The sequence below is a fragment of the Marinagarivorans cellulosilyticus genome (assembly GCF_021655555.1).
Classification (GTDB): domain Bacteria; phylum Pseudomonadota; class Gammaproteobacteria; order Pseudomonadales; family Cellvibrionaceae; genus Marinagarivorans; species Marinagarivorans cellulosilyticus.
In genome coordinates this window covers 1,095,761-1,153,431 of record NZ_AP023086.1, presented here as the reverse complement: position 1 = coordinate 1,153,431, position 57,671 = coordinate 1,095,761, and the positions used below count along the sequence as shown (strand labels likewise).

The following is a 57,671-nucleotide window of genomic DNA, read 5'->3' as shown; positions in this document are numbered from 1 at the left end:
ATGCTGCCAAATATTTCATAATCATTACCTTGTCATTTGTATTAATGAGACAACATTCGCAACCCTACCCCGCGAATAAGTCATGAAAGCAGTGTGCTTTATTCAGCCTGTACGACAACTGAATTAGAAAAATCACTCAATAACACCAAAAAATTTGTGACCAAACACCGATTATTCTCATGAAGACTGTCACATCGCCATTCGACAAACACAAAAAAGGGCCCTTACGGACCCTTTAGGTAACAAACATAAAGAACTATTGACGCTTCAGCCGGTTAAGCCCATTAAGCGCCGCTACCCGGTAAGCTTCTGCCATTGTTGGGTAGTTAAAGGTGGTATTAGTGAAGTAATTAATATTATTCGCTTCACCGGTTTGATTCATAATGGCCTGACCAATGTGAACAATTTCGGCCGCTTCGGCACCAAAACAATGGATACCCAAAATTTCCTGCGTATCCAAGTGAAATAAGATTTTAAGCATGCCGACTTCATCGCCACTTATTTGCGCGCGCGCCGTATCTTTAAAGAATGCTCGCCCAACTTCGTAGGGCACCTTAGCCGCTGTAAGCTCGGCCTCGGTTTTACCCACCGAACTAATTTCTGGCAACGTATAAATTCCCGTTGGGGCGTCTGTAACTTTGCGTACCTGCTGGTTAGTAATTGAATCGACCACCGCTCGCCCCTGATCATAAGAAGCGCTCGCCAAGCTCGGCCAGCCAACTACATCACCAGCAGCATAAATGCTTGGCTGTACAGTGCGGTATTCATCATCCACTTCAACCTGACCGCGGCTATTGGCTTCAAGGCCTGCATTACCTAACTGCAAATCTTCGGTATTACCCGAGCGACCGTTACACCATAAAAGGGCGTCAGCTTTAATGCGTTTGCCTGACTTCAAGTGTACCGTGACCATTTCTGCGGTAGCATCCACACTATCAAATTGCTCACCGTGACGAACCAAAACCCCTTTATTGCGCAAGTGATAGCTCAACGCATCGGTAATTTCAGTATCCAAGAACGACAACAAACTATCGCGATTATTAATAAGGTCTACTTTAATGCCAAGGCCAGAAAAGATAGACGCATATTCACAACCGATAACACCTGCACCATAAATTACCAATGTTCGCGGCGTGTGTGCCATTCTTAAAATAGTATCGCTATCGTAAATACGCGGGTGATTAAAATCGATATTGCTTGGGCGATAAGGTCTTGAGCCTGTCGCAATTAAAATATGCTTTGCCGTAATGTTATCGGTTGGGCTATCTTGATATTCCACAGCCACAGAATTAGCCGAAGTAAAGTGCGCTAAGCCCGAATGCACATGGATGCGGTTACGCATAAAATAGGCTTTATGCATGGCTACTTTACGAGGAATAATAGACTTAGCCGCCTGCAAAACTGCGGGATAAGTAATAGTATTAAACGAGTTTAAATGCAGCATTTCGGGCTGCTTGCGGTAGTTAATTACCTGCTTAACAACGTGCCTTAATGCTTTAGATGGAATAGTCCCTTTGTGCGTGCAATTTCCACCTAAGTCACTTTGCGCATCAATAACACCAACGGTCATTTCCGATTTGGTGGCCGCCATTGCCGCGGCTTCGCCTGCTGGGCCAGCACCAATCACTAACAGATCGTAATCATAATCAGCCATTCGTTTTCTTTTCACTCCGATAAATATGGGGTTAACCGCCTCTTAGTGGGCCGTTTATATTGATAGCAAGCTTGCGCTTAATTAGGTTATTTTTTATGGGTCGCATCGTACGCTAGCGCATTTTTTTCTTCGGCTAGACGTTCCTGTTCTTCATCACATTTTTTGGTGTCACCACCGCAAATATCGCATGCGGTATCCATATTTAAAGCCGCCATACCACCGCACGACCCTTTAATAGGCTTACCTTTCACAATAACGCCAACGGCCATTGCAGCGATCATAATTGCAATAAACAAAAAAGCTAAAACAAACGTGATCATAATGAATACCTCAAGGTAGGAGCTATAGCTCTAATAAATAAGGCGCAAATGCAGGGCTATGACGCACACTAAAGCCCTCCTGCGCACGCTCAATTAAATAAACAGCGATGCCTTCTTTGGCGGCTAGTGCCATGGTTTTATCCCCCCCCATTACACTAAAAGCTGTTGCCAGTGCATCGGCTTTTGCAGCACTGCCGGCCACAACCGTCACCGACGCTAAACTATGCGTAATGGGCTTACCGGTTGCTGGGTCAATCGTATGGGAAAACCGAACGCCATCTCGCTCAAAGTAATTTCGGTAATCCCCTGATGTTGCCACCCCAACCTCAGATACGGCAATTGGGCGAATTTCGCCACCAGTCTGCGGCGACTCTACACCGATACGCCAAGGCATGCCTTCGGCATTATGGCCATGCAAACGCAATTCACCGCCAATTTCGACCATAAAGTGATGAAAGCCTTGCTGCCATAGATAAGTAGCCAGCTCATCAACACCATAACCTTTAGCAACCGCCGAAAAATCAAGCGCGATGTTTTTTTGTTTTTTAATTCTAAAATTTTCAGCGTCTATCTCTATTGCACTGAAATCTACATTTTTCTTCGCTGATGTAATTTGCTGCTCGGTTGGCGGATCATCTTGCCGCCAATCAGCGCCAAAGCCCCAAAGATTCACAAGCGGTGCAACGGTGGCATCAAAAGCGCCACCACTTAAAGCACTGACCTCCTGGCTTAGTGTTAATACACCAAGAAAACGCGGCGACACGTCTATCCATTGATTAATGGGCGCGGCATTAATAGTCATAATTTCAGAGTCTTTAATATACGTAGAAAGGCTCTGGTTAAAATCTAATAACAGCGCATCTATAGCCGCTTGAGTATTTTTAGCCGCTGTTCGCTGTTCGGGCTTAACAACCAATTTAATATTGTAAATAGTGCCCATTGTATTGCCCGAATAGGCAATCGCTTCGCACTTTGGCTTTTGCTCACAAGCAGCCAATAAAAAACAAAAAAGCGAGAGCAGCCACGCCGCTCTCGCTTTTAATATAATGTCAGAAAAAATATTCATAAAACATTCGCTAGTGCACTCCCTTAGCGCATCACTATTTTGATGGGCCAAGGGACACACAATTTAGCCGCCGAAGTCATCCAGCATAATATTTTCGTCTTCTACGCCCAGATCTTTAAGCATAGTAATAACAGACTGGTTCATGATTGGCGGACCACACATGTAGAACTCACAATCTTCTGGCGCTGGGTGATCCTTAAGGTATTGCTCGAACAATACATTATGGATAAAGCCAGTGAGGCCTTCCCAGTTATCTTCGGGTTGTGGGTCACTCATGGCAACATGCCACTCAAAGTTTTCGTTTTCTTCAGCTAGTTGATCGTATTCATCTTGGTAGAACAATTCACGTAATGAACGTGCGCCATACCAAAATGAAATTTTACGCTTAGACTTAAGGCGACGAAGTTGATCAAAAATGTGCGAACGCATTGGTGCCATACCAGCACCACCACCGATGAATACCATTTCGGCGTCGGTGTCTTTCGCGAAGAACTCACCAAAGGGGCCGTATACTGTAATTTTATCGCCTGGCTTTAAGCTAAATACGTAAGAAGACATTTGCCCAGGCGGCAAGCCTGTGGTGCGCGGTGGCGGTGTTGCAATACGGATATTGAATTTAACAACGCCTTTCTCTTCTGGGTAGTTCGCCATTGAATAAGCACGAATAACAGGTTCGGTCACTTTAGATTCTAGATCGAAGAATTTAAAGTGTTCCCAATCGCCGCGGTACTGCTCTTCAATGTCAAAGTCTTTAAAGTAAACATGGTGCGCGGGTGCTTCTAACTGCACATAACCGCCGGCACGGAAGTCTACGTTTTCACCTTCAGGTAGTTTCAACGTTAACTCTTTAATGAAGGTCGCCATGTTCGGGTTAGATTCAACAGTACATTCCCATTGCTTAACACCAAACACATCGTCTTCCACTTCTATGTGCATGTTTTCTTTAACAGGTACCTGACAGCTCAAACGCCAACCGTCTTTGGCTTCGCGTTTAGTAAAGTGAGAAGCCTCTGTCGGTAGCATTTCGCCACCGCCAGACTCAACAATACACTTACACTGCGCACAACTACCGCCACCACCACAGGCCGAAGGCAAGAATAGCCCAGCACCCGCTAGTGTTTGCAATAACTTACCGCCAGCGGCCGTTACAATTTCTTTTTCGCCATTGACTAAAATGGTTACGTCACCACTCTCTACGAGCTTAGCGCGAGCCGACAAAATAATGCCGACTAACACAAGCACGATGAGTGTAAACATCACCACGCCTAAAATAATTTCAATATTCATTTTATTGCTACCCTCGCTGTTATAGGTCGATGCCGCCGAACGACATAAAGCCCAAAGACATCAAACCCACAGTGATAAAGGTAATACCTAAGCCCTTAAGGCCATCGGGTACGTCACTGTATTTCATTTTTTCACGAATACCGGCCAATGCAGTAATCGCCAATGCCCAACCCACACCAGAGCCAGCACCAAATACGGTACTTTCTACAAGGTTGTAGTCGCGCTCCACCATAAATAAAGCCGCACCTAAAATGGCACAGTTCACTGTGATAAGCGGCAAGAACACACCCAGCGCGTTATACAAAGGTGGGAAATATTTATCGAGAACCATTTCCATAATTTGAACAATTGCCGCAATAACGCCAATGTAAGAAATCAAACCAAGGAAGCTCAAATCAACTTCAGGATAACCGGCCCAAGCCAGCGCACCGTCCGCTAATAAGTAGTTATAAATAACATTGTTCACAGGTACCGTAATAGTAAGTACTACGATAACCGCAATACCCAAACCCATTGCGGCATCAACCTTTTTGGAGATTGCCAAAAAGGTACACATGCCCAAGAAAAAGGCTAAGGCCATGTTCTCGATAAAGATCGAGCGGATAAATAAACTCAGTAGCTCTTCCATTACAGAACCTCCGCCGTCTTAGTGCTGTTGTGTGCAATCTTGAATTCGTCGTGCTCCACTTGCGCAGGTTTAAAGGCGCGAATGCCCCAAATAATCAAACCAATCAAGAAGAAAGCACTCGGTGGCAATAGTAATAAGCCGTTAGAAACATACCAACCACCTTCAGTCACAAGGGGCAGTATTTCAAAGCCTAACAACTTGCCCGAGCCAAATAGCTCGCGCACAACACCAAGAATAATCAAGAAGAAGCTATAACCTAAGCCGTTACCAATACCATCCAAAAAGCTCGGTAGTGGTGGGTTTTTCATCGCAAAAGCTTCTGCGCGGCCCATTACGATACAGTTAGTAATAATAAGACCAACAAATACAGAAAGTTGCTTACTCAAATCGTATGCAACGGCTTTAAGCACTTGGTCTACAACAATTACCAACGATGCAATGATCGTCATTTGCACAATAATACGAATATTGCCCGGCGCATGGTTGCGCACCAACGAGACGAAAAAGTTAGAGAATGCCGTTACCGTGGTCAATGCAATACACATTACCAATGTTACATTCAAGCTGCTTGTCACCGCCAAAGCAGAACAAATCCCAAGGATCTGTAAACCAATGGGGTTGTCGTCTAATACGGGTTTAAACAGTAATTCTTTAGCTTTCATAACTAAGCCTTACCTTTTTTCATGTTAGCGATAAATGGACCATAACCGTCTTCGCCCAACCAAAATTGGATAAGGTTATGAACACCCTTTGTCGTCAAGGTCGCACCAGAAAGGCCATCAACTTTATGCTCAGAGCCTTTCATTGATGGGTCAACCGCCCCCTTGATAACAGCAATAGCCACCGAGCCATCTGAGTTAAATAGCTTTTTGCCATCCCATAAGGCCTTCCAGCGTGGGTTATCCACTTCGCCACCTAGCCCTGGAGTTTCTTTGTGATCGTAAAAGCCTAAACCAACGACGGTATTCATATCGCCCTCTACAGCCAAGAAGCCATAAAGCGTGCCCCACAAGCCATAGCCACGAACCGGTAATACCACGACTTTTTTGCCATCATCGGTTTTGGCGATATAAACTTTAGCGTAGTTTTCAACACGGCCAACCTTTGCGGTATCAGCAGCCTTAGGCAGCACTTCTGACATTTTTGGGTCTTTAGCCGCTTTAGTTTGGTCGTAGCCTTTAGGCGAAATCTCAGTCGTAAACTTGCCAGTTTCTAAATCGACCATTTTCACAACAACATTTTCAAACTGCTCTTCTACCGTGCGGGCTGGGTCTAATAAACCTGCCGCCGATAAAATGTTGCGTTTGAAGTCGAGCTCTTTGTTAGCGATTTGAGCGGGTTTAAGCATAACCGCTGCTGTCGATACAATTACCGAACAGACCACACACAAAAGCGTGGCCACGGTAAGCGTTTTTGCAATGCTATCTTTACTAGCCACGTGCTAACCTCCGCTTGATATTTGACTCAACCACAAAGTGGTCAATAAGAGGGGCAAATAAGTTAGCAAACAGAATCGCTAACATCATGCCTTCTGGGAATGCGGGGTTAACCACACGAATAAGAACAACCATAAAACCAATCAAGGCACCGTAAACCCACTTGCCTTTATTGGTCATAGAAGCCGAAACAGGGTCGGTTGCCATAAAGATCATACCGAAGGCAAAACCACCAATCACCAAGTGCCAGTAGAACGGCAAAGCAAACATGGCATTAGTTTCTGAGCCAATCGCGTTAAGCAGTAAAGACGTTACCGTCATACCGATAAACACACCCAACACAATACGCAACGATGCAATACCGGTAGCCAACAATACGGCACCACCAATAAAGATGGCCAATGTTGATGTTTCACCCATAGAGCCTTGCATATTGCCTAAGAACGCATCAAACCAAGAGATCTGCTGGCTAAGTACATCAACGCCTTGCGAAGAAGCAATAGAAAGCGCAGTAGCGCCGGTGTAGCCGTCAACCGCAGTCCAAACGGCATCACCGCTCATTGCACCAGGGTAAGCAAAGAACAAGAATGCACGGCCTGTTAATGCAGGGTTTAAGAAGTTTTTACCTGTACCACCAAAGACTTCTTTACCAATAACAACACCAAAGCTAATACCTAATGCGGCTTGCCACAAAGGGATACTTGGCGGAAGAATTAAGGCAAAAAGGATAGAAGTAACAAAGAAACCTTCGTTAACCTCGTGGCCGCGCTTCATGGCAAATAGCACTTCCCAGAATCCACCCACGACAAATACCGTTAAATAAACCGGTAAAAAGTACAGTGCACCCAAGATCATGTTGTCCCAAATGCTGCCGGCATCGTGCGCCGTTAACATAGCAGCAATCGCGCCGCGCCAGCCTTCAACACCGCCCATACCCATATCTGCAAGGATAGTGTTGGCTTGGAAACCGGTGTTGTACATACCAAAAAACATTGCCGGGAAGGCACACAACCAAACAGTAATCATCATGCGCTTAAGGTCAATGCCATCGCGTACGTGTGAAGTTGTTTTGGTAGTATCGCTAGGCTTATAAAAAACGGTATCTACCGCTTCGTACAAGGCATACCAGCTTTCCCATTTACCGCCTTTGTGAAAGTGCGGCTCCATATCATCTAAAATTTTACGCAAACTCATGGGTTAGCCCTCCACTTCAATGCGGGTTAAGTTGTTGCGAAGCAATGGGCCATACTCGTATTTGCCAGGGCAAACAAAAGTACACAATGCCAAATCTTCTTCGTCCAACTCTAAAGCACCCAACTTTTGCGCAACTTCGGTATCGCCAACAATAACGGCGCGCAACAATTGTGTGGGCAGAATATCCAACGGCATAACCTTCTCGTACGCGCCTACGGGAACCATGGCACGCTCACTACCGTTGGTGCTGGTAGTAAAGTTAAAGAGTTTGTTGGTCAGTTTGGACACATAAATATTCAGTACAGAGAACTTATCTACACCAGGACGCAAGTAATGGATCATTTCGCGTTCACGGCCTTCAAGCAGCACGCTCACTTGGTTGTGGTAGCGCCCTAAAAAGCTCAATACGCTTTTAGCTGTTCGACCACCAAATACAGAACCACTCACAAGACGGTTTTCACCAGCTTTTAAGCGGCCAGCGGTAAGCTCTTCTAAGTTAGCGCCTAGGCGGGTGCGCACAAGGCAAGGCTTGTCCACTTGCGGGCCCGCAACGGCCACAACGCGCTCTACATTAAGTTTACCGGTTGTGAACAACTCACCTACTGCAATCACATCTTGGTAGCCAATAGTCCATACCGTTTTATTGGCACTGACAGGGTCAAGGTAGTGAATGTGCGTACCGGCATTACCGGCAGGGTGAACACCAGAAAAAGTTTCGTACTGCAAATTGCTAGCATTACCTTTAGGAATATTGGCGCCGTCTGCATGGCAAACAAATACCTTGCCTTCGGTTAGCTTACTCAGCACTTCCAAGCCTTGGGTAAAGGCTTCTGGTTTTTCAGCAATAATAACCGCAGGATCAGCCGCCAATGGGTTGGTATCCATCGCGGTAACAAAAACAGACGATGGTGCCGAATCTATTGCAGGCACCTTACTAAAGGGGCGCGTGCGCAATGCGGTCCACAAACCTGAAGCAACCAAAGTCTCAACCACTTTTTCACGTTTAAGTGAAGGCAGTTGATCGGCACTGTAGTGGGCAAAAATCTCAGCGTCGTCGCCTTCAACATCAATCACAATGGATTGAAAAACACGACGTTCGCCACGATTAATTGCAGCAACGGTTCCAGAAGCTGGTGACGTGTATATAACACCAGGCGTCTTTTTATCGGAAAAAAGCTCTTGTCCGAGTTTGACCTTGTCGCCGACCTGCACAGCCATAGTGGGTTTCATACCGTGGTAATCAAACCCAATAACTGCAACAGAGCGTACTTTAGGACCATCCTCAATGGACTGCTGGGGCTTGCCAGCAATTGGCAAGTCCAGCCCTTGACGGATTTTTCTCATACGTCTTTGCCTAAGTTAAAGTTAAAGTTAAAAATGGATAAAACGTGTTGGTTTAAGTCGCCCACCAAGCGCCAAAAACCGAAAATATTGGCCAAATTAACAGCACGAGCGCAGTTAGGCCTTAACCCGCGAGCTAAAACCAAATTGCGCTAAATGCTTTGAATTGCCCGTCTTACGGGACTTTTGCAGCACTATTAATCAGTGACTGTCTCAATGTGAGCCGGCCTTAGCTCCAAAAAATCGCGCTAATTATAGAGATCAGACGCCATAAACTCCAGCGTTGATCACGAGTTTCCGCCTCCAATCTTGCCGCTGCATAGGTTAAAGCGCACACCGACAAGCAATTTTCCGTGCCACAGCCCTACCCATCACCAGCTCACCGTTTAAAGCTCAATAACTAAGACCACACTACAAAGGTAGTCAACGTGACACAAACTTCACTATTTCGTGACACTTTTGTGAGGATTGCCTACCACGTTAACTGACACACTCCCACCGCCAAGCGCCAAAACAAACGTCCAATCAATATAGCGCCGGTAAATTCCAACAACCACGGGAGTCATATATGAACAACTTTTATAGTCGTCCACTCAGGCCGGCCTACTTTGCTGGCAGTCTATTCGCTTTAACCGCAATACTTTCGGCCTGTAGTTCTAGCGACAAGGAAACACCGCAAACCTCATCCAGCGCAACCACATCTTCTAGCACAGCGATGATCGACAATGGCTTTGAAGCCAGCATCAGCGATTTTATTGACTACCCAACTTGGGCGGTTGCTGACTACGCCATTGGCAATAGCAACCTAGGCCTTAAAGGTGCGCACCAAGGCGATGACGACAATTACACCCGCAAAACCTTTATGAACACCACAGCCGCTAACAGCAGCGGTGAGTTTGCTCAAGGCTCTATTATTGTTAAAGAAACATTCACCTACACCATGACGAGTAACGGTTGGGAAAAAAGCCTTGCAGCAGACGGTGGCTTATTGGGCATGGTAAAACGCGGCGGCGATTTTAATAGCGACCACGGTGGCTGGGAGTGGTTTATGCTCGCAGGCGATCTATCCTCGGTTGTTGCACAAGGCAGCGACCTAATGAATGGCGCCTGCAACGCTTGCCATAGTGTGGCCGAGCAACAAGGCGGCATGGACTATTCATTTCCTAAACCCACAGAATATATTGCTACCGATGCCCTCTTTGCCAATTACCAAAGCTGGGACATGATCGAATTCACCGCAGAGCCACATGCCAAACTCGGCGGCGCCCACCTAAACAGCGATACACCACCATTGCGGCGCATATTCCAAAAGCAATTATTAGCCAACCCTACAGATGCCGGCGACATGGGCTACCCAATCGGCACTGTGCTGGTGAAAGATGTCTCGGTCGATAACAACATCGAGCAAGTGGTTGCCATGGTTAAACGCGGTGGCGACTTTAACCCCGATAACGGCGGCTGGGAGTGGTTTATGTTGGACCCCAACGACTACAGCATATTAATGGACGATCAAAACATGCCCGTGCGCGGCGCCGATCTGCTCGGTGGTGCCTGTAACAGTTGCCACGGCCTAGCCACTGACGATTTAGGCGCAGACTACGTCTTTAAACACCAACATGCTCCGTTTAATACCGATACCACCGGGCAGTACGTTGCCAATAAAGCCTCCTTTATGGGCTACACCAACTGGACACTCACCGACTATGCACTCGGCGTAAGCAACCCCTTTATTGGTGGCGCGCACCAAGGCAGCAACTCAGAATTTGCACGCGCTGTTTTTCAAAATGAAAAAGCGGGCATGTTAAGTGGCGACGAATACCCTATGGGCACCGTTATTATTAAAGAAACATTCACCACCAACAATGGCGACAAAGTGTTTGCAGAAATGGGCGGCGTTTTAGCTATGGTAAAACGCGGCGGCGAATACAACCCCGATCACAATGGCTGGGAGTGGTTAATGTTAAGCCCTACTGGCGATATTGCTGCACGCTCGGCCACCCTAATGAACGGCAATTGCAACGCTTGCCACAGTAAAGGCGTCGAGGATTTTGGCACAGATTACACTTTCAACAAGCCCAGCGAATATGTCGCCACCATTGCCGATTTTGACGATTATAAAAACTGGACACAGATTGGCACCAATACCGGAAACAATCCTGCCAATGGCGGCGCGCACGATGTCAACAGCGTACGAAAAACCTACAAAAAACAAGCAACCGCAAGCCCTTACTTCGAAGCCGACGGCTATCCAATAGGGACCACCATTCTTAAAGAGCTTACTGTCGACGATCAAGTCACTCAGCTATACGGCATGGTAAAACGCGGCGGCGACTTTAATAGCGCCAACGGTAACTGGGAGTGGTTTTTACTGGCAAACGACGGTAGTGCAATTACCACACGCGGCGCTGATGTAGGCGGTGGAATTTGTAATGTCTGCCACGGCAAAGCCGGATTAATGGGCGATGATGTAGACGCTAGTTTTATGGGCAAAGACTATGTGTTCTATCACGATGATGACCCTGTCCCCATGCCAATAAGTGCTATGGCAATGTAAATACCGCCACAAACTTACCGCATAAAAACCAGCGCTTGCGCTGGTTTTTATGCCCCCTTAAATAGTCGTGCGGTGCGAAACACATAGCGACTACGTACATAAATTTTCGTGATTCAACCGCAGCTTTTAGATTCATAACATCGCACATCATAAGCTCACGTTAGCGGCGGTAACGCTCGCCCAGCAGTGCGGTAGCCTCAGCAGGCGGCATGGGTCTGGCAATAAAATACCCTTGCCCATAGTCACACCCGTAAGACTTCAGCACCTCTAGCTGCTGCTTCGTTTCGATGCCTTCAGCTACAACCAACATACGTAAATTATGCGCCAGCGTAATTGTAGAGCGCACAATCTCACGAGCATTGCCATTCTTCTGATTCGCCTCCGTTAGTGCATTAACGAAAGAGCGATCGATTTTGAGCGCCTGCGCAGGTAGTTTATCCAAGTAGCTGAGCGAGGAGTAACCGGTACCAAAGTCATCAATCGCCAGTTTGATACCACGCTGGAGCAACGCCTCCAAAACGCCGTCCACATCTTCGGTGTAATCTAATAAAGCTGATTCGGTAATCTCAAACTCAATACGCCGAGGGTCAGCCCCCGTAGCTTTAAAAACCTCGTCAATACGCTCTAAAAAATCCACCCGCGCCAATTGAATGGGCGATAAATTCACCGCTATGGATGGCAGGTTCGCTTCGCCAAATTTCTTGCGCCATTGCTGCATCTGTGTGCACGCCAGCTCCAAAACCCATAGCCCTATTTCACAAATCGCTCCAGAAGCCTCAGCCATTGCAATAAATGTATCCGGTGGCACTTGCCCGCGCTCTGGATGATTCCAGCGCAGTAAAACTTCAAAACCAATGGTGTCACAAGAGTTAAGCAGAATAATCGGCTGATACACTACGCTGAATTGCTTGCGGGCAAGGGCCTGCTTTAAGTCAGACTCCAACGCCGCCAAATCTAAAGTTTGCTGCAGAATATCTTGATCAAACTCTTGGTAACGTCCGCGTCCGCGCTCTTTAGCTCGCTGCATTGCGATGCTGGCATTGCGTAAAACTTGCGCGGGGTCATCATAGTGTTGATCAACAATAAAAAAACCGACACTAACACTGAAGACTAAGCGTACCTGATCAATAACCTGCGGTTTTTTTAGCTCAGATACAATCGCACCAGCCAAAGCAACAACCTTCTCGCGATCTACAGCCGCTTCAAGTACCACAACAAACTCATCACTGCCCATACGCGTGACTCGCGCAGCGTCACCACAAACGTTTTCTAGGGTTTGCCCTGCTGCAATTAACAGTTTGTCGCCAATGTGATGGCCGTTGCTGTCGTTGATTTTACGGAACTGATCGCCCCCCACAAATAAAACAGCAAAAGGCTGCGGTGACTTATCTAACTGTTCCAGTAAGTCATGCAAGTGTTGTAGTAACCAAGCGCGATTATGCAAGCCGGTGAGCGAGTCATGGTAAGCAATAAAAGAAACTTTCGCTTCCGACTCCCTGCGCTCCTCAACTTCCGCCAATAGCTCTTGCGTACGCTGGGCCACGCGTTGCTCGAGCTGAGTATTCAACTGTGCAATAGAGCGATTTGCGGTAACAAGCTTAGTGGTTTGTTGATTAACTAAAACCTCCAACTTACGCTGATGTTTATTGTTTAATCTTAGGCGCACGACACTAAACGCGTACATAACCGTTATGAAAAGTACCGCATATAGCCCATAAATCCATGGCGTTTGCCACCAGGCTGGCATAATGGTGATAGCCAAATCACGAGTACTGCCAGCCCAGACACCGTCGTTGTTGGACGCCATTACCTGTAATGTATAGTCACCTGGTTTAAGGCTGTTGTATTGTACGCGGCGCACATCACTTCCCACTGCTATCCAATCTTCGTGCAAGCCCTGCAACCGGTATCGATATTGATTGTGCGACGGAGAAACCAAACCAGTTGCCGCAAAGCCAATCGTTATGCGGTCTGTCGAGCTGGGTAATACGAGCGTGCCAACAGTATCGAGGCTTTGCGCAAGGTAGGGCGAAACTCCCACTTGCTGCACCACATTATTAACCGTCATATCGGTAAAATAAATGCTAGGTGCAAATTCGTTGTGCGGCAAAAACAAAGGGTCAAAATAGCTAAAACCCGTAGTGGTACCCACATAAATCCGACCATCGGGGGCGCCATAATGACCGCGGCGCGAGAACTGAGCTCCAGCCAAACCATCCTTTTTATTGAATAGCTCCACACTTTTATTGGCCGGGTCAAAACGTGCCAAGCCATTGCGCGTAGTTACCCATAAAAAATCAAGGCTGTCTTGCTCGATCCCTTGAATATGGTTGTCTGGTAAGCCGTCATCGGTCGTATATCGCGTCATGGCGAGGCTTTTGGGGTTATAACGTACAAGGCCGTTTTCACAGGCCAGCCACAGCATTCCATCCTTATCCAGATGCATATTAAACACCGCGCCGCAGCTTCCAAGCTCCAAAGCGCTAAAGGTGCCCGTGGCTGGTGAATACTTATCAACGCCAGCGTAACCCGCAACCCAATAGTCGCCACTCCCATCTGCCAGTATGTCATTCACATAATCATTACGCATACCGCTGGGGCCGCCTACCGAAAATATTTTCGACTCACCTGAATGCATGTCATAAACCTGTAAACCTAGGCTGACGATCCCAAAGAGCACGTATTTCCCGTCCGCAAGCACCCTAAATACGTGATTGCTGGCAAGCGGTTGGTCTTGGTCCGTACCAGCGTCCTGCATCATGCGCTGTGCATCGCCCGTTTTGGGGTTAAAGCGGCTTATACCGCCCCCCCAAGTACCGAGCCACAGCATCCCGGTAGCATCTTCGGCGATGTCCAACACGGTATCGGAGCTAATACTGTTAGGGTCGCCTGGCTGGTGACGATAATGGATAAAGTCGTGCGTACGCGGATCGAACCGGTTTAAGCCACCACCGTCTGTGCCTAACCAAATAAAGCCATCTTTGTCTTCATGTATAGCTGTGACACTATTAAATGAAAGCGAATTATCGGTATCGACGCTGTGTTGAAACGAGGTAAATTTATGCAGGTGTGGGCTGATTCTATAGATGCCATGATTAAACGATGTAAACCACAGATGTCCTTCGGCATCTTGCTGAATATGGATAATTGCCGATGGCGGAAAACGATAGGCATCGTTTTGCGAAGCAGGAAAATGCTCAAAGGTGTCGGACTCAACCCAGTAGCGATATACGCCTTGTTTATTAGTGCCTATCCAAAGGTTGCCATCGCGATCTTTGGCCATGGACGACAATGCTTTTGAACCCAGCCCTTCTGGGTTATTGAGCTCTGCCTGAATATGCCGCGTCTCACCATTAGCGGGGTTTACTGCAATTAGCCCCTTTTCGGTGGCAAGCCAAACCCTACCGAACTTATCTTCCTCGATGCCGATGATTATCGCTTTATTGCCCACAGCAGAAACGCTAAAGACTTCTTCGCTCTCAAGGGTGCTCACATTAAACGCAAGGAGTCCGCGGTTGGTCGCTAGCCAAATAACATTAGCATTGCTACTTGGTGCTATGTGATAAACCGATAATTCCTGCCCTTGCTCAATGAACAGCCGGTCTGTGACCTGCCCAGTTGCAACATCAAAACGCAACAAACCAAAACGATCGCCGCCAAGCCACAGCGCCCCTGTCGAGTCCTCCCAAATACTGGAGATAAATTTGTAATCGGTTACCGGGTAACGGGTAAAGCTTTCACGCTCTGGGTGATAACGGTGAAGTACATTACCGGCAACCCACACGGTGCCATCGCTATCATTAAACAGCGCCCGAACATTTTTGGAGAACAAACTGGCTTTATCGCTGGGCTTGGGAGCAAACGTCTTAAATGTATAGCCGTCGTATCGGCGCACACCTTCATCGGAGGCAACCCATAAAAAACCGTCGCGGTCACGCAAGGAGCCCCAAGTTAGCTCATGGCGATACTCACCTTGCAAATGCAAAGGGTGCACACGCATGGCAGTCGCTGCAGTCGAAAACCCGCTCAATAAAAAAACAGTCGCTAAAATACAGAGTATGAGTTTCATCCCGATTCGTATTCCACGCAGTTTCTACCGTTTTGCTTTGCTTGATATAAAGCATTATCAGCACGCTTTAACGCTGTCGAAAATTCTTCATTAAGCGCCATACTCGTTACGCCAATGCTCACACTAATATGCCGTTGGCTGTCGCCATTAAAAGTGCACTGCAGAGCAAGCCGGCGCAGTTTCTCGGCAACAAATTTGATACCTTCGGGTGATTGGCTACCCAAAACCACCACAAACTCCTCACCACCAAGGCGTGCAAGAATGTCCTGCTCACGCAAATTCATCGACAATAGCGAAGCGAAAGTTTTCAAAACTTTATCGCCTAAATCGTGGCCGTACTGGTCGTTTAAGTGCTTGAAGTGATCAATATCCATTAGCAACACACCCAGCCCGCTTAACCCTTCGGTTTTTTGCAACGCATCCAAACGCCCCTTTAAACCCGCGCGATTATAAATCCCCGTTAACGGGTCGGTATTGGCGATTGTTTCGAGTTGCTTATTCTCCTCTGCAAGCATTCGCTGCTTTTCTTCAACTTGGCGAATATTTTCACGATTGCGCTGAGCAATGCGGTACAGTTGGTAGAACCTCACCACCCCTTCAAGTAAAAACACTGACATCCAAAAGCCAATCACGATAGTGAGCAGCGCCTCAGTTTTTACCCAGCGTCCCACTACGGCTACTTGATCGATTTGTACTCGGTGCTCGCCCGGCTCGACAAGGTCCACGCCAATATCAGTAACAGAGTCAAATTCTAGCTGGGTTTCGTGCCAATTAGCCTTTCTTTCACGCAGCCACCACCATGCCACATCGAACTCATCGAACTTCACATGCAGAGGTTTCAATGCATCACCAACCGGCAGTGTCATAGACATCACTTTTGTGCTGCCGCTATTTTCGACGCTCAGGTAAGCAGGGTTGTAGTTGCGTACATAAATACGCAAGCGCGTTGCGGGGCCACTGTAGTCCAGCGAAATTTCTAGCGCATCAAAGTCATTAAAATTTTCACCGGAGGGATCCGCTTCTGTATTTAATTGCAGCGACCAACCGCAGCCATAAGGGTCAGTCTTTTTGTAATCACAGGCCCATTTTTGAGCGGCCTGATCTTGCCAATAGCCAGTTATCCCCAAATCGCGGTCGGTATAACCATAAAGGCTTGTTGAAACCTGCCCCGCTGGCAATAACACCAACCGCTTTAGCGGCAGAAAATAGTGACCGATAAACAGAATTGCCGTTGCAGCCAATAGGATGTAGCTGACCTTTCGATAGCCACGTAGAAATTTTTTGTTGTTAATATCAAGGCGCATAGGCAACAGTATTCCTCGTGGATTTTGCCTTATACAAAGCCTTGTCCGCGCGCTGACATAACAAATCAAACGGCTCACCGGAGCGCGCTTGGGCCACTCCAATACTGACAGTCACTGGTAGCTGCTTATCTTTCACAAAAAGATGCGCCGCCACACGTTGCCGCAGCTTTTCTGCCATCGCCGCCAGCTTATCTTCCGCTAGCGTGCCCACCACCAAAACAAACTCCTCACCGCCCCAGCGTGCAAACGTATCCTCGCTACGTATTGACGACATCATTAAGGATGAGAACTCCTGCAAAACCACATCTCCTGCGTCGTGGCCATAGGTGTCGTTCAGTTTTTTAAAGTGGTCAATATCAAACACCAGCAAGCCAGTGCCCATCGGCAGCGCCCCGCCACCAAACTGGTGACGAAGTCGCTGCGATAAACCATGGCGATTGTAAACTTGAGTAAGAGGGTCGGTTTGAGAAAGGTTAGTTAATAACTCTTTTTCCTCTTCTAGCTCCAATGCTCCGCCAATTAGCCCCTCTAATTGCTGCTGCTCGTGACGATAAGCCCGTTGTAACCCTAAATAACGCCAACCGGCTTCAAACAGTAAATACACCGCCCAAATAACCGCAATGGCCAGAAGAAAGCTTTCGGTTCGCACGCGCTCGCCTACAAGGTCAATTCTATCGATGCGAATCCGGTGTACACCCTGCCCTTCTGCATCGAAAGCAAACTGCGTTAGATGACGAAAACTTGGCCCCGCTAGCGCTCTAGGTGGGTTTTGATCCACCGTCCACCACTCGCCAACACTAAACTCCTCAAAACGAACAAACCTTTCTCCAGTACGCAGCACTTCAGTATCTAGGTACATTGACATGGGCTTTGGCATGGAGGCATAAGCCAATAACTCAGGCGCAGAATCCACAACGTTCAAACGCAGGTAAGGTGCGCGGCCCTCGTAATGAACTTTAACAATCAGCCCGTCATATTCGCTGGCATCAACACCAAGGGGGGGATTGTTGCACAACGTAATTTCCACTTGCTCGGTCACATTCTCAGTCACGCTACCCACACGACAGCTAGCCTCGTTTTCCCACCCCCAGCCATCGCCATCAGGGTCTCTCTCGGGGCTGACACACGTAGGGGCTTCAGGAGAATCTTCACCGCCACTTGCGGCAATACAGCTTTGGTCATTTTCCCAGCTCCAGCCATCGCCGTCAGGGTCACTTTCGAGCGAACCGCAAATAGGCTCCCCTGTCACCGCCCGATTTGTTCCAGGCACTACAACGACACACTTATTGCCGCCTTCTACTCCCCAACCATCGCCGTCAGGGTCTGCTAATTCACTCAGGCACCGGGTGAGCGTTTCATTTTTAGGGGGGGGGCGCAACTTCCGGGCACGGCTCAACATCCTCGCTCTGCAAATCAATGGATATGCCGCACGGAATAATATAGCGCCCAGGCAACTCGCATCGCGCGGATGTGTGGGACGAATCTAGCCAGTATTCTTCACCGTCTTGCTCTTTGGTTTGCGGACCATAAACGTTCACTTCAACATTATCAGACGGAAATACATTAAAGACTTTAGGCGGTATAAGCGGCTTCCCTGCAATTGCAAAGACCGTAAGCAGCGCTAAAACAAATCGAATGCTGGTGAATCGGCTAGACATTCTTTTTCCCGAGCGATAGCTCGACGGCGTATCGCGGCATCAGTTAACAGCTTAATCAGTGACATAGGTGTATTCGGTGAGTATAGAACACGGCTTACAAAAACAGCGGGGTAGGAAAAGTTAGTGCTAACAAGCAACCACAATAGTCTTAAAATTATTGGGCTATTACCTAATCGCATAAAAACAGGCAGCCATTTTGGCAATCACCCGCGCTTGGTCTAATATGGTTTAACAGCATGGAGTACACGATTGCTCAATACGCTCTGAAGACAGGCGCTCGGTAACCTTAACGTGATTTCACCCATATCAGCCATCGGCACACCCCAGCTAAAACATCGTAGGGCTAACATGCGTAGCCGAACTCATCGGGGCGCTGCCAAAAAAATTCGGCACTTTTTGTACTTAATGTTTGCGATGGCACTCGCAGGCTGCGGCCCTAGTAATCCAGCGGAAACAACTGATAACCCAGCTAAAAAAAGTAGTACGCAGATGCCAGCGGCTGCCAACTGCCAGAAGCGCCCTGCACCATCCCCTGTACGCACCTTAAGTTACATAACCCGTGAAGATAAGCAGGTTTACCTGCGCGGATTTAACATCGCTTGGTTCCAATTCGCACAAGACTTCGATGGCGATCTCGACGAAAAACAATTGCGTAAAGTACTGCGCGACACGCAAGATGCTGGCGCCAACAGCCTGCGCTGGTGGTTGCACGTCGACGGCTCCAGCACCCCACAATGGGGGATGGTGCACAACCAACGTCTAGTGACAGGGCCCGGAGGAAATACCATCGAAAACTTTCGCCGCGCTTTGGACATAGCGGCAGAGTATAAGGTGTACATTGTTCCCTCTTTGTGGTCCTTCGATATGCTACGAGACAATGCATTTCGACGCCCACCCAATCGCGACAACTATCGGCTACTCACAGAAGACGTGGTACTCAAGTCGTATCTCAACAATGCATTGATCCCCTTGGTACAAGCACTCAACAATCACCCTCAATTGTTCGCGTGGGAATTGTTTAACGAACCAGAGATCATGGCAGAGTCTTGGTTTCCCTCTAGCAAAGATTTTTATGGTGGGCCAACGCCCAGCCTAAACCAATTGCAGCGGGTGCAAGGTTTAATGGCAGCGGCGATTCATGAAACGGCGCACGCTATGGGCCAAACCGCCTTAGTGACTACCGGCAGCAAGTCTTTAGGGAAATACAACTCCGATGTGGCCGGCGGCAAGAACTTGTATCGCGATGACCGCCTAATTAATGCAGCAGATGGTAATTGCGCGGCGACGCTCGACTTTTACGCGCCGCATTACTACAACAACGAAGGCCGCCAAGGTAAATGGTCCCCCTTCCATCACCCCGCCAGCCACTGGGGGCTAGACAAGCCCATTGTGATCGGCGAGTTTCACGTCGACCGCCCACTTGACGCACTCAACAACCGTATTGAAGCAACACAACTCTGCCGACGCCTTGTTGGTAATGGCTACGCTGGCGGGTGGTCTTGGCAGTGGAACAAGTATCACGAAGCAGCAATAGCTTGCGAAAAAGCCATTCCTGCGAACAATATAATTCCTACGGGCAATGTAGTTCCTACAGGCAATATAAGTCCCACAGGCAAAGTAATTCCTAAAAGCAAAGCAACTTTAAACAAAACGCAGTAGCACCATGGTCGCCAACCTATTAGCGGCCGTGGCAGCCCCCCCCTGTATTGCGCCCCAAGCATGCCGATAATTAATTATCGGGCTCAGCCTTAGCAACCAGAAAGCCTACCCCAGCATCGCCACGTTTTTGGCTTGCCATATTTCATCATAATCATTCCCAGAAGCATCATAACAACTCCCCAAGATGGCCAGAATTTAACGTTTTAATAACACCATACATCGCAAACACAGCACCTTGCGATGTCACTAAAACTGTTAATCCCACTTATCATTTTGGAGCGTCACCATGAACATGCGTAAATTACCTGCTGCTATTGCCATCGTTACTGCATTAACCACCATGAGCTCGCAAGCCTTTGCGGCCCGCAGCGAAAACCAGCAAGCCTGGCTGGAAGGCGGCACAGTAAGTACTGCCGCTATTGCAGGCGCCGCTGCCGGTGGGCCGCTGGGTTTTATGGTAGGTGGCGTGGTCGGCATGCTGTTGGCAGACCAAACCCGCAAAGGCAATAACGCCGAGCTGGCCTTAGAAGAAACGCAAAACCATATGACGCAGCTAAATCAAGAATTAACCGAATTAAACAGCGAGATAGCCGTAAAAGAATTAACTATTGCCGCGCTAGAACAAAAAACTATCGACAAGCTCGCCCTGCAAGTGCTTTTTAATACCGGTGAAGACAGCCTAAACGAGCACGATTTAGCCCGCGTCGAAATTTTAGCGCAGCACTTGCGCAACAACAGCGACTTAATCATTAACTTAAGTGGCCACACAGACCCAAGAGGCACCGATGAATACAACAATGTGCTAGCCGCCGAACGCGCTAACGCCGTTAAAAATGCGTTGGTATTTTTTGGTGTAAACGATTCACGCATTATTACGCAAGGCCTTGGCGCCAGCCTTTCTACCGCGCAAAAAGGCCAGTACGAGCAATACGCCCGCGACCGCCGCGTAGATATTGAAGTACTCAACCGGCGCAATGCACCAGTAGCTGCGATTGAGAATATCGCACCTTAATTTTTCGCCTATTCTCCGACATCCTCGGACTTTGGCCCTGCTTGCAGGGCCTTTTTTATTCGGAGCTATTCAAAGCCTAAATAACAGCCCACCTCAAACGCATCGGGCTTACCTTCTTCGTTCCCAAAAAAGCACACATCCTCGCGCTCGTCACCCTCGATAAAGCCCACAACAAAATCACATTTAAACTTTTTTGCAATTTTGTAAAACTCATTTAAAGGTGGAATTAACTGTTTAGCCGCTTTAATTTGCATTTCAATGCCCAGCTGAAACTCGGCTTCTTCGCTGGCTTCCACATGCACTAACGTCGCATGCGGGTTATCTTCACCAACCCACTGACTAACGGCCGCTACCGCATCGGCTTCGTTGTCCTCAAATTCGGGCTGGTCGACCATAATATAAATTTGCATAGTATTACCTTTTAATCCCGATAAATTGTTTCAATAAGGTGAAAGCCAAACTGGGTTTTAATGGGGCCATGTACGGTAAGCACAGGCTTTTTAAACACCACCTGATCAAATGCTTTTACCATTTGGCCTGGGCCAAACTCGCCTAAATTACCGCCCTGTTTAGCCGAGCTACAAGTAGAATGCTTTTTCGCCATTTCGCCAAAATCTGCACCACGGGCAATTTGTTGCTTTATTTTCTCGGCTTCGGCTTTGGTTTTTACAAGAATATGTCTAGCGCATGCTGTTGGCATAAGGAGCCTTATGTTTCGTTAAATAAATAAAATTAATCGATTTGGCGCCGGACCTTATTTAGGGTTAAGCGCAACAAACTCGACAAGCTTTCTGACCAATGGCTTCATAAAAAACTTGTCTTCAGGAATAACATCAATGGGGATATTCAGCTCGTCTAAACGCTGCGCCACAATTGGGCCAATAGCCGCTATGTGAATATTTTTAAGAGCAGTAATCACTTCTGCTTCGCGCTGCTCGCTTTTAGCCACGGTTAAAATACGCTTCACCTGCACAACACTAGTCAGTACAAGTACGTCTAACTCAGCCGCAATAAGCTGGTCTAAAAGCCGCGAAACCTGTGACGACTCCACATCAGACGCATACACATAAGGCGCAACAATAGAAATATCCGCCCCTTTTCCCTTCAAGTACGATTGCAGCTTCTCGTTGGGCTCCTCGCCGTATAGCTGTACCGCTATGCGCCGGCCGGTTAAATCTTCGGGCATTAATGTTTCAATAACACCGTCGGTTGTTGGCGCCGCCGCTAGCACATCGGGCTTGAGCTTATGCGGCCTAAGCGCACTGGCCGGCTTTGGCCCGCGCGCAATTTTACGCACACGCCCCAAGGCTGCAATCCAGTCGTTTAGCATCCCAAAGCGCTCGGCAAAGCCCGTTAACCGGCGAATACCCTCGCCAGTTAAAATAATTAAGTCGTCAAAAGGGGTAGAGCAAAACAGCGTTAGCCACGCTTTAATAGCCGCTTCGTCGGGGCAATCGTGAATAGAAACCAGCGGGCAACGCAGTGTGCTTGCCCCACGCACCACCAGCATATCGTTTAGCACATCAAGCTGGCGCGACTCAGGCACCGCCACCCGCCAACCGGCAAGAGGTAATTCGTCTGTCATGGCATATACCCATATAAAATCTGTGCCGGCATTTTATCGGGTTTATGGCCCCGCGAATACCAGCGCTGCCGCTTGCGGTTAAATCCACAAACGTAAGGTGGGCTCGCCATAGACCAATAGACTCAGCATCAAAGGTACGCACCATTGCATTGCCCATGAGCCGATCAGCAGCATAAACAAAATACTGCCTTGCGCCCAACACGCGATAAAAATCGCCACTGTCTTGGCTACCTAGCCCCCCAAATTCCCGAATGCCGATCCACGACTCCAGCTCCTCGCTTCTCGACTCCACTGCAAGCATGCATTAGCATGCCCGCATCTAGCCACTAAGCGCCTACCATGCCTGCAATATCCAGTACGCTTTTTTATCAGTACGACGAATACGGCCCCGTTAAAGTGATTGACGATGGCAACCATCGCCGTCTTTCTTTTGGTGCCGACGATTTTCAAAGCTGCATGGTAAAAGAGGCGCCACTGCAACTGCAGTTTGATTATTTACGGGCAATGGTGCTAGCAACATTACTACAGCCATCAACACACCCGAATGCAATAAACCCAAACGAGGTGCTACTACTGGGGTTAGGGGCCGGCTCGCTTGCGCGCTTTTTATACGCCTACTTTCCTGCAATGCAGGTATCGGTCGTAGAGCTGCGGCAGCTTGTTATTAGCGTTGCCAGCCGATTCTTCGAGCTGCCAGACAGCCCTCGCTTAGAGGTAATACAAGACAACGCCGCCGATTTTCTCGCTTACGACAACAACCACTACGCCTTAGTGATGAGCGACATTTACACAGAAGAAGGGGTAGATCACGCGCAATTATCCGAAGGCTACATCAACGCCTGCAAAGCAAGGCTAAAGCCCAACGGCTGGCTTGTGTTAAATTGCTGGTATGAACACAAAGGCCGCGCATCACTTGCTCAAGCACTTAGGCAAGCTTTTACCCAGCTATACTGCTGCCATACGCAAAGCGGCAACTGGGTTATATTTGCTAGCAACGCCACTAAACCCATCGATATTAAAGCGTTAATCAACGAAGCCAAAAATCTAAGCGCGCACGCAGGGTTTTCACTGCATGCCATTGCCCGCAAACTTCAAAAATTCTAACGCAACCAGGGCCAGCCAGGTAATGAACACATCCAAAGATCCGCTCCACGGCAAGACCTTACAAACTATTGTAGAGCAGCTGCAAGCGCACTACGGTTGGCAAGGGCTCAACGACCGCATAAGCATTCGCTGCTTTGGTGTCGACCCTTCGGTAAAATCGAGCTTAAAGTTTTTACGCAAAACACCTTGGGCCCGCGAAAAAGTAGAAGCCCTATATATTAAATCGCTAAAAATAAAAAGTTTTAGCCGCGATGCCGAGTAACCCTTTAATGAAAACAATGAATAATTCGCGCGCCGATAGCTTAATTATTTTCGATTTCGAAACCACCGGCCTTTCGCCCAACCAAGGGGACCGCACCATTGAAATAGGCGCGGTAAAATTAGAACAGGGCGAAATTTCCGATAGTTTTCAAGCATTAATGAACCCGGGCATGCGCATTAATAGTTTTATTGAGGGTTACACCGGCATCACTAACGACATGCTCGCTAGCGCCGCGCCCTGCTCCGATGTAATGATTGAGTTTTACCGCTTTATGGGCAACAGCAATTTAATTGCCCATAACGCGTCTTTCGATAAACGCTTTTTAGAATCTGAATTTGCCCGCTGCGCGCTGCCACTTAATGGCGATGTTGGCTGCTCGCTGCTTTTAGCAAAACGCGTATTCCAAGACGCCGGCAGTTATAAGCTCAGCCACCTTATCGAATACGCCAACATTGCCGGCTCCGGCGACTATCACCGCGCCCTATACGACGCCGAAATGACAGCCAAGTTATGGCTAGCCATGCTAGAGCATATTCAAGAGGCCTACGGTATTTTCGACATTCCCTACGCGTTAATTAAAAAGCTCACCAAAACGCCCAAAAAATCGGTGGCGGCATTGCTGCAAAAAATATCCGAAGAGGCCTAAGGGCTAAGCCCGCAGCAGCTATGTGAATATTTCACAATTTAGCCGGTATTATTCAACAGAAGCTAATAGCTCAACCAACCATACTCTTCCCCACTGCATGGACATTGCTAAAACGCAAAATTCGCACGGGGAAGCACGATGGACAATCACACATTGCATGTATGGGTTCGGGCCAGCGAAAGCGTTTTTTCGCCCGAGCGGGTTGAGCATCACCACGATAGCGCTCCAGCAAGCGAGCCGCTATCGCGCGCCGTTCCGCCAGCTGTTATTGGTTATTGGCTCGATATTCAAAACGTGAAAGGCAATGTTATTTACCGGCGTTTTATTCACCATTTGCCCCACAACCTCGGCTTAACGTGGGCGGGCTGGTCTTACCGGCAACGCGCCAAGGCAGCCTATGTTATTAAACTGCCCGCGCTAGAAGCCGCGCATCACATCGTACTGTATGAGCAAAAAATAACATCGCCGCACCAGCATCGCCCCACTTTACACTGCCACTTCAACTTAACATTACAAGCCTCGCTGCATACTAATCAACAACACAATCAGTGCGCCTAGTATGGCAACGGCAATCGACAGTGTAATTTACCAATTCTTAGGGAAGCTTTTTAATATTCGTATTTTTTTGCAGTCCATTTCAATGTACCCGCCTATTACTAACTCTTTCATAACGCGGCTAACCATTTCGCGTGAAGCGCCAACCATATTGGCAATGGATTGGTGAGTAAGCTTGGGCGCATTATCGCTGGTATCTTGGCATAAGCGCTCTAATGTATGCGCTACGCGACCATATACATCCAACAGCGCCATATCTTTTACGTTAGAGGTTAAATCGCGAATACGCGATACCAGTTCAACAATTAATATGTCGTACAAAGGGGGATGTTCTTGCAAAAACGAGCGAAAGGCTTCACGCGAAATAGTCAGTAGCTGACTGTCTTGCGCCACCCGAGCCGAAGCCGAGCGCGGCTGCCTGTCCAGCAGCGAAAGCTCGCCAAAATAATCGCCTTCGCTCATGTAATTTAGCACCAGCTGTCGGCCGTCGTCGTCATCGGTATACACGCACACTAAACCGCTTTGTACAATATAGAGTTGTCCCGTATCATCCCCTTCCATAAAAAGAATTGAGTTCTTTGGATACTTTCGTAACGTCGAAACTTGCTCCAGCTTTGCCAAGCAATCGGCTGGGATTTGTGAAAACAAACTTATTTTTTCTAGCATAGGCCGCATCTCTGATGGGTTTACGTATTTTGGCCATCCTGAACGGTGTGGATCCATAAAAATGACGTATCTTGCGACAAATTCACAACAAATAACACCCAAAAACACATCGCGTTACTTTTGCTTGTTGTTGGCTGTCGCATCTATTGCGCTATTTAGCCTTACGCCGCTTGCAGGCCACATCGAAAAACGCACCAGTTTACCCGCACTTTTTTATTGGCGCGGGCCAATTCCTGCCCCTAACGATGTGATTATTGTAGGCCTTAATTCCAGTGCTGCCGAACGCATGGGGCTTTCGCGCCATAGCCACAACTGGCCCCGCACACTGTACGCACAATTATTAAACAAACTGACTAAAGCAAACGCCAAAATAGTTGTGTTTGATGTTGCATTTAAAGCACCGCGTAGCGAAGAGGAAGACAGCCAACTAGAAGCCGCAATAGCCAACAATGCCAAGGTATTGTTATACACCTACCTAAAACGGCACCAAGTCGCGCTAGCTAACGGCCTTGTAGATATTGAACAACCGGTACCGCCACTGCCGCGCTTTGCTCAACATGCACTTGCCGTAGGCCACTTTACACTGCCTAAAGCCGCGCACAACATTACCCATACCTCGCTTTTCGAAGAACTAGGCGCAGGCCCGCAACCAAGCCAACCCTTGTTAGCCGCGCTGGCATTAATTCCCCCGCAACCGCTCGAAAGCAAAAGCACCCTAAACGAACGCGCACAACAGCTTTACCAGCACACATTAAAAACAGTACCGCCCACCAGCCGCCTCCCCCATAAAACAAACAAACGTTTAGTTGAATTAATAGCTCGCAAAACACCCATGATTATTAATTACTTTGGTGGCGCACAAACGTTTCAACAAATGGATATTGACAAAGCGCTGGCATTATCGCCGGCCGACTTCGCTCAGGCCTATCAAGACAAAACTGTTTATATCGGCTACCTAGAAACCCATCAAACCGAACAACAAGACGCCTACAGCACGGTTTACACCAGCGACACCGGTGTTGATATTAGCGGAGTCGAAATATCGGCAACGGTTTTTAGCAATATTATTCAGGGTAACGACATCCGCACCCTGCCCCGCTGGGCCGGCGCCATTATTGGTTTATTATTCTGCGTCATCGGTTTTGGCATTATTTATAAGCGCTTAATGTTTCACCTTATTATTCAAGGCTTAACCGTTAGCATTTACCTTATAGCCTGTTATTACACCTTTAGCCTGCAACACTACGCACTACCTATAACAGTGCCATTATTAGCGCTTTTTTTAGGTAACCTTTTACAACTGCAGCGCCAGTTTTACTTTAACCGCAAACGCCTAAACCATATTCGCTATGCACTCACCCAATACCTGCCGCAAGAAGCCGCCAATGCGCTCAGCAAAAACATCAACACACTCGAAAAACAGCACACGCTAGTACATGGCGTAGTATTAATGACCGACATAAAAGGCTATACGACATTATCTGAAACCCTGCCACCGGTCGAACTCCACCGGCTAATGAATGGCTACTACAAAGAACTTATAGGCGCAGTGCAAAACAACGGCGGCACCATAGGCAATATCGTCGGCGATAGCCTAATGGCCATGTGGACAGGGCCAAAAATTGATACCGCCATGTGCCAACAAGCCATGCAGGCCGTGCTAGACATACAACAAGCCATCACAAACACCCCCGCATTCGCCAGCCAGCTACCTACCTGCAGCGCACTGCACGGCGGCCAATTTTCACTCGGTAACTTAGGTGCCCAAGGTCATTTCGAATATTCCCCGGTCGGGGATATTATTAATACGGTGTCGCGTATCGAGCACTTTAACCGCGAGCTGGGGACGGAGTTTTTGTTTTCGCAGGCCATTGCCGAGCAGCTCACAACTGCCTCTACACCACACATCAAGTTAAAACTTGGCGAGTTTGCGCTGCGCAACAAAAGCGAAAAAACATCTCTTTATACACTTATTAACGACACCCAGAATAAAGAACTAACCCAGCAAGACATGCAGCACTTATCCATAGCGCTCACCAAAATAGAGCTAGGGGACTACATTGGTGCAAACAACAACCTAAAACTCATACAACTTCCAGCCCTGGCGGGCGTTTGTGAATTTTATGCCCGCCAGTATCAACAACCCAAAACTCAACCGGACTAAAGCTTTTAGACCAGTTCACTTTCAAGGGATTTTTTCACAGAACTTAAGCTATATTTTTGCTGCCCGTACGATTAACATGCTTTTGATCGCATACGAAAGTCTATGCGGCAACCTTATATTTCAATAAACCGTAGGAGGATAAATGAAACTTAAACTCAGAAAAATTTCACCCAAATGGCTAGTGCTGGGGCTGATGTCTGCAGTGGCAGTATTGGCTGTAGGCTGCCAAGGCAGTCAAACAAAGATCGACTTGCCTTCACCGACTGGAGCGCCGGCTTACTTAGTGTCTGTAAGCCCCAAAAGCAGCCCGAAAATTTACTCCCCTTCAGGCGAAGCCTATCAAAAGTGCGAAACCAGAAAATGTGAAGCCATGCTGAAATCAGAGTATGCCGTTGACACTAAAGCCTTATCAAGAGTATTTAAGGAGTCTAAGGCCGTTGGCGGGTTTACAATTTTAAACTTTCAAGAGATGAAGCAAATCGGCATATTTAATATTAAGGTCATTGAAAGTGCTCATGCTGATCCAAATTGCGCACCTCTTTTTGTATTAGAGTACGGACTGATGGATTATAGCTACTTTTTCCCGCCCGACTGCCCTATACCTTAACGACATACCAAGTAGTAGTTGTAGCAGAGCAATAGTCTGGAATACGGCTACTACTTTTTTCATTGATATTTATTAGAAATTATACAACAAAGACAATACATAAGTTTTATTCGGGTTGAATTCCAAAACCTCATTTATGCCTGAATACAGACCCACACCATAGGTGTCGAAGTCCTCACTAGTTATATTATCTAACGTCAGACTTACTTTACCTTTACGATTCATAAAGTAGTATGCAGCAGAAGAAGAAAAGTATTTAAAGCTATCCGCAAATTGATCATCATTCCGATTTAAAGCCTGATCTAAGTGATTAAATGTAATCGAAAACTCAAAGTCTAGAACTGGCCGAATAACCACATCTACGTCCGCACGCTTAACCTCCAAAGCTTCGGGAGCATAAGCGGATAAATGGGCTGCATCTAAATTATTGAACACTTGGTCCATTAGCATCATAGAAACAGATAATTTTTCATTGGGGGTAAAATCAATATTTAAGACACTAGCGTCATTTCCAATAGGTATGTTCCGAAAGACCACTTCGCCAGTACCGTTACTCCCTCTCACTATTCGTTCAATATCATATTCTAAGCGCTCCAAACTAAAGCTTAAATAAGAGCTTGGCGCATAATCAAACCCCGCCCCCAGAAAATCAAATTTCACACCATTGGCAAAGTTTAGGTTTCTCTCAAAACCTACTATCGTTTTCTTCTTAAGTGATGCGAAGTCAAACAATCCCAATGAATAGTTTTCTGAGTATGCAGCCCTAACATCAAAATTTGATGCAACCTCCCACTGCAACCCTACGTAGGGTAAAAAGTTATCTGGACGATCGATGGGAAAATGACCTAAAAGCGAAACTTCTTCATGACTAATCTTTGTATAATCGACACCAACATTAATACGCAGATTATTAAAATATCGGGTATTAGCATCCATATAATAACTATCCACCCTAACAATATTTTCAACTAATGCGTCCTGTAATAGTCTGCGCTGCGCCGTCACTTGCTGATTAACTTCAGAATCAAAACCCATCAGCTCCACACCAGTTTCAATTGTAAAATCTCGTATTGTGTTTACAACATACTGACCATTGAACTGCTTCAAATTATTAAAATTATTAGCTATTACACTATATTTAATATCATTACGAACAGTCGCGTCACTAATATAAACGTCTCGTTCCCCCTCAGCCATATTAATAAGAAATAAATTACTATTTTCCTGAGTGTACATTCCGCTCACTCTATATCTATACGACTCGGTATTACTTCGATAATTTTCTCTAGCACCGCCATCAGGATCAAAAGACGATAAATCCCCCTCTTCACTTCGCAGCTGACTATACTCAAATTGAAAATTCAACTTATTAGTGGGTTGATAATGAATTAACCCACTCGATATTCGATAATCTGCATCATTGTTTTCTCTAACCCCATCCGAATGGTAACGATAATCGCCCAAACTTAAAGATAACTGCTGCCACTTGCCCTTCAGCGAAAAGTCATAAGCGCTAGTACTATCCCCACCACCTAATAACGTAACTCTCCCCGAAACACCATCCTCAATAAAAAGATTAGTATATTCTGAAATACCAATATCCGATGGAGAGGCCCCAGCAATCGTATTCAAACCCGACTCTAGAAGCCCAACCGGTAAAGAGCTTGCTCCTAAGGGCTGCATAAGCGTTGAATTCAGCCTAGCTGTTGCCCTTAACGATTCCTGCTGAGGATCATCGGCGTATGCCTCGAGCAGTAACCGGTGGCCGGCATAAGCACTCGGAGATTCAGCAACCACCTTAGAGCCCAGGATTGCGGCTTTTTTATCAAGCCCCAGCCGGCTATATGATGTTCCGATATTCGCCGACTTAACCGCTGCATCGCCTGCCAGCGCACTTCTTGATCGAAAGGCATTGCGCTGATCATTCAGCTCCAAACTCTTTTCGTAGGCGCTAATGGCCGCGACGTAAGCGCCATAAGATTGCTTGTTGAGGCCATCGTAAAACCACGGTGTAGGGTCATCTGAGTCAAGGTGTTTGGCTAGCGTTATTTGATCCTCAGCCTTACCCATTCGACCCTCTTCGGCGTAGGCCTTACCTAAATAACTACGGTACAAGCTATTACTGGGGTCCAATGCCACAGCCAATTCCAGTTTCTCTCGGCCCGAAATAAAATCTCCCCTTTGAATTTTAGTCAAACCGATTAGGAGCTGAACCAATGGAATACTAGTGTTTTTTATCGCTGCCCCCTCCAAAATCGCCAATGCTTTTTTATTGCGGTTATCTTGTAATGCTGTGAGGGCCCTTAAACTTTCGGAATACGCAGAGAAAAACGATACGCGCTCTAGCTTATTCAAGCTTTTGTTAGCTAATGATTTTCGCCCAACAATTAATGCCAACTCGGCGACCCGTAAATTAACTAACGGATGATCAGTAATTTGCTGTGCTTTTTGTGCGGACTTTAGTGCTTCGTCCAAAGCAAAGCTTGCCTGCAAGGCATAGCTTTGTGCCAATAGTGCGCTGGGTTGATCTGAGTTTTCAGCCACTAACCGACTACTATCGAGTATGGCGTCAGCCAAGTTACCCTGCACTAACTTTTGAATAACAAATAGAGCTTGGGAATCTACCTTGCTAAGAGAACCAACGGCCTCTTCAAACTTCTTACGCTGACCATAAAACAAGGATAAGACTGCGATAATATCGACGTTATTATCGGCTAGCGCCTGCTGGTAACTAGCCGCAAAATCACCACGGGTATAAAGCTGTGCCGCGGCCGAGCCCGTATCCTCGGGTATAAATACAGGGGGGTAATACAGGCTCCAATCGGCCACATCAGGCAGCGATATCGCCAGCGCCTGACTTGGTGCGCCACCAATAGTTGTGGAACTCTGCTGCATGGCTTGCAACCGAGTACTGCCCATCGCATTTTCGGCAACAACCAATCCCTCTACCACACTTACGGTATCTTGCTGCTGATCATGCGCAATAATGAATTCCGTCCCCTCCACTGCTGCATTTACATATGGCGCTTTAACGGTAAAACTTTTAGGCGTTCGCGAGATAAAGTGCGCAACCCCATCAACCAATTCCACCCAAAAGCTTTCTTTGGGTGGAATAAATTTAAGCACACTGCCGCTATTCAGCTTTACAAGAGTGTCGTTCTCTAACCGTAAAACGGCACGAAGCTCTTCTAACTTAAAGGTGTCGCCGTAACAAAACTGATGCCCCACCTTAACCGGCTGCCATTGATCATCCTCTAATGGCTTTACAACACCACCGCCTTCCATAGACTCGAGGGTAGCGGCCAACTTTTCACAGGGTTGCGACATTACAGATTCAGAGAAAACTAAAACTGCGGCAATAAGGACACGGAAGAATTTAAAACGCATGTTTAAAATCTCTATTGATAACGGGATTAATGTATTTTTTATTGATATAAGTGCATGCAAAAGGAGGCGCTGCGGCGCATCATACTAAATTGATGAACACAAATAAGGGAATAAACGCCAGTTAACTTGCGCAATGGTAGCAATACCACCCAAACCACTGAATGCGTAGAACTTTACACTGTTGCACTAACGCTAACCACTGTCGACAAAGCAAACAGCTTTGGTGTGCATCAATAAATAAGAAATAAGTTAGTAGAATCGAAAAATACTTAGCTGAATAACGCGGAAGTAAAACCGTGATGCCGCTATCCCGATAAAGTACATTTTTCTCGATGCCCTTAATTTAATTTTCGCGAAAAGCTTATTAACAACTTTCCTTTACCCCGCCCTAAACCAAACCAATATTTACACTAGATGCTGTGCAGCACGGTACAAGTGGCGGCCCTCACCGCAACCTACTCCGCCCCCATCCCTAAACGGTAAAGCTCAAGCTAGGGCTTAATCTTTAAAAACCACTCATCGCCCAACACTTGCCAACAATACTTACATGTAATAATCTTAAGCCTCAAATCATTTACATGTAATAAGGACTGCCATGCTAACCATTATCATTGCCGGTTTAATTTTTGTTGTTATCGCCGTATTTCCCACTATGTTTGCGGCTAAAAAACTGGGGGCTGGGAAGAGTGGCTTGCTGGATGCGTTTATTGCGCTTATTGCCGGTAGCATTGCAGCTGGTTTAATTGCGCCACTGTTACCGGCGGCGCAAACCAACGAGGTAGCGGCTTTTGTTTATACGCTAGCGATTACAGGGGTTGTGTACAAATACTTACTGCAAGCCACTTACATTACCGCCGTATTAATTGCACTTATGGCGTGGGGGATTCAGATGCTAATTGGTGTAATACTTAGTGCCATATTTTAAAGCTAGCAAGTGATCACTCACGCTGAACAGCAGCAGAGAACAAGCTTACAGCGCATGCCTTTCGGCGAAGTGACCGCCCAATATTTGAATATTTTTATAACCAAAACGCAGCTGCCCTGGCCTTCGCTCTAGCAAGGGGCTAGCCGAGAGCGCCTGCGGCAAAGTAGCACCAAGCTGCTTTCGTATTCTGTAAATTTGGATATTAATATGTGCTTCCGATAGCCGCAGCTGGCGGCTTAGCTCTTCGCTGTAGACCCAGCCTTGCTCGCTATCGGGCAGGGCTGCATCATTTAAACGGTGGCGGGCTAAAATCAGTAGCAAATAGTGGTGGCTACGCTCGCCTAGCGAGAAATGCTCGCCGTTCACGGTAAGGTCTAGCGAAACATGCTCTTCGTCTTTGCTCACTGTAAATACCGCTTGAATATCGCAAGTGAGCGGTGGCGAAGGGTCTTTCATTTCTTGTGTTTCTGCCGAAGGCCTAGCATCCACAAAACGCCAATAGTTACCATCAACCCCAACCAAGTCGCCGCTGCGCAACACCGAGCTCTGGCCATCGGTTTCGCACAGCCATTCTCCATCGGCCGACTCAAATACCTGAACAGTCGGCTCCTCATCAGAAGGCAAACCCACTAGGCCATTTAATTCAATATCTGCCAAACCGGCGCTTTGGGGCACCAAGCGGTTAACCGGGGCATCACTGCTTTTAAGTAACCAAACGGCATTGTTAATGCTGCCAAACTGTAATTTATCGCCCTTTTGTAAAACGGCACATTGGCCTTTCTTTAAAAGCCGGCCATTAATGTAGGTACCGTTTGTACTGCTATCTTTTATTTGCCATTGCAAGCCGTTCCAAACAATTAATGCATGCACCCGCGAAACATTTGCCTCTGCCAAATGCGTATGGGCATTATCATTTTGGCGCCCTATCACATGTTCTGTCAGCAATATTATTTTTTGATCCGTCGATACATTTACAATAACCGCCATAAACAAACCTTTAACACATACAAACAAATTTCATTTTTATTATTGGCCAAAAAACAACATTCTGACACCAGAAACATCACAATATTATACCGCTAGAAAACCGCCGAACCTTTTCTTTGAGTGTACAATAAACACAGTATTTATAGCCTGCGCTCGATCAAGAGCAATAAAAACGCAAAATAGATACCGTCAATGCTCAGTATCTATTTTGCAGATAAAAACACACTGACTTATATCAAACTTAATTATCGCGACACACATTGCTTTTTAATACAAAAGCCCACGATAAACTGCATACAAGCAGCTTTTGCGGTTTATCGCTAAGCGACAGCCACCTAAAATAAAAATGAGCAGCCAAATGCCAACTACACTTTAAAACTTTAACATCACCGCAGGCCCATCACCCACCCACCAAAAGGTGTTCAATATCAGTGCTTGACGCACTATATCGCACCATTTTATTGCAGCTATTTACTCGCGAGGCTCCCCTATGCTGGACGCACCTTCTACCCAACCCTCTTCCGCCGCCAATCCAGCCACAACAATCCAACTGCCCAACTATGAAATTTTAGATCATTTAGGCGAAGGCGGGTTTTCTCAGGTGTATAAAGCACGCCAGCTCAATACAGGGCAAACCGTTGCCATTAAGCTGCTTAAGCTGGGCCAGCAAGACCCCGCCCGCAAAGAACGCCAAATTGCCCGATTTGATAGAGAAGCCCAACTATGCGCACAACTACATCATACCAACATAGTCCGCGTGCTGGACAAAGGGCAAACCCCGCAAGGTGACGTGTTCGCAGTATTTGAATACATACCAGGGCTAACCCTTAAAGGCTTACTGGATCAAAAAGGGGGCTTACCAGCCACCGAAACCGCCGCTTTAATGGGACAGGTGCTGGACGCATTGGCCTGCGCGCACGCATTGGGTATTGTGCACCGCGATTTAAAACCGCAGAACATTATGGTAACCACCACTGGTGCCAGCCAACAAATAAAACTGCTCGATTTTGGCATTGGCGCATTTACTCCAGAGGCAAGGCAGCTGGATTACAAAAGCCTTACCATGACCAAAGAAACCATCGGCACCCCAACCTATAGTGCGCCAGAACAACTACGCGGCGAGCCACCCACGTGTAAAACCGACCTTTACGCCTGGGGCCTCATTTTTCTTGAATGCTTAACCAATACCCCCGCGGTTAGAGGCTCTAGCCTTGCCGCTGTATTTGCCAAACAGTTAAGCCCATCCAATGTTCCCTTGCCTGCTGCCGTGGTGGGGCACCCAGTATCGGAGCTGCTGCGCAGGGTGCTTAATAAAAACGCACACGAGCGCGCCGGTGATGCCGCCGAGGTGTACCGATCACTTAAAAGCTTAAATTTTTCCACCCTAGTTGGCGATTTACAACCCACCCCCGCGCAAACAATTGGGCATAACACCCAAACCGGCGACGCCACCCAAGTGGATACCTTGCCGATGTACACAACCGGCAATACACAATGTAAGCAAATTACCGCGTTGTGTTTATCGCTAGAAATCGATGCCCAAGGTCAAACAACACAAGATCCAGAAATTATTGATGCCTTTTATCGCGACCAAAAAGCACAGTGTGCCGACATAGCCATTCGCTACGGCGGCTTTTTAGCCGGCGAGGTTGGCGATACACTATTGTTTTATTTTGGCTACCCAGTAGCCAGCGATAACGACAGCCGCCTATGCGCGCGCACCGCGCTAGACCTTGTTAGCCTAATTCACAAGCGCAACTCGTTGCTTAAAAAAACACAGGGCATTCAATCGCATATTCGCTTGGGAATTCATTCCGGTTTAGTCCATATTTATGACGACGCCACCCCTGAAGGTTTAACGCCCAACACCGCCATGCAATTGGCCCGCGAAGCCAGTCGCAATCAAATATTGTGCTCCGACAATAGCCGCCGCCGGTTAGAAAACCATATTGAATTCGAACCACAGCCCATCAAAGAAATCACATTACTTGATCAGTGCGGGCAAATATTTTCGCTGCAAGCAGAGCGGCAAGTAGAGGCTATTGGCTTTTTGCGCGGTACACGCAGTAATAATTGTTTTATTGGCCGCGAAGCCGAACTGCAACAATTACTGGCGTTTTCCAACCTAACGGGCGACGCACAATTTGCCCATGTTTATGGCGAGGCAGGCATAGGTAAATCGCGACTTATTTACGAGTACAGGAACCACCTCAAAGCGCTAGACCAATACACCGCGCAATGCTTGCCGGAATATCAATACAATGCGCTATACCCCATTTTAAAAGTTATCCGTTACCAGTACTCACTTTATAGCCACGCGAATGACGCTACGTTTGAGCAATTACAAAAAATATTAAACCTGCACAACACCGATAAAATAAACGATTCGCTGGCAATTCTTTATGCTTGGTTAGGCCTAGAGCTACCCTCACATATCGACGAAACATCGCTAGCGCAAGACACCCAAAAGGGTTTGCTATTTAATACGCTAGCCGTATTACTTAGTCACGCAGGCGAAAACAACAACCAGTCGCTCTATATTTTTGAAGATATGCACTGGTCCGACCCAACCACTATTGAATTTATTGACTACCTTACCAGCCACAATGCATTCATTGCGCAGCAGCACCTCTTTGTAAGCACTTCACGCGTAGCGCTGCCCACAAAGCTTGCCAATTTACCAGCCCAAACAATAAAGCTAGAACGCCTAAGCGATGAGCAAACACTAGAATTTTTAGCCGCATTATTTGACCACCACACCTTGGCGGAGGAAGTTTCACGCACTATTATTGAACGCACAGATGGCATCCCACTATTTATTGAGGAGCTAACCAATGCGCTGCGACAAAAAGCGTTAGTGCATACCGTTAACCATACCGTTAAATTCACCAGCGCAGACAGCCTTAAAGCCATTCCTAATAACCTACAGGAATCGCTACAACAAAAACTAGACAACCTTATTTACGCCAAAGAAACAGCCCAGCTGGCGGCATCCATTGGCCGAGAATTTAATTACGCGCTACTGGCCTCGGCATCTAATTTTGATGAAGAACGCCTACAAATAGACCTTAACGAATTGGTAGAGTCCGGTTTGGTTTATGTGCAAAGAAATGTCGACGGTAATTGCTACATTTTTAAGCACGCACTGGTTAAAGATGCTGCCTACGATTCCACACCATTATCTTATCGCAAAGCAATTCACCTACGTATTGCCGAGTCTATGATCAGCAGCGCCAACATAGAAAACCAAGAGCCACTCATTATTGCCCAACATTTTTCCGGCGCCGAAGATTTTCACAGTGCCGCACTGCACGGCATCACCGCAATTACCCGCTCATCGAAAAATTGCGCCTATCTAGAATCACAAAAAATTGGTGACGATGTCGAAAAATGGATCGCCATGATTCCCGCGGAAAACAGGCAATTGCTAACCATTAATTTGAACACCAAATTAATCCCCGCAAAGCGCATGATAGAAGGCTGGGGCGCTAACAGCATAAAGCACAGCACAGAGCAATCTTTGGCGCTAATTAATACCCTACGCAAACAAGGCTACGACACGGCCAGCAGCACGCTAGATGAAGCCGAACATATTTGCGAACTCGCACTACTGCTGTACCACCACTACCAAGGTAACCGCGAAAAAGCCCGTGAATTTGGTGAAAATTTATTAGCAAAAATATTACAATCTGGTGACCGCGTTAAAGAAGTTATGACGCTAAGTATACTGGGGCAGGCCTATTTTTTTGAAGGCGAATTCGCCAAAGCAAAGCCCGTATTAATGCGCGTTATAGCACTCTATGACGCCGAAAAAGATACTCACCTGCACGAGGAAACCGGCTTTGACCCATTCAATTTTGCAACCGGCAACCTAATGTGCATAGAGGCCATTACCGGCAACCATACCCATGCTAGGCAGCTATACACACGCTGTATTGGTCATGCACAACAAACAGAAAATATATCCATTATTATTGTTGCTTATACCTTTGGCACTTGTTTATTTCTAATTCTTAACGACCTAAAGGCCATGTCGCAATGTACCAACGAAGTCATCAATACCTATGGCGACAGCATCAAAAGTAACTGGATATACCGCAATTTTTATATGATGCACGACTGGACCCGCAACGAATACAAACAATCAGAAATCACCGTCGCCGAAGATGTCGCCAGCGGCCAAGATAGCTTTTTGTCGTGGTATGTTCCCGCCCTAGCCGATACCTATATTAATCATGGTTTTTATGACAAAGCCGTTACCCTTATGGAGGATTCCGAAAAACGCTCTGTACAATCGGGTGAAAACTGCATACTGCCTATCACCTATCGATATCTTGCAAAAGCCCATTTCAAAAAGTCTGAAAAGTCGACTACATTAAGTGAGCGCTATTTTTCCATCGCCATCGAAAAAGCCAAAGACAGCGACAGTAAATGGTTGGAATTTCTTGCTAGCCTTGAATTCATCAAGTGCAAGCCTAGCCAAGAAGTATCCACGGCGCTCGCCACGCGAATGAGGGATTTAATCAAGGACATGCCTGGCACCAAGGAGAATCACTGGGTTTGTGAATTTGAATCAATCAACTTATCGATTAATGAGGACTAAAATATGGGCAATGAATTTAATTTATCGCAGTTAGCATCAGAAGGTAACTCTGAAGTCAGCATCACAGAATATGGCACAAAAAATGTTTCTATATCGTCAGAAGTCATCAACGAAAACTTTATCGACATAGACAACATTAGCCGTCAGTATTTTCAGTTAATGATAAAACTGAACGAATCACCTGAATTACGCAGTTTCTTTTCAAAAGAAATTTATGGCGACAATACATGGCAATATCTACCCACCACAGGGGAAATAGTCGCCGAGAATTACAAAAGCGCAACTTATTACGGCCCTACCGGCAACGATACCCTAACAAGACATTTCATGAGTGACGGGCTTGTTGTTTACAAGGTCTATTCAGATAAAAACCGAAGCGCGCTTGAATCAGTTGTGGTAATTACAGGCCCAAATCAAGAAGATCCCATTAATCAAAAAGCAAGCTGTTATTTAAACGAAGTTAAAAAGCAAGAGCAAAAGCAAATCGATATAGTCATTCGCTGGGGCGGCTGCGGCATGATTATAGGCGAAGCGGTAAAACTGCAATTAGACCCGAATATTGTATGGCCTAAAGTCGAAATTCATGGCACATCTGACGGCTCAGAGTTTAAAGTCGCCGTAGAGAACTTAGCGAATCAAGTAGGCTGGCGCGACACCCAACCTGATGCCGGCGAAGATGCCTTCGGCATTGGGAAGTCAGATAAAAACTTCGAGCAAGGCTCTACAAAGGTTGTATTAGAAGTTGGCGGAAAAGTTGAGCCCTCGACCAAGAACATTGTATTAACACTCCCCTATACTTGCTCATCCTTTGACGTACTAACAGGCATTAAAATTAATGGCGAAGAAGAAATCCTTCTTTACACCACCTAGTAGTTTCACCGACAAAATTATTACCCCCTCTTAAGCATAAAAGTCAGGTGCTTCATGAAACAAAAACTTTTTATTTGTGCAGCACCCGCCCTGTATAGCATTGATAACGTCGGCATTATTTTGTCGACATTTAAAGAGGACACCATGATTGAAGGGGCCTTGCTCCCTTCAATATTTTCGCTAGTGGCCAAAACGCCCTGCAGCACAGAAGAATTATTAACGCAGTTAAATACACAATTTTCGCCGGCTAAAATTGTTGCCGCCGTACAACAATTAATCGCCAAGAAGCTGTTAAGTACGGAAGCAGAAGCACCAAACAATACCGAGCACGAGCTTACTAAAAACCGACTAAAAAAACTCTTTAACCAGCCTATTGGTCCGCTTACGTTATCCTCAACTTTTTTTGAGCATATTGTCTTTCAAAGCACCGAAGATAACATCACCCACATAAACATATCAGACAAGCAAATACTCATAACACCAGCAACCGGCCTATGCGCATCGTGCATTAGCGCACGCATATTGTCACACCGGCCATTGCTAAAGTTTGCAGCTGAAAACAAAAAAAGTGCGCAACTTATCAACCGCCACACAACAGGGCTGCCACAAGAACAACTTAATAAGCTATTACAAAAATTCGAGGGCGCTTTAGACCCGCACTTATTTTGGGATATCGACCTCACAAACAACACCGCCAGTTCATACGCAGTACAACCAAAAGGCGGCTGCAACACTTGCAATACATCGAATACGGTTACGTCTTATTTTCATAAGGATATTGAAACCCTCAAAACCACGAGAACACAAGGGTTTAGAGTACGAACACTAGAAGAAACCTATCAAAATTTATTACCGCTGGTCCACCCGGTTGTTGGCATTATTTCTAAACTTGCCCCCTACCGCAGCCTAGAGAACGAACTGGTCTGCAATTACTCATCGGGCCGTAACTTAGCTTTTTCGAGTACTAATCGTTTTTGGCTGAATAATCATTTGCGCTCATCCAGTGGAGGTAAGGGCAAAACAGCACTGCAAGCCAAGGTGGGCGCACTGTGCGAAGGTGTAGAGCGTTACTCCATGGTACACCAAGGCCAACAACCGGCTATTACAGCGCCATATAAGCCTGAAGACGATGCCTTTATTCACCCCCACACCTGCTTAAACTTTAGCCCCGCTCAGTACCAAAACAAAGACGCAATTAATAGTGCAGTAAAATCATTTCACCAGTTAATACCACAACCGTTTGATGAAAGCACACTACACCACTGGAGCAAGGCTTATTCACTAACAAAAGACAAGCCTTGTTTTATATTAAGCGAAATTGCCTACGCACAATATTCAGATAAAAACGAAGATACGTTTTTCGCCTACCCCGATTCCAATGGCTGCGCGGCAGGTAATACTCACTTAGAAGCTATTTTACAAGGCACACTTGAATTAATAGAACGCGATGCCGCCGCCATTTGGTGGTACAACCGCTGCGAGCGCCCGCATATTGATATTGATTCAATCGGTAATAGTTACATTAACGAAGTGCGTGATTACTACAACGGGCTAAATCGCGCCTTCCATATTTTGGATATTACCACCGATTTAGAAACCCCCTGTTTTGTTGCGGTAAGCTACAACAAAAAAACACAAACCGAGATATTGTATGCTTTTGGTTGCCACGTAGACCCAAACATCGCGATAGAGCGCTGCGTAATAGAATTAAACCAGCTTTTACCGGTAGCCCTTACGGCACGTTCCAGCAATAGCGATCAAACACTTTACGCTTGGATGGACACACAAACAATTAACGACCACCCACACTTAAACACCAACCAGCCTACTGCCCTAAACTTTAAAACAACCCATCCCAATAAAATCGAAGTTTTAGAAGAAGCCATACAAACCCTCACCGGCCGCTTAGCCGAACAAAGCATAGAGCTTATAGCCTTCGACTTAACCGAAAAAGACACCCAATTACCTGTTGTAAGAATGCTAGCGCCGGGGCTTCGTCACTTTTGGCGGCGTACTGGACCAGGGCGTTTATTTGATGTGCCGGTTAAGCTTGGGTGGGTAGATAGCGTGCTTACTGAAGAGCAACTCAACCCTCACAGTATTACGATTTGATTGCTTATGCCCCGAAGATAAAGCGAGTAGATGCAAGGCGTTTTACTGAGTAATTCGAGTTCGCTAGCGATAAGATTAAATTACAAACTATAAAAATATACGAGCCAAATCACTTTCAAAAACCACTCCGCCCAGCTCATGTTCTTGCTCAGCCCGTTTAAAATCATCTTGGAAAATCAAAAACACTACCCGGAAGTCACCATAGGCCGGGCAATTTTGGTTAATGCTTTGCGTCTTCGACATACATTTTCCAGAGCGCGTGCGGAGCGCCCATGGGTTGGCTTGAGCGAGTCCAGAAAAATTGTCGGCTGCCGCTAAGTTAATTACACTGCTACGCCTCCAACAAAATTCAACAATGACGCAAAATCCCCAGCGTCGGCGGCGCGCAACGCAGTTATATATTCGGCACGCCGATTATTCATCTTTTGTAAATCGATGCCTCCCGACCAATCAATTGGCTTTTCTTTTAATGCGATGATGAGTATCGCGTCTGCCATGATGCGCGCATGACGACCATTGCCGTTAGGGAATGGATGGATAAAGACCATCCTATGATGAAACCGCGCGGCGAGTTCATGAGGCGGATAGGTTTTATACTCAACCCAGAACTTGGCATCATCGAGAAGCAGACGCAGTTGGATGGCAATTTGGAATGGATCTATACCGATATTCTTTTCTGTTTTGCGGAACGCCCCTGCCCAGCTCCAGACCTGCCCGAATAGCTTTTGATGAAGATCGCGCGCAAAGCCTTCGGTGAATGGGTCGGCGCTTTTTTGTTTCTTGAGCCATTTGAGACCGTCTTGAATATTGTACTGCTCCAGCTCATCAAGCTGCCCGCGTGTGGTGACATGCTTGTGCAGCAATCCTTCAAGCTCTTCTGGCTCTAGCGGCGTTGATCCATCAGGTTCTCCAACAAGCTTGCTCATTACTCATCCCACAGGTTTGAGGGAGTATCGCGCAGTTCTTTACCTAGACGCTCTATTTCTGCGTGGAGGCGCTCATTGGAAAGGGCTTGATCTTCAAGCGCCATGTGGACGCCGGCCTGCTTTACGATCTCGCTCGCTTTTTCGTGCGCACGCGCATCGAGAATATCTTCCACGTCGCGCTCAGGAACAACGGCATAAACAAAGCGGCAATTCATGGCGGCGGCCATTTGCTGCATGGTTTTAAGGGTGACGCTACCAGAGTTTTCTGAAATTTCTGTTTTGGAAACCAAAGCGCGACTAACGCCTGCGCGCCTAGCGAACTGCGCACCTGACATGCCAAGGGCTTTGCGCGCAGTGCGCAACCAGCCTTCAGAAGGCGTGCTTAGACCTTCCAGCTTTTTGCGGACTTCATTGATTTGCTCGCGATATTGGCGAGCTATGAGTGTTTTCAGCCCCATATTGTCAACCTTTAAGTTTACAACCAAAATCTAATTGTCAACATATACCTTGACACAGCAAGAACATTTGTCAATCCATTTGTTGACAAATGTAGTGAAAAGCAGCCCGAGCTAGCGGCTCGACCTCCCTTCAGGCGCTGTTTTTTTTGCCTTAACATTTAATTAATATTGCTCTTGTGCTTCATGCTGAGCTTTCCAGCTTGTGGAGCCCGCAACCCGCCTAAGCCATCAATGACGAAGCGTTTAACGCCGCCTGCGCTCTTAACGCTCAGTTCATCAGTGAATATAGAGCGATAGCCTGTATCAGTAACACGCAGCGCCGCCCCTTGCGGGGCGATGGTCTTAACCTCGATATGGCTCATACCATAGCCATAGGCTTTTTCGAAGGCTTTAGAGTAGCTGCGCAAGTGTGATACCTCGATTTCATAGCCTTGCCAATTCAGAATAAAAACGTCCTTGTTTTCCATGCGGTGCGTCCTCCTATCGGTTCCAGAAGATATGCACTCGTGGTTTCGAGTATTACCAGATAAACCCAGTAGTTGCGTTTTTGAGAAAATAGACGACTAACCAACCTGCAGCATTGCGATACAACCCGCTCCCCTTTGTCGATTACACCTCAACCTTGCCCCCATCCTTTGTTACAATCCCCGCCCTCGTTTTCAAGCCGCCTTTATTTAAGAAGCCATTAGCCATGTCCACAACCACCGCCGTTAAGCACACCCCCATGATGCAGCAATATATGCGCATTAAAGCCGAGCACCCTAACGAGCTGGTGTTTTACCGTATGGGTGACTTTTACGAGGTGTTTTTTGACGATGCTAAGCTGGCCTCGCAGGTGTTAGATATCACCTTAACCGCGCGCGGCAAGGCCGGTGGCAACCCTATACCTATGGCGGGTTTGCCGTTTCATGCAGCGGAAGGCTATTTAGCTAAGCTGGTGCGCAATGGTATTTCGGTGGCTATTTGCGAACAAATTGGCGACCCCGCCACCAGTAAAGGCCCGGTAGAGCGCAAAGTGGTGCGCGTAGTAACACCAGGCACCTTAAGCGACGAAGCCTTAATGGATGCCGGCCGCGATAATTTACTGGTGGCCATTGCACAAAATGAAGAACACTTTGGCATTGCCTCTTTAGATATGGGTAGCGGCCGCTTTTGTGTTTTGGAAGTGATTGGCGAAACTGCCTTATTAGGCGAGCTAGAACGCCTGCGCCCGGCCGAATTATTAGTACCCGAATTACTTAGCCTAAATGAAGGCACATTGCCTAAAAACGGCTTACGCAAACGCCCCGATTGGGAGTTCGATAGCGCACAAGGCAACCGCGCCTTGTGCGAACATTTTGGCACTAAAGATTTGCAAGGTTTTGGCTGCGGCCACATGCACGCCGCTATTGCTGCCGCCGGTTGCCTCTACGGTTACGCCAAAGAAACCCAGCGCAACGATTTAGCCCACCTTTCGGGCCTCGCGGTTGAAAACATCGAGCAAACCGTAGCCATGGATAGCGCCACCCGCCGCAATCTAGAATTAGATTTAAACCTTACCGGCGGCGAAGAAAATACGCTTTTTTCGGTATTAAACAGCAGCTGCACCGCCATGGGCGGACGCTTACTAAAGCGTTGGTTGCACAAACCGCTACGTTGCGAGCACACCATATTGGCTCGCCAAAGCGCAATTACCAGCGTACTGGCCAATTACCAATTCGAGCAATTGCGCCACCCGCTAAAACACATTGGCGATATGGAGCGCATATTGGGCCGCGTGGCATTGCGCTCGGCTCGCCCGCGTGATTTATCCCGTTTGTGTAGCTCTGTAGGTGCCTTCCCAGAATTGCAAAGCCTGCTTAAAAATACCGACAACCACCACCTTAAAACATTGGCGCAGCAAGTGGGCGAATTCCCCGAATTGGTTGCCACCCTAGAAAAAGCCATTATCGAAAACCCGCCTGTGGTGATTCGCGATGGTGGTGTAATTGCAAACGGTTACGATGCCGAGCTAGACGAGCTGCGCAACATTAGCACCAATGCCGGCCAGTTTTTGTTAGACCTAGAAGCCCGCGAGCGCGAGCGCACCGGCGTACCCACCTTAAAAGTGGGCTACAACCGCGTACACGGTTACTTTATAGAGATGACCAGCGCACAATCGGATAAAGCCCCCGCCGAATATCAGCGCCGGCAAACCCTTAAAAATGCCGAACGCTTTATTACACCAGAACTTAAAGCTTTTGAAGATAAAGCCCTTTCGGCCAAAAGCCGCGCCCTTACACGTGAAAAAGCGCTGTACGACGAGCTGATTGAAATTTGTAATCAGCACTTATTGGCCCTACAAGGCGCCGCCGCTGCCGTTAGCGAGCTAGATGTTTTATGTGGTTTAGCCGAGCGCGCCGAACACCTGAATTTATGCTGCCCAAGCATTAGCAATACGCCCGGCATTAACATTACCAACGGTCGCCACCCCGTAGTGGAAGATGTATTAGATACCCCCTTTGTCCCCAACAGCGTATTGTGTAATAACGAGCGCCGCATGCTGGTGATTACCGGCCCCAACATGGGCGGTAAATCGACCTATATGCGCCAAACGGCACTTATCGTATTGCTGGCACAAATTGGTAGCTACGTACCGGCCGAAGCCTGCGAGCTAAGCCTGGTCGACCGCATATTCACTCGTATAGGCTCATCAGACGACTTAGCCGGTGGCCGCTCTACCTTTATGGTAGAAATGACAGAAACCGCCAATATTCTGCATAACGCTACCGACAACAGCTTGGTATTAATGGATGAAGTAGGCCGTGGCACAAGCACTTACGATGGTTTATCTCTAGCTTGGGCCTGTGCCGAGCACCTCGCCAAAGAACTAAAAGCTTACACCCTGTTTGCCACCCATTACTTTGAAATTACTACCTTGGCCGAGCAAATTCCCACAGTGAATAACGTGCACTTAAGCGCTACCGAGCACAACGACAACATTGTGTTTTTGCACAGTATTGAAGAAGGCCCCGCCAGCAAAAGCTACGGCCTGCAAGTGGCCAAGCTTGCCGGTATTCCAGCGCCGGTTATTTACAACGCACAGTGCCAATTAGCCCGGCTAGAAGGCCAACCCACGCCAGAACCCATGGTAATACCGGCGCCAGTTGTAGAGCAGCCCAAAGCTGCACCCACACCAGAACCCACCAAAGCAGCCAGCACGGTAAAAACCAAAGCACGCGGCCCACAACCCGACCTGTTCGGCAGTGGCCCAAGCGCCGCCGAAGAAGCCATCATCGAGTGTGACCCAAACCTGCTAACGCCCTTTGATGCACTGCAGTTGATCTATAAATTAAAGAAAATGGTATAAGCCTGCACGCGGTTAGACTTTCCTTTCCGCGCGCAACTGTTAGAATGTCGCGCTTAAAATTCAGCCCTGCAATGCCTAAGCACCCCTAAAGGCCGCGATTACTGGCTAAACGCTCCTTGTGTGCCCTAGCGCAACCAGACCAATATAGAGGTTAATCCAATGACATTTGTTGTCGGCGAAAACTGCATTAAATGTAAACACACAGACTGTGTAGAAGTGTGCCCTGTTGACTGCTTCTATGAAGGCCCAAACACACTTGTAATTCACCCAGACGAATGCATCGACTGCGCACTTTGCGAGCCAGAATGCCCCGTAGATGCTATTTTCTCTGAAGATGAGTTACCCGAAGATCAAGAAGCCTTCTTGGAGCTAAACGCCGAATTGGCCGAAGTATGGCCCAATATTACCGAGAAAAAAGATGCCCCCGACGACGCCGAAGAATGGGACGGCGTACCCGGGAAAATCCAGTACCTAGAGCGCTAATACTTTTAGCTTTTAGTACATAAAAAGGCCGCATGTGTTAAAGCATGCGGCCTTTTTATTGTGCGGACTTCCCCCCCCCACAAATTGCGAAATGACCTTTGGCTAACTACGAGCCGAGGATACATAACTACAAATCATACCGCGAAGACAACTGTGCACGGCCTTACACAACTTAAGGGCTGAGAACATCCAAGTAAATTGATTTCATTTTCTCGACTTTACGAGCCCAGTCAAATTGAACCTTAACCTTATCCAAGCCATTTTTGCCCAACTGATGGCGGTTTTCTGGATCACAACTAATTTTCGCCATAGCCTCAGCAAACTGCTCAACAAACGCTTCTTTAGTCTTTGGGATATCCACTAAAATACCGCACGATGCATCTAGGTAGTCTGCAGGCCCGCCCCAATTAGAAGCAATAACAGGCTTACCCATCGCCATCGCTTCCAGGACAACAGCGCCCCCACACTCATACACACTAGGAAGAACAAGACAATCAGCATTAGTAATGAGCTGGGCGCACTCTACTTGGGTCTTAAAACCTAAGAAATTAACCCTCCCCCCCAAATCTAAACTAGTTGCAAGCTCTTCAAGCTGAAGCTTATCTTCACCCATACCCACGATATCGAGAAAAACATTCATATCTCGGTCTTGCAATATTTTTATCGCACGAAGCAAAACATCCACACACTTCCAATCCACTAAACGCCCAACAAAGATGAAGCGACAGCTCTTCGCAGCATCATCTAGAGGCAAAGCTTCAGGAGCGAGCTCAGTTAAATCAGACTGCTTAAAAATATTTAAATCAACACCATTCTCTACAAGCTCGATAACATTTGAACATAGCCCCCTCGGTAATGCTCCAGCCGTTCTCTGGTTAGCCACCAAAAGTGCTTTAGCATACTTTTTGCCCGGAAATAAAAGATTGAAGACTCTAGAGAAAAAACGCCCAAACGCCATAAAATACTTTTCTGACCGCCCCTGCATATCCTGATATGCGCTAGGGAATGTCATACCGCCATTCATTGGCCCAATAATGACCGGCGCACCAACATTATGAATTAAAGACGGTAATTTAGGCGATACCCGAATGGGCTGATGTACTATATCTATTGATTTTTCAGCAACAAGCTTCCGAATAAGCTTTCGCTGCTCTCGCTGAGTAATAATATCAATAATAAAGCCTGTAAAAAAAGAGCTTATTCTTTTGGGGAGTCTACGCCCACATAAAAATAAAATTTTTTGAAGGCGCGTATCCTCTACGTAGTACACATCCTCTTTCTTATCCGCAAACAGGGCATCAATCTCGTCCCGAGACCTAGAATGGACGACTAAAAATGTAGAAACACCGCAGTTAGATAAGAAATTAAAATAATGCAGAGGGATAATACTTTCTCCTCCACCTCTGGCTGAAGCATTTGGGGCTACAATGATTGCCTTCATCCCTATCCTCGTAATATCTCTAGACGTTTATCAACAACAAGCCACAAAATTGCAGCACAAGCTATACCGCCGGCACTTTATCAACTATCAGGCTTTAACGCACCCCAAATAAACCAATTGAATCACGTCAATAGAGCGTACAATTCCTAGGATTCACAACCCCTGCTTGCTATATGCGACTGAGCAAATCATTTTTCTTGTTTTGATATTCTTCTTCAGTAACCGCGCCAATATCACGCAGGTTAGCGAGCTTTTCGATTAGCTGAAACACATCACCAGTAGCGCTTTGCGAAGGCTGTATTGACGGCGCCGGCTCAAAGGAGGGCGATTGCTCAAACTGGGAGGGTTGCGGCTGTGGATTGTTAACTGGCGCCGCGTTATTAACCGCAGGCTGAACAAAATTTTGGTTACTCGTAGTGCCACCACCAGAAACAACCGGTAAATTAGACACGCTAATATTACCGTACTGGCTATTAAACATAAGCGAATCGTTAGAGCCTTGCTGCTGGCTAACCCCGCCGATATTGTGGTCAAGCGTATCGTATACCGTTACCGCGCCGTTTACCTCCACCGCCAAGCGGTTAGGGAACAAGGCATAACGCGAATTATTTTGCCCACCAGAACTTGATGGCTGCCCTAAACCATTTGGCCACCAATTTTGGCTACCGGTTGTAGGATTAGGGGCAAAAATAGTGTTGTTGGCCAAAGCATTAGCTAATTCTGCGCATAAATTGTTAACAGTGTTTTTTAGGCCGTGGTTAAACATATCCCCCACCATCGTCATACCGCCAGCCATCCACTGCCCACCACCGCCTAACTCGGGGCAATTAAACTGCGCCATAGAACCTGCACCATTATTAACCGCAATAAGCATATGCATAACAGCATCGTAGCTAAGGTTATAACGGCAACTTAAATCATTAACCGTTTGCTGACCTACCGGGGTAAGGTTTTGCATTAAGATAATTCCTGTAGTGTGGAGCGCAAGAGCAGGCAAAAGAGAGCAGCCCGCAGAAGGAAGACAGCCAGCATAACAGAAGCCAAATGCTTTGATAGGACCGTTTTTGCTAGACTATGCCAAACATTACGCTGCAGCCGCTTACAGGCCGCGCAGTACTATTTCATATGAGTTCATAACCTCTTGTAATATCAAATAAAACTAGAGGCGCCCTGGCTCTTCTCCGCTTTAGTGAGGTGATCTAGTGGCTTCCATAGAACATGGATTGCTCGTCAGGCATCGATGATTGCCTTATTTTTAGCTTGAAGTACTCGGTATCCTTGATGCCTCTTGCTCGCTTGCGAATCATGCCAATGCTGACATTGCCGGCTTCAATTCTGGCGCTAGTCAGCCCGTGTTTTCCGTAGTTACAAATGCCTACGCTATGCTTCCTTAGTGACTTTGCAAATTTCTTGAGATAGAGCATATTCGTCTGTTCCGCGATGTCGCACCACTGCTCCAATGCATTCATCATGGCGTCATAATTCCCTGCATTCCACAAAGCTTGGAGCTGCTCTTTGAGTATATAAAGTGTATTGATATTGGAATTATTTTCGAGCAATGTCTGGAGTTTATTGGCTTGTTTATCATTTAACTTGTCGGCATTTTTTAACAACAGGTAGTGGGTACCTTTAAGCTGCTCTTTGCCTGCGCGATCCGCCTTTCTGAACTCGATCCTACGCTGATTGCTCATGGCTTTACTGTAGTTTTGCATCACATGAAACCGATCGAAAACAATGTCAGCATTAGGCAAGCATTCGCGTACCGATTTTTGATAGGCTGGCCCCATATCCATGGCTACCGCCTCTATGTTTTCAGCGGTTTGTGCTGGTAAGCGCTTTAGAAACGCTGTCAACACCTCGGCTTTACGGCCTGTCTCAACGCCAATTAAATGACCGGATTCCATGTCATAAATCACCGTCATATAATCATGGCCTTTGGCTCTAGCGACTTCATCGACCCCAAGATATTTTAAGTCAATTAATTTTTCAGGATTAAGTGCAGGCAACGTTTTCTCTAGGTGAAATTTATCCATATTTTTCACCGTTTCCCATCGTAGCTTTAGGTGCCGACTGACCGTGCTGATACTCATATGGCGACACAATCCGCTCACCAACTGGCAAAATCTTTGAGTATAGCGATTGCCTGTATCGACAAATTCGCAAGCCTCCATTAGACGCCTACCGCAAGTCGTCACAACTTGAGCGAGCTCAACTTCCAAATAGCACTCGAAGCCACACAAAGGGACATCACGGATCGTTCTGCGCAAGTATCGGTTGATGTTGGCCGCCTCATTACTTGACGGGTCAATCGCTCTATAACGACGGTCTCGCTTGCAGTGTATAGTCAATCTTTGCAGGGCCAAGTCATGCTGAACTTGTTTGACACGCTGACCAGGAAGGCTCAAAATTTTGCTGGAGATGTTAAGGCTCATATATTCGTTTAAGTGTAGTGGCGTGAGAACCTTACATTTCAACGGATATGGCGGGTCTTAGCATCTCTTTTTACCTCACTAAAGCGGAGAAGACCCGGCGCCCTAGAGCTTACACCTCAATGGCCAAACACCAACACAAGGTATTGCGCAATGAAAAATATAATATCGCGACTCACTTTAATTCTAGCCGTGCTCTGCCCGCACATTAGCGCGGCAAGCAATAGTTGGGTTAACTTCGACTCTTTCAGTTATTCCGGCTGGGACAATGGCCTAACGCAAGCTAAAGGCAATGGTTACTTCAACCCTATTCAACCCGGCTTTTACCCAGACCCTTCCGTGGTGCGCGTTGACAACACCTACTACATGACCCACTCCACCTTTGCCTACTTCCCCGGGCTGCCAGTGTTTAAAAGCCACAACTTAGTCGATTGGGAACAAATAGGCCATGCACTGTGGAGTACCGAGCAGCTTGCTTTTGACAAACAACAAGACATTTCCCACGGCATTTTTGCGCCAACCCTGCGTTACCACCAAGGCATGTTTTACATTATTACAACCGATGTTTACGGCATTGGGAATTTTATTATCAGTGCCAAAGATCCTGCTGGGCCATGGTCCAAACCCATAGTATTGCCAGAGGTTGGTGGTATCGACCCGGATCTGTTTTTTGATGACGACGGCAAAGTATATGTTACGCATAACGATGCCCCCGAAGGCAAGCCGCGCTATAGCGGGCACCGAGCCATTTGGCTATGGGAGTTGGACTGGAAAAAAAAGGCGGTAATTCCATCGTCCAGGCGGCTGCTTGTAGATGGCGGCGCTAACATCGACGAAAAGCCCGTTTGGATCGAAGGCCCGCATATTCTAAAAAAAGATGGCTGGTATTATTTAATTTGCGCCGAAGGTGGCACATCGGTACAGCATTCGCAGGTCGTGTTTCGCACCCGCGACCTCAATAAACCTTTTATCCCCTATAGCAATAACCCAATTCTTACCCAACGGGACTTAGACCCTAAGCGTACAAATCCTATTACCAGCGTCGGCCATGCCGACTTTGTGCAAACCCCTAATGGCGATTGGTGGACGGTATTTTTAGGCATTCGCCCCTATAAAGACAACTACCACAATACCGGCCGCGAAACCTTTTTATTACCGCTAACCTGGAAAGATGGCTGGCCGCATATTCTAGATAACAAAGCGCCAGTGCCCTTATTTGTAGAAACCGAAGCGCTAGGTAAATTAAATAAAACCGCAAGCAAAGATCACTGGCAAGACGCCTTTGAAAATACCACGCTAGACTATAAATGGATTACCGCCCGCACTAGCGCTAAACCTTTTTACAGGTTAAACACTAAAAATAAGCGCCTACGACTACGCGCCAGCCAAACGCCTTTATCCAGCAAAGATCACAGCAGCATGCTAGTAGCAAGGCAACAACATTTAAATTTTGCTATTACAGCCGAGCTACAGCTACCGCAAGCGATGAATATTCAAGCCGGTATAATCGACTACCAAAACGATGCCTTCCATTACTTTTTCTATATTGATAAAACCGAAAAAGGCTATGCACTAGTATTAGAAACGGTTAGCAACGGGAAAATAACGCACAGCTCGAGCACCGCTATAACCACAAAGCACAACACGATTAAACTTGGCTTAGAGCAACAAAAAGACAAGCTAACGTTTTATTATATTAATGATGCCGCTAAGCGTATAGATGTGGCAAAAAATGTCGATGCAAAGCTCGTTAGTACCCAAGTAGCTGGCGGCTTTACCGGCGCTATGTTGGGCGTTCATGCGAGAGCCAAAGAGACCCCAAAATAGCTATTATAAAGCGGGCTTAAATAAAATATTTAAACCCGCATGCCACCAAATTACTGTAGCGCATCATAAACCACGCTATAACGCATAGCCTCTGCCACCCCAAAGCCGGGCACCGCTTTTGCCTTAGTCCGCGTAAATACCGGCACATTTATACCGACTAAAAAGCGAGTAATTAAATCGCGGGATGGATTATTAACACCTTTGGATTGAAGGTGAGCCGTTAACGCTTGCGCGGTACTTTTAAGCTGGCTTTGCTCAACCGCATAAGCATTTGAAGCAGGAAAGGTTACACTGCGCCCAGCACACACACTGCAATGCCCACACTGCTGCGGTGCATTTTGATCATCAAAATATTTGGCCAAGCCATAGCTTAAGCAGTTAGTGGATTGTAAAAAACGCAGCATTAAGCCAATGCGTTTTATTTCACTTTGCTCGTGCTGCTTAAAATGCTGCGCTAAACGAGTAGCAAGGCCTTGATCCAGCGCCTGATTATTAACAGCAAACACCTCTAACGCGCCAGAAGGTTTTAGCTCTATCCAACCTTTATCTTTAAAATACTCTAGCGCGGTAATCACTCGCCTGCGGTCGCCACCGGTATAAGTATTATAAATAGTCTCAAAGTCCACCACGCCCCAGGTTCGCTTAAATTGGATATTACCCAATAAACACTCAACAAAACTACGGCGCTCGCCGTCAAAAGCGGCCAGCACAGTATTTGGGTCACACAAAAATTTAACAGTGTATTCGGCACTGTAAGTGTAAAGTGGGGTTATTACGCCTTGCATTTCCAGCTGAACTAATAAGGTTTTAAGCGTTAGCTGGCGAATATTCGACTCGCTCGATAACCCATACAGCTGCATTTCCCATTGGCCGTTATTTTGATGCTGCGCAATATGGTTAAGTACAGTTTCAATACCCGCTTGCTCTGGCGTATCGCCATAGACAAAATTTTCGATGGTATTTAACGCATCTAAATTACCCAACACAAAACAATCGGACGATAAGCCATCGCGGCCAGCACGGCCTATTTCTTGACTGTAGTTTTCGATGGATTTGGGTAAATCATAGTGCACCACGTAGCGAATATCGGCTTTATCTACCCCCATACCAAAGGCAATAGTGGCCACCACCAAGGGTAACTCGCCCCTCATAAAACCATCTTGAATACGGGCGCGGTCTTCGTTTTTCATACCTGCATGGTAGGCGCAGGCATTAATACCGGCTTGCTGTAAATAACCGGCCACCTGCTCTGCTGTGTGCTGTAAGGTCACGTAAACGATACCGCTGGCACTTTGGTAGCGCGCCACCAAAGCCTGTAATTCTGACTTTTTTTGATCCTCAGCCACTGCCAAAACATGCAAATTGAGGTTACTGCGATAAAACCCCGTTTGAATAATGGCGTGTTCTGCAATATTAAATTTAGCTGCCATATCCAACTTTACTTTTTTGGTGGCTGTGGCGGTTAATAATAATGCCTGCGGGATATTTAGTGCTTTTTCGTAACTGGGCAGTTTTAAATAATCGGGCCTAAAGTTATGGCCCCATTCAGAAATACAATGCGCCTCGTCCACCACCAATAGTGAGATAGCCACCCCTTCCATTAAAAACCGAAAGCGTTCGTTTTTAAAGCGCTCTACCGATACCATTAATATTTTTAACTTATTGGCTTTTACATCGGCGACCACTTGGCGGTATTCGTCATAGGTTAGCGTAGAATCTAAGCTTGCCGCTGGAATATTGTGGGCTTTTAAAAAATCGAGCTGATCTTTCATTAAGGCTAATAACGGCGAAACCACCAAAGTTAAATACGGCAGCTGCAATGCACTAAATTGATAACACAGAGATTTGCCCGACCCCGTAGGGAATATAGCCAACGCGGAATCACCGGCAAGAATATGGCTAATCGCCTCTTGCTGGCCCTCGCGAAAGGTATCGAAACCGAACTGGGCCTTTAGAGTGGTAGTTAGGTTGGATGTAGGCATAGTGCTACCGTTTTATTTTATTGAGTAGCCTTATACCTTAGCCGGTATAACGCCAACAGGGAAGCTAGCGCAACAACAAGCTTACACCAACTAAGTTGTTAATCGAGCAACAGCCCCTTCAACATTAACCCTAGCTTGCGCCTCTAGCAGGCTATAAAAGGGCTCATTATTAAATATTTTCTCTCTAACCAAAAAACTCTGCAGTACCGCTATGCGCTTTTTCCGGTAAATTGTACTCGGCACCACACGGTATTCACGCCGTATATTCTGCTCAAATTGGGCATACACATTAGGGTTTGCACCAAGAATAGAAAGGTCAATATCGACAAGATAAGATGCATCTAACGTAGCCGCAGGCGCATTGTGCTCCGTGGCTAAAATCAAATCGTACACACGACCTGCAGCATCTTGTGCCGCGTCATTAGTCAATAAAAAATCACGCGCCCACAGCGCGCTATTTTTCTCGTTGTTACTAGAAAATATTTTATAAATAGCATCGTGAAACCAAAGCGCTAACTCTACCTCGCGAGGGTGACTTAGTTTACTCTCGATAACATCATAGTGCTTCAAGCACGCTTGGATATGCTGCGCATTGTGGTAATAGCGGCCAGCTTGAGCGTAAGCTTTTTCTAAATCGCTCAAGGTTTGTAAGTTTTCCTCAAAACCCCAAGACTTCATTAGTTTTAGCCATTGTGCTTTATCCATAAACTTTATAACTCTCTAGAAAACAAAAAAGCCGAGCAATCGCTCGGCTTTCTAAATACTCAAAACATCTAACCACTACACCTCAAACGGGTGCCTCAGAATTACAGTCTCTACCCTATCCGGCCCAGTAGAAACAATATCCACCGGCGTACCGGTCAATTCTTCTAAGCGCTTAATATAATTGCGGGCGGTTTGTGGCAGGCCATCGATGCTTTGTACGCCGAAGGTGGTTTCGCTCCAGCCGGGCATGGTTTCGTATACCGGTTGTACATCCTCCCAGCCTTGTGCGTCGCATGGAATACCGACATCTTCACCTTGGCTATTTTTATAGCCAATACAAATTTTAACTTCTTTAAGGCCATCTAAAACATCAAGCTTGGTTAAGCACATACCGCTGATGCTATTAATGCGCACAGCGTGGCGTACGGCAATGGCATCGAACCAGCCAGTGCGGCGTTTGCGGCCGGTGGTGGCACCGAACTCGTGACCTTTAACACCCAGGTGCTCGCCCACTTCGCAATCGAGTTCGGTTGGGAATGGGCCAGAACCTACACGGGTGGTGTAGGCCTTGGTAATACCCAATACGTAATCTAAATACAACGGGCCAAAACCACTGCCTGTTGCAACGCCACCGGCGGTGGTATTAGACGAGGTTACGTAAGGGTAAGTACCGTGGTCGATATCTAATAAAGAGCCTTGCGCACCTTCGAATAAAATATGCTCGCCGTTGGCGCGGGCCGTGTGCAGCATGTCGGTTACGTCGGCGATCATGGGGCGCATTTCTTCGCCTAGGCGGAAGGCTTCGGCTAAGGTTGCGTCGTAATCTACCGCTTCTACACCAAAATAATTGGTTAGCACAAAATTGTGGTAAGCCATCACTTCTTTAAGCTTTTCGGCGAAGCTTTCTTTGTCGAGCAAATCACCTAAGCGCAAACCACGACGGGCGACTTTATCTTCGTAGGCGGGGCCAATGCCGCGGCCTGTAGTGCCGAGCTTATCGGCACCGCGGGCAATTTCGCGCGCTTGGTCCAGCGCTACGTGATAAGGCAAAATTAACGGGCACGCCGGCGACAAACGCAAGCGCTCGCGCACCGGTACGTTGTTTTCTTCTAGCTCGGCAATTTCTTTCATTAAGGCATCGGGGGCTAATACCACACCATTACCAATAACGCAGGTTACGCCATCGTGCAAAATGCCGGATGGAATCAAATGCAAAACGGTTTTTTTGCCTTCAATGACTAAGGTGTGGCCGGCGTTATGGCCACCTTGAAAACGTGCAACATATTTAACTTGCTCGGTTAGCAAATCAACGATTTTGCCTTTTCCCTCGTCACCCCATTGGGTGCCGAGAACAACAACATTCTTGCCCATGAAATACTGCGCTCTGTTTGTGTTAAAGAATTAGGTTGAATATATAAATTAGCTACAATGCTTTTACTTCAAAAACCCCATCGCACTCCACAAGGATGCGATCGCAGGTTTGATATTCATTCGGTGCGGATTGCCAATTAGCGCCGCACACTACACGCTCGCCGGCATCACGCAAACGCTCTACCGCCTGCCATTGTGCAGGGTGGGTGGAATGCGGGGCGAATATACCGGTGGGTAAATCGCAAGAGGGTTGCGCCAAACGCTTTAGCGCAACTAAGTTAACGCTAAAGCCGGTAGCCGATCGCGCGCGGCCAAATACCTCACCAATGTGGTCGTAACGCCCGCCGGTGGCTATGGCCTCGCCTGCGCCTGCCGCAAAAGCCGCAAATACAATACCCGTATGGTAGTGGTAGCCGCGCAACTCGCTTAAATCAAAATACAAATGCGCTTGCGGGTAGCGCTCGGATAAGGTTTCGGCCAATACAACAAGCTCGTCTAGTGCTTTGCGCACAGCGGCCGGCGCATTGGCAAATACCGCCTTGGCATCGTGTAATACATTTGCGGCACCCGCCAATTTTGGCAACGCTTTTAACCAAGGCGCCGCTGGCGAGCCGGCCAAATTAGCATCTACCCAGGCGTTAATATCGGCCATGGCCTTGGCTTGCAATAATTCGAAAAAGGCTTTTTCTTGACTGGGCGTTAACTGCGCTTCGGCCGCTAACGCTTTAAAAATACCCACGTGCCCTAGGTCGATATGTAAATCGATTAAATCGGCCTCTTTAAGGGTGCTTAACAATAGCGATACTACTTCGATATCGGCTTCTATGCTGTCGTCGCCGAACATCTCCACGCCCATCTGTAACGGGTTGCGGCTAGCCAGCGCACTTTTTGCACGGGTGTACAACACATGGCCGGCATAACATAAGCGGTTAATACCATCGCGGCGCAAGCTGTGTGCATCTATGCGGGCTGCTTGCGGGGTAATATCGGCGCGAATACCTAAAGTGCGACCACTTAACTGGTCTGTGACTTTAAAGGTTTGTAGATCGAGATCTTGCCCCAAACC

The 57,671-nt window shown here is 47.1% G+C and carries 48 protein-coding genes (2 of these 48 running past the window's edge); 16 read left to right on the top strand and 32 right to left on the bottom strand.

Annotated features, from left to right (window positions below; all coding sequences use genetic code 11):
• The 10 genes from MARGE09_RS04580 to MARGE09_RS04535 all read right to left on the bottom strand — a co-directional run.
• A protein-coding gene (locus MARGE09_RS04580) for a TlpA family protein disulfide reductase (RefSeq protein WP_236986175.1) crosses the window boundary here: on the bottom strand, window positions 1-19 show its 5' end (the start). It extends 464 nt beyond the left edge of the window; 19 of the gene's 483 nt are visible here — the first part of the coding sequence; the start codon lies at window positions 17-19; its stop codon lies beyond the left edge, outside the window.
• A gap of 237 nt (window positions 20-256) precedes the next feature.
• Window positions 257-1,654, bottom strand: a complete 1,398-nt coding sequence (sthA, locus tag MARGE09_RS04575) for a Si-specific NAD(P)(+) transhydrogenase (protein WP_236986174.1) — start codon at window positions 1,652-1,654, stop codon at window positions 257-259.
• Window positions 1,655-1,740: 86 nt separating this feature from the next.
• Window positions 1,741-1,974, bottom strand: a complete 234-nt coding sequence (gene nqrM / locus MARGE09_RS04570) for a (Na+)-NQR maturation NqrM (protein ID WP_236986173.1) — start codon at window positions 1,972-1,974, stop codon at window positions 1,741-1,743.
• 22 nt (window positions 1,975-1,996) lie between these two features.
• Window positions 1,997-3,040: an FAD:protein FMN transferase gene (locus MARGE09_RS04565; protein WP_236986172.1), complete on the bottom strand. Its 1,044-nt coding sequence runs from the start codon at window positions 3,038-3,040 to the stop codon at window positions 1,997-1,999.
• A gap of 63 nt (window positions 3,041-3,103) precedes the next feature.
• Window positions 3,104-4,327 (bottom strand): NADH:ubiquinone reductase (Na(+)-transporting) subunit F, encoded by a 1,224-nt coding sequence (nqrF, locus tag MARGE09_RS04560; protein WP_236986171.1) that lies wholly within the window; start codon window positions 4,325-4,327, stop codon window positions 3,104-3,106.
• Window positions 4,328-4,346: 19 nt separating this feature from the next.
• A complete protein-coding gene (nqrE, locus tag MARGE09_RS04555; protein WP_236986170.1) occupies window positions 4,347-4,955 on the bottom strand; it encodes an NADH:ubiquinone reductase (Na(+)-transporting) subunit E in 609 nt (202 codons plus the stop codon).
• The gene (locus MARGE09_RS04550) at window positions 4,955-5,617 is read right to left on the bottom strand and encodes an NADH:ubiquinone reductase (Na(+)-transporting) subunit D (RefSeq protein ID WP_236986169.1); all 663 of its coding nucleotides are present in this window, start codon (window positions 5,615-5,617) and stop codon (window positions 4,955-4,957) included. Before MARGE09_RS04550 ends, nqrE begins: the two co-directional genes overlap by 1 nt.
• Window positions 5,618-5,619: 2 nt before the next feature.
• A complete protein-coding gene (locus MARGE09_RS04545) occupies window positions 5,620-6,393 on the bottom strand; it encodes a Na(+)-translocating NADH-quinone reductase subunit C (protein ID WP_236986168.1) in 774 nt (257 codons plus the stop codon).
• A complete protein-coding gene (locus MARGE09_RS04540; protein ID WP_236986167.1) occupies window positions 6,386-7,585 on the bottom strand; it encodes an NADH:ubiquinone reductase (Na(+)-transporting) subunit B in 1,200 nt (399 codons plus the stop codon). The genes MARGE09_RS04545 and MARGE09_RS04540 overlap by 8 nt, the downstream gene beginning before the upstream one ends.
• A gap of 3 nt (window positions 7,586-7,588) precedes the next feature.
• The gene (locus tag MARGE09_RS04535) at window positions 7,589-8,929 is read right to left on the bottom strand and encodes a Na(+)-translocating NADH-quinone reductase subunit A (RefSeq protein ID WP_236986166.1); all 1,341 of its coding nucleotides are present in this window, start codon (window positions 8,927-8,929) and stop codon (window positions 7,589-7,591) included.
• A 565-nt stretch (window positions 8,930-9,494) separates the two neighbouring features.
• On the opposite strand from MARGE09_RS04535, the gene MARGE09_RS04530 reads away from it, so the two are divergent.
• The gene (locus MARGE09_RS04530; protein WP_236986165.1) at window positions 9,495-11,480 is read left to right on the top strand and encodes a cytochrome P460 family protein; all 1,986 of its coding nucleotides are present in this window, start codon (window positions 9,495-9,497) and stop codon (window positions 11,478-11,480) included.
• A gap of 160 nt (window positions 11,481-11,640) precedes the next feature.
• Here the strand turns inward: MARGE09_RS04530 and MARGE09_RS04525 are convergent, their stop codons facing one another.
• From MARGE09_RS04525 to MARGE09_RS04510, 4 genes are read right to left on the bottom strand one after another with little or no spacing between them, the layout of a single operon-like run.
• Window positions 11,641-15,549, bottom strand: coding sequence for an EAL domain-containing protein (locus MARGE09_RS04525; protein WP_236986164.1), 3,909 nt, complete (start codon window positions 15,547-15,549; stop codon window positions 11,641-11,643).
• Window positions 15,546-16,853: a GGDEF domain-containing protein gene (locus tag MARGE09_RS04520; protein WP_236986163.1), complete on the bottom strand. Its 1,308-nt coding sequence runs from the start codon at window positions 16,851-16,853 to the stop codon at window positions 15,546-15,548. Before MARGE09_RS04520 ends, MARGE09_RS04525 begins: the two co-directional genes overlap by 4 nt.
• Window positions 16,843-18,252, bottom strand: a complete 1,410-nt coding sequence (locus tag MARGE09_RS04515; RefSeq protein ID WP_236986162.1) for a diguanylate cyclase — start codon at window positions 18,250-18,252, stop codon at window positions 16,843-16,845. The genes MARGE09_RS04520 and MARGE09_RS04515 overlap by 11 nt, the downstream gene beginning before the upstream one ends.
• The gene (locus tag MARGE09_RS04510; protein WP_236986161.1) at window positions 18,215-18,511 is read right to left on the bottom strand and encodes a hypothetical protein; all 297 of its coding nucleotides are present in this window, start codon (window positions 18,509-18,511) and stop codon (window positions 18,215-18,217) included. Before MARGE09_RS04510 ends, MARGE09_RS04515 begins: the two co-directional genes overlap by 38 nt.
• 348 nt (window positions 18,512-18,859) lie before the next feature.
• Between MARGE09_RS04510 and MARGE09_RS04505 the strand changes: the two genes are divergently transcribed.
• Both MARGE09_RS04505 and MARGE09_RS04500 read left to right on the top strand, forming a co-directional pair.
• On the top strand, window positions 18,860-20,170 hold the full coding sequence (locus MARGE09_RS04505) for a cellulase family glycosylhydrolase (RefSeq protein WP_236986160.1): 1,311 nt from the start codon (window positions 18,860-18,862) through the stop codon (window positions 20,168-20,170).
• Window positions 20,171-20,456: 286 nt separating this feature from the next.
• Window positions 20,457-21,182 (top strand): OmpA family protein, encoded by a 726-nt coding sequence (locus MARGE09_RS04500; protein WP_236986159.1) that lies wholly within the window; start codon window positions 20,457-20,459, stop codon window positions 21,180-21,182.
• 65 nt (window positions 21,183-21,247) lie between these two features.
• Here the strand turns inward: MARGE09_RS04500 and MARGE09_RS04495 are convergent, their stop codons facing one another.
• The 4 genes from MARGE09_RS04495 to MARGE09_RS04480 are packed head-to-tail and all read right to left on the bottom strand — an operon-like array spanning window position 21,248 to window position 23,059.
• Entirely contained in the window at window positions 21,248-21,592 is a 345-nt protein-coding gene (locus tag MARGE09_RS04495) for a hypothetical protein (protein ID WP_236986158.1), read from the bottom strand.
• Between the two features lie 11 nt (window positions 21,593-21,603).
• The gene (locus tag MARGE09_RS04490) at window positions 21,604-21,882 is read right to left on the bottom strand and encodes a peptidylprolyl isomerase (protein WP_236986157.1); all 279 of its coding nucleotides are present in this window, start codon (window positions 21,880-21,882) and stop codon (window positions 21,604-21,606) included.
• A gap of 54 nt (window positions 21,883-21,936) precedes the next feature.
• Complete coding sequence (locus tag MARGE09_RS04485; protein ID WP_236986156.1) at window positions 21,937-22,767, bottom strand: uroporphyrinogen-III synthase; 831 nt, start codon at window positions 22,765-22,767, stop codon at window positions 21,937-21,939.
• Entirely contained in the window at window positions 22,721-23,059 is a 339-nt protein-coding gene (locus MARGE09_RS04480) for a hypothetical protein (protein WP_236986155.1), read from the bottom strand. Before MARGE09_RS04480 ends, MARGE09_RS04485 begins: the two co-directional genes overlap by 47 nt.
• 47 nt (window positions 23,060-23,106) lie before the next feature.
• On the opposite strand from MARGE09_RS04480, the gene MARGE09_RS04475 reads away from it, so the two are divergent.
• From MARGE09_RS04475 to MARGE09_RS04460, 4 genes are all read left to right on the top strand, one after another.
• Entirely contained in the window at window positions 23,107-23,871 is a 765-nt protein-coding gene (locus MARGE09_RS04475; RefSeq protein WP_236986154.1) for a spermine/spermidine synthase domain-containing protein, read from the top strand.
• Between the two features lie 22 nt (window positions 23,872-23,893).
• A complete protein-coding gene (locus MARGE09_RS04470) occupies window positions 23,894-24,133 on the top strand; it encodes a VF530 family protein (protein WP_236986153.1) in 240 nt (79 codons plus the stop codon).
• Window positions 24,123-24,779 (top strand): 3'-5' exonuclease, encoded by a 657-nt coding sequence (locus MARGE09_RS04465; RefSeq protein ID WP_236986152.1) that lies wholly within the window; start codon window positions 24,123-24,125, stop codon window positions 24,777-24,779. Before MARGE09_RS04470 ends, MARGE09_RS04465 begins: the two co-directional genes overlap by 11 nt.
• Before the next feature lie 138 nt (window positions 24,780-24,917).
• Window positions 24,918-25,337 carry a hypothetical protein gene (locus MARGE09_RS04460; protein WP_236986151.1) on the top strand — a complete coding sequence of 140 codons (420 nt, stop codon included), beginning with the start codon at window positions 24,918-24,920 and terminating at the stop codon, window positions 25,335-25,337.
• A gap of 27 nt (window positions 25,338-25,364) precedes the next feature.
• On the opposite strand, the gene MARGE09_RS04455 is transcribed toward MARGE09_RS04460, so the two are convergent.
• Window positions 25,365-26,000, bottom strand: coding sequence for a Crp/Fnr family transcriptional regulator (locus tag MARGE09_RS04455; RefSeq protein WP_236986150.1), 636 nt, complete (start codon window positions 25,998-26,000; stop codon window positions 25,365-25,367).
• Window positions 26,001-26,061: 61 nt separating this feature from the next.
• On the opposite strand from MARGE09_RS04455, the gene MARGE09_RS04450 reads away from it, so the two are divergent.
• Both MARGE09_RS04450 and MARGE09_RS04445 read left to right on the top strand, forming a co-directional pair.
• A complete protein-coding gene (locus MARGE09_RS04450; protein WP_236986149.1) occupies window positions 26,062-28,164 on the top strand; it encodes a CHASE2 domain-containing protein in 2,103 nt (700 codons plus the stop codon).
• A 142-nt stretch (window positions 28,165-28,306) separates the two neighbouring features.
• Window positions 28,307-28,771 (top strand): hypothetical protein, encoded by a 465-nt coding sequence (locus MARGE09_RS04445; RefSeq protein WP_236986148.1) that lies wholly within the window; start codon window positions 28,307-28,309, stop codon window positions 28,769-28,771.
• Window positions 28,772-28,843: 72 nt separating this feature from the next.
• Here MARGE09_RS04445 and MARGE09_RS04440 read toward each other — a convergent pair whose 3' ends face one another.
• A complete protein-coding gene (locus tag MARGE09_RS04440; RefSeq protein ID WP_236986147.1) occupies window positions 28,844-32,158 on the bottom strand; it encodes a FecR domain-containing protein in 3,315 nt (1,104 codons plus the stop codon).
• A 595-nt stretch (window positions 32,159-32,753) separates the two neighbouring features.
• Here MARGE09_RS04440 and MARGE09_RS04435 point away from each other — a divergent pair.
• Window positions 32,754-33,083, top strand: coding sequence for a hypothetical protein (locus tag MARGE09_RS04435; RefSeq protein ID WP_236986146.1), 330 nt, complete (start codon window positions 32,754-32,756; stop codon window positions 33,081-33,083).
• Window positions 33,084-33,128: 45 nt separating this feature from the next.
• On the opposite strand, the gene MARGE09_RS04430 is transcribed toward MARGE09_RS04435, so the two are convergent.
• On the bottom strand, window positions 33,129-34,070 hold the full coding sequence (locus MARGE09_RS04430; RefSeq protein ID WP_236986145.1) for an FHA domain-containing protein: 942 nt from the start codon (window positions 34,068-34,070) through the stop codon (window positions 33,129-33,131).
• Between the two features lie 490 nt (window positions 34,071-34,560).
• Between MARGE09_RS04430 and MARGE09_RS04425 the strand changes: the two genes are divergently transcribed.
• From MARGE09_RS04425 to MARGE09_RS04415, 3 genes are read left to right on the top strand one after another with little or no spacing between them, the layout of a single operon-like run.
• Complete coding sequence (locus MARGE09_RS04425; protein WP_236986144.1) at window positions 34,561-38,673, top strand: TOMM system kinase/cyclase fusion protein; 4,113 nt, start codon at window positions 34,561-34,563, stop codon at window positions 38,671-38,673.
• A 3-nt stretch (window positions 38,674-38,676) separates the two neighbouring features.
• On the top strand, window positions 38,677-39,543 hold the full coding sequence (locus tag MARGE09_RS04420; RefSeq protein WP_236986143.1) for a hypothetical protein: 867 nt from the start codon (window positions 38,677-38,679) through the stop codon (window positions 39,541-39,543).
• Window positions 39,544-39,597: 54 nt separating this feature from the next.
• Entirely contained in the window at window positions 39,598-41,655 is a 2,058-nt protein-coding gene (locus MARGE09_RS04415; protein ID WP_236986142.1) for a YcaO-like family protein, read from the top strand.
• 87 nt (window positions 41,656-41,742) lie between these two features.
• Here MARGE09_RS04415 and MARGE09_RS04410 read toward each other — a convergent pair whose 3' ends face one another.
• From MARGE09_RS04410 to MARGE09_RS04395, 4 genes are all read right to left on the bottom strand, one after another.
• Window positions 41,743-41,898: a hypothetical protein gene (locus tag MARGE09_RS04410; RefSeq protein ID WP_236986141.1), complete on the bottom strand. Its 156-nt coding sequence runs from the start codon at window positions 41,896-41,898 to the stop codon at window positions 41,743-41,745.
• 80 nt (window positions 41,899-41,978) lie between these two features.
• Window positions 41,979-42,581: a mobile mystery protein B gene (locus MARGE09_RS04405; RefSeq protein WP_236986140.1), complete on the bottom strand. Its 603-nt coding sequence runs from the start codon at window positions 42,579-42,581 to the stop codon at window positions 41,979-41,981.
• A complete protein-coding gene (locus tag MARGE09_RS04400) occupies window positions 42,581-43,039 on the bottom strand; it encodes a mobile mystery protein A (RefSeq protein ID WP_236986139.1) in 459 nt (152 codons plus the stop codon). The genes MARGE09_RS04405 and MARGE09_RS04400 overlap by 1 nt, the downstream gene beginning before the upstream one ends.
• Window positions 43,040-43,197: 158 nt before the next feature.
• The gene (locus MARGE09_RS04395; RefSeq protein WP_236986138.1) at window positions 43,198-43,506 is read right to left on the bottom strand and encodes a hypothetical protein; all 309 of its coding nucleotides are present in this window, start codon (window positions 43,504-43,506) and stop codon (window positions 43,198-43,200) included.
• Between the two features lie 224 nt (window positions 43,507-43,730).
• Between MARGE09_RS04395 and mutS the strand changes: the two genes are divergently transcribed.
• Both mutS and fdxA read left to right on the top strand, forming a co-directional pair.
• A complete protein-coding gene (gene mutS / locus MARGE09_RS04390) occupies window positions 43,731-46,367 on the top strand; it encodes a DNA mismatch repair protein MutS (protein WP_236986137.1) in 2,637 nt (878 codons plus the stop codon).
• A gap of 159 nt (window positions 46,368-46,526) precedes the next feature.
• Window positions 46,527-46,850 (top strand): ferredoxin FdxA, encoded by a 324-nt coding sequence (fdxA, locus tag MARGE09_RS04385; protein WP_236986136.1) that lies wholly within the window; start codon window positions 46,527-46,529, stop codon window positions 46,848-46,850.
• Window positions 46,851-47,022: 172 nt separating this feature from the next.
• Here the strand turns inward: fdxA and MARGE09_RS04380 are convergent, their stop codons facing one another.
• From MARGE09_RS04380 to MARGE09_RS04370, 3 genes are all read right to left on the bottom strand, one after another.
• A complete protein-coding gene (locus MARGE09_RS04380) occupies window positions 47,023-48,291 on the bottom strand; it encodes a glycosyltransferase family 4 protein (protein WP_236986135.1) in 1,269 nt (422 codons plus the stop codon).
• A 169-nt stretch (window positions 48,292-48,460) separates the two neighbouring features.
• Window positions 48,461-49,249: an SHOCT domain-containing protein gene (locus MARGE09_RS04375; protein WP_236986134.1), complete on the bottom strand. Its 789-nt coding sequence runs from the start codon at window positions 49,247-49,249 to the stop codon at window positions 48,461-48,463.
• Window positions 49,250-49,490: 241 nt separating this feature from the next.
• Window positions 49,491-50,723 carry an ISL3 family transposase gene (locus tag MARGE09_RS04370; protein ID WP_236981837.1) on the bottom strand — a complete coding sequence of 411 codons (1,233 nt, stop codon included), beginning with the start codon at window positions 50,721-50,723 and terminating at the stop codon, window positions 49,491-49,493.
• Window positions 50,724-50,873: 150 nt separating this feature from the next.
• Between MARGE09_RS04370 and MARGE09_RS04365 the strand changes: the two genes are divergently transcribed.
• Complete coding sequence (locus MARGE09_RS04365; protein WP_236986133.1) at window positions 50,874-52,547, top strand: glycoside hydrolase family 43 protein; 1,674 nt, start codon at window positions 50,874-50,876, stop codon at window positions 52,545-52,547.
• A 50-nt stretch (window positions 52,548-52,597) separates the two neighbouring features.
• Here MARGE09_RS04365 and MARGE09_RS04360 read toward each other — a convergent pair whose 3' ends face one another.
• The 4 genes from MARGE09_RS04360 to MARGE09_RS04345 form a co-directional block, all read right to left on the bottom strand.
• Window positions 52,598-54,529: a RecQ family ATP-dependent DNA helicase gene (locus MARGE09_RS04360; protein ID WP_236986132.1), complete on the bottom strand. Its 1,932-nt coding sequence runs from the start codon at window positions 54,527-54,529 to the stop codon at window positions 52,598-52,600.
• 90 nt (window positions 54,530-54,619) lie between these two features.
• Window positions 54,620-55,234 carry an HD domain-containing protein gene (locus MARGE09_RS04355; protein WP_236986131.1) on the bottom strand — a complete coding sequence of 205 codons (615 nt, stop codon included), beginning with the start codon at window positions 55,232-55,234 and terminating at the stop codon, window positions 54,620-54,622.
• Between the two features lie 75 nt (window positions 55,235-55,309).
• A complete protein-coding gene (locus MARGE09_RS04350) occupies window positions 55,310-56,605 on the bottom strand; it encodes an adenylosuccinate synthase (protein WP_236986130.1) in 1,296 nt (431 codons plus the stop codon).
• A 52-nt stretch (window positions 56,606-56,657) separates the two neighbouring features.
• A protein-coding gene (locus tag MARGE09_RS04345) for an ATP phosphoribosyltransferase regulatory subunit (protein ID WP_236986129.1) crosses the window boundary here: on the bottom strand, window positions 56,658-57,671 show its 3' portion. Its footprint extends 168 nt past the window's final position; only the last 1,014 of its 1,182 coding nucleotides appear in the window; its start codon lies beyond the right edge, outside the window; it ends in the stop codon at window positions 56,658-56,660.

What these genes read in the sequence shown, in the direction of transcription:
- sthA (WP_236986174.1), bottom strand. Translation starts at nt 1,654, where the DNA reads ATGGCTGATTATGATTACGATCTGTTAGTGATTGGTGCTGGCCCAGCA.
- nqrM (WP_236986173.1), bottom strand. Translation starts at nt 1,974, where the DNA reads ATGATCACGTTTGTTTTAGCTTTTTTGTTTATTGCAATTATGATCGCT.
- MARGE09_RS04565 (WP_236986172.1), bottom strand. Translation starts at nt 3,040, where the DNA reads ATGAATATTTTTTCTGACATTATATTAAAAGCGAGAGCGGCGTGGCTG.
- nqrF (WP_236986171.1), bottom strand. Translation starts at nt 4,327, where the DNA reads ATGAATATTGAAATTATTTTAGGCGTGGTGATGTTTACACTCATCGTG.
- nqrE (WP_236986170.1), bottom strand. Translation starts at nt 4,955, where the DNA reads ATGGAAGAGCTACTGAGTTTATTTATCCGCTCGATCTTTATCGAGAAC.
- MARGE09_RS04550 (WP_236986169.1), bottom strand. Translation starts at nt 5,617, where the DNA reads ATGAAAGCTAAAGAATTACTGTTTAAACCCGTATTAGACGACAACCCC.
- MARGE09_RS04540 (WP_236986167.1), bottom strand. Translation starts at nt 7,585, where the DNA reads ATGAGTTTGCGTAAAATTTTAGATGATATGGAGCCGCACTTTCACAAA.
- MARGE09_RS04535 (WP_236986166.1), bottom strand. Translation starts at nt 8,929, where the DNA reads ATGAGAAAAATCCGTCAAGGGCTGGACTTGCCAATTGCTGGCAAGCCC.
- MARGE09_RS04530 (WP_236986165.1), top strand. Translation starts at nt 9,495, where the DNA reads ATGAACAACTTTTATAGTCGTCCACTCAGGCCGGCCTACTTTGCTGGC.
- MARGE09_RS04525 (WP_236986164.1), bottom strand. Translation starts at nt 15,549, where the DNA reads ATGAAACTCATACTCTGTATTTTAGCGACTGTTTTTTTATTGAGCGGG.
- MARGE09_RS04520 (WP_236986163.1), bottom strand. Translation starts at nt 16,853, where the DNA reads ATGCGCCTTGATATTAACAACAAAAAATTTCTACGTGGCTATCGAAAG.
- MARGE09_RS04515 (WP_236986162.1), bottom strand. Translation starts at nt 18,252, where the DNA reads ATGTTGAGCCGTGCCCGGAAGTTGCGCCCCCCCCCTAAAAATGAAACG.
- MARGE09_RS04510 (WP_236986161.1), bottom strand. Translation starts at nt 18,511, where the DNA reads ATGTCTAGCCGATTCACCAGCATTCGATTTGTTTTAGCGCTGCTTACG.
- MARGE09_RS04505 (WP_236986160.1), top strand. Translation starts at nt 18,860, where the DNA reads ATGCGTAGCCGAACTCATCGGGGCGCTGCCAAAAAAATTCGGCACTTT.
- MARGE09_RS04500 (WP_236986159.1), top strand. Translation starts at nt 20,457, where the DNA reads ATGAACATGCGTAAATTACCTGCTGCTATTGCCATCGTTACTGCATTA.
- MARGE09_RS04495 (WP_236986158.1), bottom strand. Translation starts at nt 21,592, where the DNA reads ATGCAAATTTATATTATGGTCGACCAGCCCGAATTTGAGGACAACGAA.
- MARGE09_RS04490 (WP_236986157.1), bottom strand. Translation starts at nt 21,882, where the DNA reads ATGCCAACAGCATGCGCTAGACATATTCTTGTAAAAACCAAAGCCGAA.
- MARGE09_RS04485 (WP_236986156.1), bottom strand. Translation starts at nt 22,767, where the DNA reads ATGACAGACGAATTACCTCTTGCCGGTTGGCGGGTGGCGGTGCCTGAG.
- MARGE09_RS04475 (WP_236986154.1), top strand. Translation starts at nt 23,107, where the DNA reads ATGCCTGCAATATCCAGTACGCTTTTTTATCAGTACGACGAATACGGC.
- MARGE09_RS04470 (WP_236986153.1), top strand. Translation starts at nt 23,894, where the DNA reads ATGAACACATCCAAAGATCCGCTCCACGGCAAGACCTTACAAACTATT.
- MARGE09_RS04465 (WP_236986152.1), top strand. Translation starts at nt 24,123, where the DNA reads ATGCCGAGTAACCCTTTAATGAAAACAATGAATAATTCGCGCGCCGAT.
- MARGE09_RS04460 (WP_236986151.1), top strand. Translation starts at nt 24,918, where the DNA reads ATGGACAATCACACATTGCATGTATGGGTTCGGGCCAGCGAAAGCGTT.
- MARGE09_RS04455 (WP_236986150.1), bottom strand. Translation starts at nt 26,000, where the DNA reads ATGCTAGAAAAAATAAGTTTGTTTTCACAAATCCCAGCCGATTGCTTG.
- MARGE09_RS04450 (WP_236986149.1), top strand. Translation starts at nt 26,062, where the DNA reads ATGACGTATCTTGCGACAAATTCACAACAAATAACACCCAAAAACACA.
- MARGE09_RS04445 (WP_236986148.1), top strand. Translation starts at nt 28,307, where the DNA reads ATGAAACTTAAACTCAGAAAAATTTCACCCAAATGGCTAGTGCTGGGG.
- MARGE09_RS04440 (WP_236986147.1), bottom strand. Translation starts at nt 32,158, where the DNA reads ATGCGTTTTAAATTCTTCCGTGTCCTTATTGCCGCAGTTTTAGTTTTC.
- MARGE09_RS04435 (WP_236986146.1), top strand. Translation starts at nt 32,754, where the DNA reads ATGCTAACCATTATCATTGCCGGTTTAATTTTTGTTGTTATCGCCGTA.
- MARGE09_RS04430 (WP_236986145.1), bottom strand. Translation starts at nt 34,070, where the DNA reads ATGGCGGTTATTGTAAATGTATCGACGGATCAAAAAATAATATTGCTG.
- MARGE09_RS04425 (WP_236986144.1), top strand. Translation starts at nt 34,561, where the DNA reads ATGCTGGACGCACCTTCTACCCAACCCTCTTCCGCCGCCAATCCAGCC.
- MARGE09_RS04420 (WP_236986143.1), top strand. Translation starts at nt 38,677, where the DNA reads ATGGGCAATGAATTTAATTTATCGCAGTTAGCATCAGAAGGTAACTCT.
- MARGE09_RS04415 (WP_236986142.1), top strand. Translation starts at nt 39,598, where the DNA reads ATGAAACAAAAACTTTTTATTTGTGCAGCACCCGCCCTGTATAGCATT.
- MARGE09_RS04410 (WP_236986141.1), bottom strand. Translation starts at nt 41,898, where the DNA reads ATGTCGAAGACGCAAAGCATTAACCAAAATTGCCCGGCCTATGGTGAC.
- MARGE09_RS04405 (WP_236986140.1), bottom strand. Translation starts at nt 42,581, where the DNA reads ATGAGCAAGCTTGTTGGAGAACCTGATGGATCAACGCCGCTAGAGCCA.
- MARGE09_RS04400 (WP_236986139.1), bottom strand. Translation starts at nt 43,039, where the DNA reads ATGGGGCTGAAAACACTCATAGCTCGCCAATATCGCGAGCAAATCAAT.
- MARGE09_RS04395 (WP_236986138.1), bottom strand. Translation starts at nt 43,506, where the DNA reads ATGGAAAACAAGGACGTTTTTATTCTGAATTGGCAAGGCTATGAAATC.
- mutS (WP_236986137.1), top strand. Translation starts at nt 43,731, where the DNA reads ATGTCCACAACCACCGCCGTTAAGCACACCCCCATGATGCAGCAATAT.
- fdxA (WP_236986136.1), top strand. Translation starts at nt 46,527, where the DNA reads ATGACATTTGTTGTCGGCGAAAACTGCATTAAATGTAAACACACAGAC.
- MARGE09_RS04380 (WP_236986135.1), bottom strand. Translation starts at nt 48,291, where the DNA reads ATGAAGGCAATCATTGTAGCCCCAAATGCTTCAGCCAGAGGTGGAGGA.
- MARGE09_RS04375 (WP_236986134.1), bottom strand. Translation starts at nt 49,249, where the DNA reads ATGCAAAACCTTACCCCGGTAGGTCAGCAAACGGTTAATGATTTAAGT.
- MARGE09_RS04370 (WP_236981837.1), bottom strand. Translation starts at nt 50,723, where the DNA reads ATGAGCCTTAACATCTCCAGCAAAATTTTGAGCCTTCCTGGTCAGCGT.
- MARGE09_RS04365 (WP_236986133.1), top strand. Translation starts at nt 50,874, where the DNA reads ATGAAAAATATAATATCGCGACTCACTTTAATTCTAGCCGTGCTCTGC.
- MARGE09_RS04360 (WP_236986132.1), bottom strand. Translation starts at nt 54,529, where the DNA reads ATGCCTACATCCAACCTAACTACCACTCTAAAGGCCCAGTTCGGTTTC.
- MARGE09_RS04355 (WP_236986131.1), bottom strand. Translation starts at nt 55,234, where the DNA reads ATGGATAAAGCACAATGGCTAAAACTAATGAAGTCTTGGGGTTTTGAG.
- MARGE09_RS04350 (WP_236986130.1), bottom strand. Translation starts at nt 56,605, where the DNA reads ATGGGCAAGAATGTTGTTGTTCTCGGCACCCAATGGGGTGACGAGGGA.